At 62.8% G+C, this 56,827-nt stretch carries 55 protein-coding genes (2 of these 55 only partly in view); 19 read left to right on the plus strand and 36 right to left on the minus strand.

All coding sequences use genetic code 11. From position 1 onward, the window contains the following. The 8 genes from KHO33_RS20165 to bamE form a co-directional block, all read right to left on the minus strand. Positions 1 to 296, minus strand: partial view of a glutamate-5-semialdehyde dehydrogenase gene (locus KHO33_RS20165; protein WP_200565203.1) — the 5' end (the start) only. It extends 976 nt beyond the left edge of the window; the window shows 296 of its 1,272 coding nt (coding positions 1-296); the start codon lies at positions 294 to 296; its stop codon lies beyond the left edge, outside the window. A 136-nt stretch (positions 297 to 432) separates the two neighbouring features. Continuing rightward, on the minus strand, positions 433 to 1,554 hold the full coding sequence (gene holA, locus KHO33_RS20170) for a DNA polymerase III subunit delta (protein WP_200565204.1): 1,122 nt from the start codon (positions 1,552 to 1,554) through the stop codon (positions 433 to 435). Positions 1,555 to 1,638: 84 nt separating this feature from the next. Beyond that, complete coding sequence (locus KHO33_RS20175; RefSeq protein ID WP_200565205.1) at positions 1,639 to 2,190, minus strand: LPS-assembly lipoprotein LptE; 552 nt, start codon at positions 2,188 to 2,190, stop codon at positions 1,639 to 1,641. A gap of 91 nt (positions 2,191 to 2,281) precedes the next feature. Further along, a complete protein-coding gene (gene leuS, locus KHO33_RS20180; protein WP_200565206.1) occupies positions 2,282 to 4,873 on the minus strand; it encodes a leucine--tRNA ligase in 2,592 nt (863 codons plus the stop codon). 219 nt (positions 4,874 to 5,092) lie between these two features. Then, positions 5,093 to 5,530 (minus strand): ExbD/TolR family protein, encoded by a 438-nt coding sequence (locus KHO33_RS20185; RefSeq protein ID WP_054034512.1) that lies wholly within the window; start codon positions 5,528 to 5,530, stop codon positions 5,093 to 5,095. Positions 5,531 to 5,566: 36 nt separating this feature from the next. Next, positions 5,567 to 6,283: a MotA/TolQ/ExbB proton channel family protein gene (locus KHO33_RS20190; RefSeq protein WP_200565207.1), complete on the minus strand. Its 717-nt coding sequence runs from the start codon at positions 6,281 to 6,283 to the stop codon at positions 5,567 to 5,569. Between the two features lie 65 nt (positions 6,284 to 6,348). Then, on the minus strand, positions 6,349 to 7,146 hold the full coding sequence (gene dapB / locus KHO33_RS20195; RefSeq protein ID WP_200565208.1) for a 4-hydroxy-tetrahydrodipicolinate reductase: 798 nt from the start codon (positions 7,144 to 7,146) through the stop codon (positions 6,349 to 6,351). Between the two features lie 181 nt (positions 7,147 to 7,327). Continuing rightward, positions 7,328 to 8,164: an outer membrane protein assembly factor BamE domain-containing protein gene (bamE, locus tag KHO33_RS20200; protein WP_200565269.1), complete on the minus strand. Its 837-nt coding sequence runs from the start codon at positions 8,162 to 8,164 to the stop codon at positions 7,328 to 7,330. Between the two features lie 158 nt (positions 8,165 to 8,322). Between bamE and fur the strand changes: the two genes are divergently transcribed. Next, positions 8,323 to 8,751, plus strand: coding sequence for a ferric iron uptake transcriptional regulator (gene fur / locus KHO33_RS20205; RefSeq protein WP_012434340.1), 429 nt, complete (start codon positions 8,323 to 8,325; stop codon positions 8,749 to 8,751). Positions 8,752 to 8,868: 117 nt separating this feature from the next. Here fur and KHO33_RS20210 read toward each other — a convergent pair whose 3' ends face one another. The 3 genes from KHO33_RS20210 to KHO33_RS20220 all read right to left on the minus strand — a co-directional run bounded on the left by KHO33_RS20210 (position 8,869) and on the right by KHO33_RS20220 (position 11,868). Then, positions 8,869 to 9,381, minus strand: a complete 513-nt coding sequence (locus tag KHO33_RS20210; protein ID WP_200565209.1) for an ureidoglycolate lyase — start codon at positions 9,379 to 9,381, stop codon at positions 8,869 to 8,871. 13 nt (positions 9,382 to 9,394) lie between these two features. After that, on the minus strand, positions 9,395 to 10,405 hold the full coding sequence (gene alc, locus KHO33_RS20215) for an allantoicase (protein ID WP_054034515.1): 1,011 nt from the start codon (positions 10,403 to 10,405) through the stop codon (positions 9,395 to 9,397). Positions 10,406 to 10,539: 134 nt separating this feature from the next. Continuing rightward, positions 10,540 to 11,868, minus strand: coding sequence for a C4-dicarboxylate transporter DctA (locus KHO33_RS20220; RefSeq protein ID WP_200565210.1), 1,329 nt, complete (start codon positions 11,866 to 11,868; stop codon positions 10,540 to 10,542). Between the two features lie 228 nt (positions 11,869 to 12,096). Here KHO33_RS20220 and KHO33_RS20225 point away from each other — a divergent pair, with 228 nt between their 5' ends. Then, on the plus strand, positions 12,097 to 12,789 hold the full coding sequence (locus tag KHO33_RS20225; protein WP_200565211.1) for a FadR/GntR family transcriptional regulator: 693 nt from the start codon (positions 12,097 to 12,099) through the stop codon (positions 12,787 to 12,789). 91 nt (positions 12,790 to 12,880) lie between these two features. On the opposite strand, the gene gap is transcribed toward KHO33_RS20225, so the two are convergent. Together gap and tkt are read right to left on the minus strand one after the other, a co-directional pair. Further along, entirely contained in the window at positions 12,881 to 13,891 is a 1,011-nt protein-coding gene (gene gap / locus KHO33_RS20230) for a type I glyceraldehyde-3-phosphate dehydrogenase (protein ID WP_175158106.1), read from the minus strand. A 96-nt stretch (positions 13,892 to 13,987) separates the two neighbouring features. Continuing rightward, positions 13,988 to 16,009: a transketolase gene (gene tkt / locus KHO33_RS20235; RefSeq protein WP_200565212.1), complete on the minus strand. Its 2,022-nt coding sequence runs from the start codon at positions 16,007 to 16,009 to the stop codon at positions 13,988 to 13,990. Between the two features lie 291 nt (positions 16,010 to 16,300). Here tkt and speE point away from each other — a divergent pair, with 291 nt between their 5' ends. From speE to KHO33_RS20250, 3 genes are all read left to right on the plus strand, one after another. After that, positions 16,301 to 17,188, plus strand: a complete 888-nt coding sequence (gene speE / locus KHO33_RS20240) for a polyamine aminopropyltransferase (protein ID WP_200565213.1) — start codon at positions 16,301 to 16,303, stop codon at positions 17,186 to 17,188. Positions 17,189 to 17,302: 114 nt separating this feature from the next. Then, a complete protein-coding gene (locus KHO33_RS20245; protein WP_054034519.1) occupies positions 17,303 to 17,716 on the plus strand; it encodes a VOC family protein in 414 nt (137 codons plus the stop codon). Positions 17,717 to 17,735: 19 nt separating this feature from the next. Next, entirely contained in the window at positions 17,736 to 18,476 is a 741-nt protein-coding gene (locus tag KHO33_RS20250; protein ID WP_054034682.1) for a 16S rRNA (uracil(1498)-N(3))-methyltransferase, read from the plus strand. A 108-nt stretch (positions 18,477 to 18,584) separates the two neighbouring features. Here KHO33_RS20250 and KHO33_RS20255 read toward each other — a convergent pair whose 3' ends face one another. The 3 genes from KHO33_RS20255 to KHO33_RS20265 form a co-directional block, all read right to left on the minus strand. Next, positions 18,585 to 19,145, minus strand: coding sequence for a barstar family protein (locus KHO33_RS20255; protein WP_054034683.1), 561 nt, complete (start codon positions 19,143 to 19,145; stop codon positions 18,585 to 18,587). Positions 19,146 to 19,161: 16 nt separating this feature from the next. Further along, positions 19,162 to 19,578 (minus strand): ribonuclease, encoded by a 417-nt coding sequence (locus KHO33_RS20260; protein WP_054034520.1) that lies wholly within the window; start codon positions 19,576 to 19,578, stop codon positions 19,162 to 19,164. Between the two features lie 417 nt (positions 19,579 to 19,995). Next, positions 19,996 to 22,335: an NADP-dependent malic enzyme gene (locus tag KHO33_RS20265; RefSeq protein ID WP_200565214.1), complete on the minus strand. Its 2,340-nt coding sequence runs from the start codon at positions 22,333 to 22,335 to the stop codon at positions 19,996 to 19,998. A gap of 206 nt (positions 22,336 to 22,541) precedes the next feature. On the opposite strand from KHO33_RS20265, the gene thiL reads away from it, so the two are divergent. The 4 genes from thiL (at position 22,542) to KHO33_RS20285 (ending at position 25,251) form a co-directional block, all read left to right on the plus strand. Further along, the gene (gene thiL, locus KHO33_RS20270) at positions 22,542 to 23,540 is read left to right on the plus strand and encodes a thiamine-phosphate kinase (protein ID WP_200565215.1); all 999 of its coding nucleotides are present in this window, start codon (positions 22,542 to 22,544) and stop codon (positions 23,538 to 23,540) included. After that, positions 23,530 to 24,102 carry a phosphatidylglycerophosphatase A family protein gene (locus tag KHO33_RS20275; protein ID WP_175054496.1) on the plus strand — a complete coding sequence of 191 codons (573 nt, stop codon included), beginning with the start codon at positions 23,530 to 23,532 and terminating at the stop codon, positions 24,100 to 24,102. The genes thiL and KHO33_RS20275 overlap by 11 nt, the downstream gene beginning before the upstream one ends. Before the next feature lie 92 nt (positions 24,103 to 24,194). Beyond that, complete coding sequence (locus KHO33_RS20280) at positions 24,195 to 24,695, plus strand: CinA family protein (RefSeq protein WP_200565216.1); 501 nt, start codon at positions 24,195 to 24,197, stop codon at positions 24,693 to 24,695. A gap of 43 nt (positions 24,696 to 24,738) precedes the next feature. Continuing rightward, positions 24,739 to 25,251 carry a cupin domain-containing protein gene (locus KHO33_RS20285; RefSeq protein ID WP_200565217.1) on the plus strand — a complete coding sequence of 171 codons (513 nt, stop codon included), beginning with the start codon at positions 24,739 to 24,741 and terminating at the stop codon, positions 25,249 to 25,251. 16 nt (positions 25,252 to 25,267) lie between these two features. Here KHO33_RS20285 and pyrF read toward each other — a convergent pair whose 3' ends face one another. From pyrF to mpl, 16 genes are all read right to left on the minus strand, one after another. Continuing rightward, positions 25,268 to 26,083, minus strand: coding sequence for an orotidine-5'-phosphate decarboxylase (gene pyrF, locus KHO33_RS20290; RefSeq protein WP_093635415.1), 816 nt, complete (start codon positions 26,081 to 26,083; stop codon positions 25,268 to 25,270). 139 nt (positions 26,084 to 26,222) lie between these two features. Then, positions 26,223 to 27,275 (minus strand): aldose 1-epimerase, encoded by a 1,053-nt coding sequence (locus KHO33_RS20295; RefSeq protein ID WP_054034522.1) that lies wholly within the window; start codon positions 27,273 to 27,275, stop codon positions 26,223 to 26,225. A gap of 215 nt (positions 27,276 to 27,490) precedes the next feature. After that, positions 27,491 to 28,426: an SMP-30/gluconolactonase/LRE family protein gene (locus KHO33_RS20300; RefSeq protein WP_200565218.1), complete on the minus strand. Its 936-nt coding sequence runs from the start codon at positions 28,424 to 28,426 to the stop codon at positions 27,491 to 27,493. Then, a complete protein-coding gene (locus KHO33_RS20305) occupies positions 28,423 to 29,223 on the minus strand; it encodes an SDR family NAD(P)-dependent oxidoreductase (RefSeq protein ID WP_200565219.1) in 801 nt (266 codons plus the stop codon). The genes KHO33_RS20300 and KHO33_RS20305 overlap by 4 nt, the downstream gene beginning before the upstream one ends. A gap of 52 nt (positions 29,224 to 29,275) precedes the next feature. Next, positions 29,276 to 30,292 (minus strand): L-arabinose ABC transporter permease AraH, encoded by a 1,017-nt coding sequence (gene araH / locus KHO33_RS20310; RefSeq protein ID WP_054034524.1) that lies wholly within the window; start codon positions 30,290 to 30,292, stop codon positions 29,276 to 29,278. Between the two features lie 54 nt (positions 30,293 to 30,346). After that, on the minus strand, positions 30,347 to 31,882 hold the full coding sequence (gene araG, locus KHO33_RS20315; RefSeq protein WP_054034525.1) for an L-arabinose ABC transporter ATP-binding protein AraG: 1,536 nt from the start codon (positions 31,880 to 31,882) through the stop codon (positions 30,347 to 30,349). Between the two features lie 190 nt (positions 31,883 to 32,072). Then, positions 32,073 to 33,071: an arabinose ABC transporter substrate-binding protein gene (locus KHO33_RS20320; protein WP_093635403.1), complete on the minus strand. Its 999-nt coding sequence runs from the start codon at positions 33,069 to 33,071 to the stop codon at positions 32,073 to 32,075. Positions 33,072 to 33,244: 173 nt separating this feature from the next. Then, positions 33,245 to 34,021: an SDR family oxidoreductase gene (locus KHO33_RS20325; RefSeq protein WP_200565220.1), complete on the minus strand. Its 777-nt coding sequence runs from the start codon at positions 34,019 to 34,021 to the stop codon at positions 33,245 to 33,247. After that, positions 34,018 to 34,698, minus strand: coding sequence for a 2-dehydro-3-deoxy-6-phosphogalactonate aldolase (locus KHO33_RS20330; RefSeq protein ID WP_054034526.1), 681 nt, complete (start codon positions 34,696 to 34,698; stop codon positions 34,018 to 34,020). Before KHO33_RS20330 ends, KHO33_RS20325 begins: the two co-directional genes overlap by 4 nt. 36 nt (positions 34,699 to 34,734) lie before the next feature. Further along, positions 34,735 to 35,793: a 2-dehydro-3-deoxygalactonokinase gene (locus KHO33_RS20335; protein ID WP_200565221.1), complete on the minus strand. Its 1,059-nt coding sequence runs from the start codon at positions 35,791 to 35,793 to the stop codon at positions 34,735 to 34,737. Then, positions 35,790 to 36,770, minus strand: a complete 981-nt coding sequence (locus KHO33_RS20340) for an IclR family transcriptional regulator (protein ID WP_200565222.1) — start codon at positions 36,768 to 36,770, stop codon at positions 35,790 to 35,792. The genes KHO33_RS20335 and KHO33_RS20340 overlap by 4 nt, the downstream gene beginning before the upstream one ends. A gap of 1,256 nt (positions 36,771 to 38,026) precedes the next feature. Then, positions 38,027 to 38,749: a monofunctional biosynthetic peptidoglycan transglycosylase gene (gene mtgA / locus KHO33_RS20345; protein WP_054040726.1), complete on the minus strand. Its 723-nt coding sequence runs from the start codon at positions 38,747 to 38,749 to the stop codon at positions 38,027 to 38,029. A gap of 72 nt (positions 38,750 to 38,821) precedes the next feature. Further along, entirely contained in the window at positions 38,822 to 39,685 is an 864-nt protein-coding gene (gene aroE, locus KHO33_RS20350; protein WP_200567373.1) for a shikimate dehydrogenase, read from the minus strand. Continuing rightward, on the minus strand, positions 39,682 to 41,796 hold the full coding sequence (locus KHO33_RS20355; protein ID WP_200567372.1) for a ribonuclease catalytic domain-containing protein: 2,115 nt from the start codon (positions 41,794 to 41,796) through the stop codon (positions 39,682 to 39,684). The genes aroE and KHO33_RS20355 overlap by 4 nt, the downstream gene beginning before the upstream one ends. A gap of 177 nt (positions 41,797 to 41,973) precedes the next feature. Continuing rightward, positions 41,974 to 42,576, minus strand: coding sequence for a YqiA/YcfP family alpha/beta fold hydrolase (locus tag KHO33_RS20360; protein ID WP_054040728.1), 603 nt, complete (start codon positions 42,574 to 42,576; stop codon positions 41,974 to 41,976). Beyond that, a complete protein-coding gene (mpl, locus tag KHO33_RS20365; protein ID WP_054040730.1) occupies positions 42,573 to 43,967 on the minus strand; it encodes a UDP-N-acetylmuramate:L-alanyl-gamma-D-glutamyl-meso-diaminopimelate ligase in 1,395 nt (464 codons plus the stop codon). The genes KHO33_RS20360 and mpl overlap by 4 nt, the downstream gene beginning before the upstream one ends. Positions 43,968 to 44,179: 212 nt before the next feature. Between mpl and KHO33_RS20370 the strand changes: the two genes are divergently transcribed. From KHO33_RS20370 to KHO33_RS20415, 10 genes are all read left to right on the plus strand, one after another. Continuing rightward, entirely contained in the window at positions 44,180 to 44,833 is a 654-nt protein-coding gene (locus tag KHO33_RS20370) for a hypothetical protein (RefSeq protein ID WP_054040731.1), read from the plus strand. Between the two features lie 16 nt (positions 44,834 to 44,849). Continuing rightward, positions 44,850 to 45,398 (plus strand): TlpA family protein disulfide reductase, encoded by a 549-nt coding sequence (locus KHO33_RS20375; RefSeq protein WP_200567371.1) that lies wholly within the window; start codon positions 44,850 to 44,852, stop codon positions 45,396 to 45,398. A gap of 194 nt (positions 45,399 to 45,592) precedes the next feature. Next, complete coding sequence (aroQ, locus tag KHO33_RS20380) at positions 45,593 to 46,048, plus strand: type II 3-dehydroquinate dehydratase (RefSeq protein WP_093645199.1); 456 nt, start codon at positions 45,593 to 45,595, stop codon at positions 46,046 to 46,048. A gap of 76 nt (positions 46,049 to 46,124) precedes the next feature. After that, positions 46,125 to 46,595, plus strand: coding sequence for an acetyl-CoA carboxylase biotin carboxyl carrier protein (gene accB, locus KHO33_RS20385; protein ID WP_175054476.1), 471 nt, complete (start codon positions 46,125 to 46,127; stop codon positions 46,593 to 46,595). Positions 46,596 to 46,724: 129 nt separating this feature from the next. After that, positions 46,725 to 48,092: an acetyl-CoA carboxylase biotin carboxylase subunit gene (gene accC / locus KHO33_RS20390; RefSeq protein WP_054040733.1), complete on the plus strand. Its 1,368-nt coding sequence runs from the start codon at positions 46,725 to 46,727 to the stop codon at positions 48,090 to 48,092. Positions 48,093 to 48,095: 3 nt separating this feature from the next. Next, on the plus strand, positions 48,096 to 48,998 hold the full coding sequence (gene prmA / locus KHO33_RS20395; protein WP_054040735.1) for a 50S ribosomal protein L11 methyltransferase: 903 nt from the start codon (positions 48,096 to 48,098) through the stop codon (positions 48,996 to 48,998). Between the two features lie 48 nt (positions 48,999 to 49,046). Then, positions 49,047 to 50,378: a zinc-ribbon and DUF3426 domain-containing protein gene (locus tag KHO33_RS20400; RefSeq protein WP_200567370.1), complete on the plus strand. Its 1,332-nt coding sequence runs from the start codon at positions 49,047 to 49,049 to the stop codon at positions 50,376 to 50,378. Between the two features lie 71 nt (positions 50,379 to 50,449). Continuing rightward, complete coding sequence (gene tpx / locus KHO33_RS20405) at positions 50,450 to 50,950, plus strand: thiol peroxidase (protein WP_054040805.1); 501 nt, start codon at positions 50,450 to 50,452, stop codon at positions 50,948 to 50,950. A gap of 96 nt (positions 50,951 to 51,046) precedes the next feature. Further along, on the plus strand, positions 51,047 to 51,985 hold the full coding sequence (locus KHO33_RS20410) for a carbohydrate kinase family protein (RefSeq protein WP_200567369.1): 939 nt from the start codon (positions 51,047 to 51,049) through the stop codon (positions 51,983 to 51,985). A gap of 25 nt (positions 51,986 to 52,010) precedes the next feature. Continuing rightward, on the plus strand, positions 52,011 to 52,487 hold the full coding sequence (locus tag KHO33_RS20415) for an outer membrane lipoprotein (protein ID WP_054040737.1): 477 nt from the start codon (positions 52,011 to 52,013) through the stop codon (positions 52,485 to 52,487). Positions 52,488 to 52,798: 311 nt separating this feature from the next. Here the strand turns inward: KHO33_RS20415 and KHO33_RS20420 are convergent, their stop codons facing one another. The 4 genes from KHO33_RS20420 to KHO33_RS20435 form a co-directional block, all read right to left on the minus strand. Then, positions 52,799 to 53,413 carry a histone H1-like DNA-binding protein gene (locus tag KHO33_RS20420; protein ID WP_093645210.1) on the minus strand — a complete coding sequence of 205 codons (615 nt, stop codon included), beginning with the start codon at positions 53,411 to 53,413 and terminating at the stop codon, positions 52,799 to 52,801. A 30-nt stretch (positions 53,414 to 53,443) separates the two neighbouring features. Then, entirely contained in the window at positions 53,444 to 53,770 is a 327-nt protein-coding gene (locus tag KHO33_RS20425) for a hypothetical protein (RefSeq protein ID WP_200567368.1), read from the minus strand. Positions 53,771 to 53,855: 85 nt separating this feature from the next. Continuing rightward, positions 53,856 to 55,091, minus strand: coding sequence for a ribonucleotide-diphosphate reductase subunit beta (locus KHO33_RS20430; protein ID WP_054040807.1), 1,236 nt, complete (start codon positions 55,089 to 55,091; stop codon positions 53,856 to 53,858). A 715-nt stretch (positions 55,092 to 55,806) separates the two neighbouring features. Further along, a protein-coding gene (locus KHO33_RS20435; protein WP_200567367.1) for a ribonucleoside-diphosphate reductase subunit alpha crosses the window boundary here: on the minus strand, positions 55,807 to 56,827 show its 3' portion. It continues 1,982 nt past the right edge of the window; 1,021 of the gene's 3,003 nt are visible here — the last part of the coding sequence; the start codon falls outside the window, past its right edge; its stop codon occupies positions 55,807 to 55,809.

The raw sequence follows: 56,827 nt of genomic DNA on the forward strand, positions 1-56,827 counted from the left end.
CTGATCTCACCAATCGGATCGGCCAGCGCGGCGACCTGCCGCAAGCCTTCGACCATCGTCTTCAGCGCCTTGTCCGACAGCGTCAAACGATCGATGAATGCCGCATCGAACCCTTTTTCGCGGGCACGGGCAACGTCGCGCGCGTTGGCGTCCTTCAGCAACGCGGCATCGCGTTCGATCGCGTGAGCAACGGCCGCGAGCGCGGCGTTCTTTGCCGCCGTCGACGCACGCGCCATCGCACGCGATGCGTGGCGGGCGCGGCGGCCGAGGTCGGTCATGTACTGGTCGATATCCATGGTGAGTCTCATTGCGCCGCGCACGTCGAGGTGCGGCGGACAGGCAGAATTAGCGAAAGATCAAACGATTGTAAGTCGGGCGGCGGAGCTTTGCTTGACGCCACAAGCCACCAGAAGGCGTACCGGCGGGGCCTGATCAGGCGGGCCTGCGAGCAGGTGGGGCACCTGCAGAGCGAGGTCGTGGCGGCGGCACGGGCGCCGCTTTTGCCGGCGAAGCGACTGTCATCGCCAGTTCGAACAAGCCGTCCCACGGATCAGGCGGCGGATCGTTGCGATGATTGCCCGGCGTGCCACCGGACAATCCCTTCACCTGCCGATCCAGCCGCGCCGCCAAAGCGAGCGCCTTTTCGAGCGCGCTTTCAGTGACGCGCGACAGCGCCGGCCCGATCAGCCGTTCTCGCGGGCCCCAGACGCGGTTCTCGCGCACCAGCATCGCGAGCGGCTTACCCGCCGCCACGCCGCGTTTGATCCGCAACAACGTCCGCACTTCTTCGACCACCGCCCACAGCACCAGCACGGCAGCCTCGCCCTCCCCGCGCAGGCCGTCGAGCATGCGCGACAAGCGGCCGACATCGCCCGCCAGCATCGCCTCATTCAGCTTGAAAACGTCATAACGGGCGACGTTCAGCACAGCGTCCTGAATCTGTTCGAAGCTCAACGAACCGGCTGGATACAGCAGCCCGAGCTTCTGGATTTCCTGATGCGCCGCGAGCAGGTTGCCTTCCACACGTTCGGCGATGAACGCCAACGCGCGCCGCCCTTCTTCACCAGCGGCAACTCGCTGACCCTGAGCTGCGAGCCGCTGACCGACCCAATTCGGCAACTGCGCGCGCTCGACCGGATCGATTTTCAACGCCACGCCAGCCTCGGACAGCGCAGTGAACCATGCGGACTTTTGCGTGGCCGCATCAAGCCGCGGCAGCGTGACCATCGTCAACACGTCGTCATTCACAGCGGCGGCGAGCGCCTTCAGCGCATCTGCGCCTTCCTTGCCGGGCTTGCCCGACGGAATGCGCAACTCAACCAGTTGACGGTCGCCAAACAGCGACATCGATTGACTCGCGCCAAGCAGCGAACTCCAGTCGAACCCACGCTCGACGGTGAACACCGAGCGGTCAGTAAAACCGGCCGCACGCGCCGTCGAGCGAATCCGGTCGCACGCTTCCTGCGCGAGCAGGTGCTCATCCCCGTACACGACGTACAGTCCGGCGAGTCCCTTCGCGAGATGCGTTTCGAGCGCGTCAAGTCGCAGTTGCATGGCTACCGATCGGCGAGGTTAAGCAAGTACATGGGTGAATGCATGAGCACGTGCAGCAAACTAAATAACGACACAGCACTCCGCTCACAGCGGCGGCGGCGGCAACGGCGCACGCGGCGCAACCCCCGGCACCTGTTCACCCGGCGCCGGATGCAGCGAACGCACCAGCGACAGACGGCGCGTCAGCTGGTCGATCGCGTCGTTTTCCATGTCCGCGAACAGAAGGTCGGCTTCCGCAGACTTGGCCTGCGAGAACTGGTCGCTGTAAGTCATCGCGCGGTTCAGCGCGATCGTGCTCGTCGGAATCAGCACCGTGCCATCCTTGCCGACCAGCGTGTAGTTCATCGAGAGATTCATTGCATATTCTTCGACGACACCAAGCGTGTTCAGCGTCAGCGTACTGATGCCGCGGCCTTCGGTGATCTGCAGCGTTGCGTCGGCATTCGCGACCGAAGTGACCACCACCGTGTCGCTGCCGCCCTGCACGATACGCGTAAGCCGCGCGCCGGCTGCAGCCGAACCGCCGGAGATATAGAGTCGTTTGAATGCGTAGTCCTGCTGGCCGCGCAACTGGAAGCCGCAAGCGGACAACATCAGCACGCTGCATACCAGCGTCAATAACGATCTGCGAGTCACATTGGCTCCTGGTTCGCAGTAGATTCCGCGGCGCGGACAAGCGCCGCCATGAGCGGCTGCGTCCTGCCTGCTGTCATGTTTCGGTGGGCTATCAAACGACCACGTTCACGAGACGGCCCGGCACCACGACGATCTTCTTCGGTGCCTTGCCTTCGCTGAACTTCTCGACCGCCTCATGCGCAGCGGCGAGCTGTTCGATCGCTTCACGTGTCGCATCTTTCGACACCGTGAGCGCACCGCGCACCTTGCCGTTCACCTGCAGCACGAGTTCGATTTCGGCCTGTTCGAGCGCCTGTTCATCGACCTTCGGCCATGCTGCGTCGAGCAGCGAGCCGAATTCATCGGCGTAACCGAGTTCCTGCCACAACTGGAACGTCTGATGCGGTACGACCGGGTACAGCACGCGCAGCATCACGCTGTACGTCTCGCGCAGCACCGCCGGCGTTGCGCCCTTCGCGCTGTCGAGCGCGTTGAGCATCTTCATCGCCGCCGACACCACCGTGTTGTACTGCAAACGCTGGTAGTCGAAGTCGGCCTGCTTCAGCACGCTGTAGATCTCGCGGCGCAGCACCTTATCGACGTCACCGAGTTGCGCAGCGTCGAACTTGCCGCCGGCGCGCAGCGCTGTTTCGTTCGCGTGACCGAAGCTCCACACGCGGCGCAGGAAACGGCTCGCGCCTTCCACGCCCGAACCGGACCATTCGAGCTGCTGCTCGGGCGGTGCGGCGAACATCACGAACAGGCGCGCGGTGTCCGCGCCGTGCTGATCGATCAGCAATTGCGGATCGACGCCGTTGTTCTTCGACTTCGACATCTTCTCGACGCCGCCGAGCACCACCGGTTGGCCGTCCGCATTCAGCACGGCCCCGACCGGGCGACCTTTATCGTCGAACGAGACGGTGACGTCAGCCGGGTTGTACCAGGTCTTCTTACCCGCTTCGTTTTCGCGGTAGTAAGTTTCGTTGAGCACCATGCCCTGCGTCAGCAGGTTCTTGGCCGGCTCGCCGAACTCGATCAAGCCCATGTCGCGCATCACCTTCGCCCAGAAGCGCGAGTACAAAAGGTGCAGAATCGCGTGCTCGATGCCGCCGATGTACTGGTCCATCGGCGCCCAGTAATCGGTGCGCTCGTCGACCATGGTCTTCGCGTCCGGCGCCGCATAGCGGTAGAAGTACCAGGACGAATCGACGAAGGTATCCATCGTGTCGGTTTCACGCTTGGCCGCGCCGCCGCAGGTCGGGCAGGTGCAGTTCACAAACGCTTCGGACTTCGCGAGCGGATTGCCCGTGCCGTCCGGCACGAGGTCTTCCGGCAGCACCACCGGCAGATCTTTTTCCGGCACCGGCACGTCGCCGCAGGTCGGGCAGTGGATGATCGGGATCGGCGTGCCCCAGTAACGCTGGCGCGACACGCCCCAGTCACGCAGACGCCACGTGATCTGCTTGTCGCCGAGGCCGAGTTCTTTCAGATCGGCGGCGATCGCGTCGACTGCCTGCGTGTAGTCCAGACCGTCGTACTTGCCGCTGTTGACGAGCGTGCCGTCCTTGTCGCCGTACCATTCCTGCCAGGCGTCAGTCGAGTATTCCTTGCCTTCAAGGGCGACCACCTGCTTGATCGGCAGGCTGTATTTCTTCGCGAACGCGAAGTCACGTTCGTCGTGTGAAGGCACGCCCATCACCGCGCCTTCGCCGTAGCTCATCAGCACGTAGTTACCGATCCACACTTCGACCTGTTCCTGCGTCAGCGGATGCGTGACGTAGAAGCCGGTGGCCATACCCTTCTTTTCCATCGTCGCCATGTCGGCTTCAGCGACGCCGCCGCGCTTGCATTCTTCGATGAAAGCCTGCAGTTCCGGCTTGTCTTGCGCAAGACGCGTGGCGAGCGGATGCTCGGCGGCGACTGCGCAGAAGGTCACGCCCATGATCGTGTCGGCACGCGTGGTGAACACGCGCAACAGCTTCTGCTCGCCGTCGATTTCATACGGGAAACCGAAGTTCACGCCGAAGCTCTTGCCGATCCAGTTCTGCTGCATGATCTTGACGCGCTCGGGCCAGCCGAGGCCTTCGAGGTCGTTCAGCAACTCATCCGCGTACTGCGTGATGCGCATGTAGTACATCGGGATTTCGCGCTTTTCGATCAGCGCGCCCGAACGCCAGCCGCGGCCGTCGATCACCTGCTCGTTGGCGAGCACGGTCTGATCGACCGGGTCCCAGTTGACGGTGCCGGTTTTCTTGTACGCGATGCCCTTTTCGAGCATCTTCAGGAACAGCCACTGATTCCACTTGTAGTAATCGGGGCTGCAGGTGGCAACTTCGCGCGACCAGTCGATCGCGAGGCCCATCGACTGCATCTGCTTCTTCATGTAAGCGATGTTGTCGTAGGTCCACTTCGCCGGCGGTACGTTGTTCGCCATCGCGGCGTTTTCCGCCGGCATGCCGAACGCGTCCCAACCCATCGGCATCAGCACGTTGTAGCCGTTCATCCGCAGATAGCGGTACATCACGTCGTTGATCGTGTAGTTCCGCACGTGGCCCATGTGCAGCTTGCCCGACGGGTACGGCAGCATCGAGACGCAATAGAACTTGGGTTTGTCGGTGGTTTCCGACGTCTTATACGCGTCGATGGCGCGCCATTGCCCTTGCGCGGCGGCTTCGACGTCGGAGGGAACGTATTTTTCGTGCATGGTGTGATGGAATCGCTGGGTTCGGTGCTTTCGCACCGGGCCTGGTGCTCTGCTGGATGAAATGGCGTCGTTTCCCCTTCTGCGGGGGAAAGGGCTGATTATACCGTTCGCGGACGGGTGCGCCGCGTGGCGTGGCGTGCGGGGCGGCCTCGCAGGCGCAAGAGCCGCGGCATGTTTAGCGGCATGGCCCGCCGGGCGCGGCGGCGCCCGGTAACGGCGCTAGGGTTTAGCGCCCGGCGGCGGCGGGTCCGTCACGAAACCGATCCGCTCGAGCCCGGCCTGCTGCGCCGCCCCCATCACCTGCGCGATCACCTCGTAGCGTGTCGAGCGCTCGGCGCTCAGATGGATTTCCGGCTGATCGGCCTGCGCGGCTTTGCCCGCTGCCATGAATTGCGCGCGCATCTGCTGCAGCGTAATGACGGTGCCGTTCCAGTACAGCTTGCCGACGGCGTCGATTGAAAGAGAAATGGTTTGCGGCGTTTGCCGCGCGGGCGCGGCCGCGACTTTGGGCAAATCGAGCCGGATCGCGTGCGTGAATAAAGGCGCGGTAATGATAAAAATCACCAGCAGCACGAGCATCACGTCGATCAACGGCGTCATGTTGATCTCGGCCATCGGCGCGGCCGCCTGCTTTTTCTCGAGTCCGCCGAATGCCATGTCGCCTCCTTGAGTCTTCCAGTCGCGGCGGTGCGCCTAGTGCGTCCCGGCGTGTGCTTGCTGAGGCTGCGGGTGGGGCCGGGGCTGATCCGCCGGCGCGCACACATAGGCGTGCAGATCGTGCGCGAAGCCGTCGAGCTCCTCCGACAGCTGCCGCACCATCCGCCCGAGCACGTTATAGGCAAGCACCGCCGGAATCGCCACCACGAGGCCGAAAGCCGTCATGATCAGCGCCTCGCCGACCGGACCCGCGACGTTCTCGATCTGCGCCTGACCGCTCGCCGCGATGCTGCCGAGCGCGTGATAGATGCCCCAAACCGTGCCAAGCAGCCCGACGAACGGCGCCGTGCTGCCCACCGAGGCCAGCAGCACCTGGCCGAACTCGAGCCGCCGCTGCGACGCGTTGAGCGCCTGACGCAGCGCTCTCAACACCCGCTCGCCACGTTCGACGCGGGCAAGCAGTACGCCAGGAATGTCCACTTCAGCGGCATGCAGCGCGGCTTCGGCGAGCGGCGTGAAGACGCGCTCGCGGTCCACACGCTTCATTGCGGCGACGCCGTCCGACAACGTCGACGCCTGCCAGAACTGCGCAATCGCCGGCGTGGCCTGACGTTTGGCGCGAGTGAGGATCCAGCTTTTGACGATCAGAAAGCACCAGCTCGCAATCGACATAGCCAGCAACACGTACGCGACGCCATGCGTGATCGCGTCGCTGGTTTCCAGGTAATGGATGATGCCGCTGCTGCCTGCCATCTGACCTCGCTATCGGAAAGTGATTACAGGGGGCGTACGGGGCCCTGCACAGGCCCCGTGGATGCTCAACGCAGGCCGAGCACGTCCTGCATGTCGAAGAAGCCGTTCTTGTGCCCTTCGAGGAAACGTACAGCACGAAGCGCGCCTTGCGCATACGACAAACGGCTCGCCGATTTGTGCGTGATTTCGATGCGCTCGCCGATGCCCGCAAACAGCACCGTATGGTCGCCGACGATATCACCGCCGCGAATTGCCGAGAAACCGATCGTGGACGGATCGCGTTCGCCGGTCACGCCTTCGCGGCTGTAGACCGCGCAGTCGTCGAGATTGCGGCCGAGCGCGTGGGCGATCACTTCGCCCATGGTCAGCGCGGTGCCGGACGGCGCGTCGACCTTGTGGCGGTGATGCGCCTCGATGATTTCGATGTCGTAACCGGTCGCGAAATGCTTCGCGGCGTATTCGAGCAGCTTCAGCGTGACATTGACGCCCACGCTCATGTTCGACGAGAACATGATGGCGATCTGGTCCGCCGCGGCGCGCAGTTGCGCTTTCTGTTCATTGTCGAAGCCGGTCGTGCCGACCACCATTTTGACGTTGTGGCGCTGCGCGGCTTCCAGATGCATCAGCGTCCCTTCGGGGCGCGTGAAGTCGATCAGGTAGTCGGATTCCGCGAACACGCGCTCGACGTCGTCCGTCAGCAGCACGCCCGTCTGTTTGCCGAGAAACGCACCGGCGTCCTGGCCGAGTTGCGGGGAGCCCGCACGGTCGAGCGCGCCGGACAGCGTGGCGTCGGAATCATTGAGGACGGTTTCGATGAGCATCCGGCCCATACGGCCCGATGCGCCAGCAATGGCAATTTTCATGGCTACGAGGGTTCGAAAGGGGTAAAACGCGGCAAAACCCGTCAAACGCGGGCGAAAGCGGCGGCGGGCAGCACACCCGGGCGCCGCACATACAGGAACAGCAGAACGGCTGACGGGCGCTGCGCACGGTACATTCCGGCGCAGCGCCCGTCTTAGCCGTCCCAAGAGAAGGACAGCTCGCTTAGCCGCCCGTTCCCACCGTGGACGAAGAAGACGTCAACGGCGCGTTATGCGTCGGGCCGCCATTGCTGCTTTGCGGGCCCGTCGGTCCCACCGGATTGTCCTGCGTGCCCGGAACCTGCGGCGGCGGCGGACGGTGGAACTGGAACTGCGGCTGGCCGGCGGCCGTTGGGCCTTGCGACGGAATACCGCCACCATTGGCGGTCGGCGCGGTAGAGCGCACCGACGACTGCGTTTTGCCCGACGGCGACTGCACCGCATTGGTCAGGCGATTGGCGGCTTGCGCGGCTTCGGCGTTGGCGTCCGTGGACGGCACGACCACTGCGGCGGCGCCATCGACAGACGGCGAGCGCGTGGTGTCCACGGCAGCCGGCGCTGCGGCTACCGGCGCGCTGGCGCCAGTTGCGGCGCTTGCCACGTTCGGCACGGCGGCCTTCTTCTTGCCGGACTTGTCGCCGTCGATTTCAGCCAGCAACTCGAGGTTGGACGGCAAATCTTCGCCACCCGACCAGCTGGCGACGCGGTCGCCCGCGAACAGGATCACGAAGTCGCGCTGCTGCACGACGTTAGTCGAGCCGCGCTTGAAATAGAACACGTAGTCCCAGCGGTCCGCGTGGAACATGTCGGTCAACAGCGGCGTGCCGAGCAACTGCTTCACCTGGGCGCGCGACATGCCGACCTGCATCTGTGCAGCCGCTTCTTGCGAGACAAAATTGCCTTGCACCACCGTAATACGGTATGGGGTAATGCTTTGGGCAACGCGCTGCGTCAAGCTGTCGTAGGTGGAACATCCGGCAAGAACCGCGACAGTCGCAACAGCGATCAAGGTACCCCGCATGCGGCTCCCCCGGTAGATCAATTGAGATTTTGAAATCATTTCACTCACCGTGCGGGCCCGCTGACGAGCCGCGCGAGTTTCATTCCATCGAAGATGACCAGAACGGCAAAAACACATTACTATGAGAGCCCAGCATTGTACTCTAGGGATCCCTTGTCATGACCAATCCAACCGATCTCAAGAATATCGGGCTCAAGGCGACCCTTCCGCGCCTCAAAATCCTTGAGATTTTCCAGCATAGCCCAGTGCGTCATCTGACTGCAGAAGACGTCTACCGCAACCTGCTGCACGAAGAGCTCGATATCGGTCTCGCAACCGTGTATCGGGTGCTGACGCAGTTCGAGCAGGCTGGCCTGCTGTCGCGCAGCAACTTCGAATCCGGCAAAGCGGTGTTCGAACTGAACGAAGGGTCGCATCACGACCACCTCGTTTGCCTCGACTGCGGGCTCGTCGAAGAGTTTTTCGACTCCGAGATCGAAAGCCGCCAGCAATCCATCGCGAAGGAACGCGGCTTCAAGCTGCAGGAACACGCGCTGGCGCTGTACGGCGCGTGTACCAAGGAGAATTGCCCGCATCGCAAGCATTGAGGTTGAATGAGTGCGATGCCGGCCGCGTCGGGGGTGCGCGGTTCGGCGGGCAACGAAAAAACCCGGTCGATGACAATCGGCCGGGTTTTTTTATGTGTGTGGCGCTGCGATTCCAGCCTATTGCGCCAGCTCCACGCTCGCTTCGAACTGCAACCGCCATGCCTCAGTCAACGAGAATTCGTCGCAGTTGGGCTGCTCGCCGCCACGATCCACCACCACAAAATCGCTCACCTGCTCGAGCGCGAGCAGCGGATGGTGCCAGACGCCTTTCGCATAGTTCACGCCCTGCCAGCCGTCGCTCCAGAACGCCCGCATCCGCGCCGGATCGAACTCCCCCGCCGGCGCGACGACCACCAGATAGCGGCGCGCCGTTAAGGGAATGAAAGCCTGGCTGCCCAGCGGATGCCGCTCCATCATCGTGATTTCGATCGGCAGCGCTCGTGGTTGCGCCCGAAACAGGTTAACCAACGGACGGCCGCCGTGCTCCGTCACGTCGACGTTCGCGAGGTCGTGATAGCGCTCGGTCGTGCCACCGTTGATTGGGAAATGGCGCGCGCCGTCCAGTTCGATGACGTCGCCGAACGGCACGAAGGCCTCACGCGTCAGACGTTCCACATGCAAGGTTTTCATCGACGCAACTCCGTTAGGCGATCTCGCCCCACAAGCGCAGACGCGATACGCCGCCGTCCGGAAAGATATTGAAACGAACATGCGTCACCGGGCCGAGCGAGGCGATGTCATCCGCGAACGTGTGCACGTGGTCCATCTGCAGTTTCTGTTCGCCGAGCAGCACCGGCCAGAACATCGCCTGCGTGACGAGCGAATCGTCCGTGCCGCCCGTGACCGAAGCCGCCTGCAGCGAACAGCGGTCGGGGTAATTGCCCTTGAAGTGCGCCGTATCGACTTCAATCTTACGAATCACACCGGGGCGTGCGAGCGCGACGATCGCCCAGTCGTTGCCCGGTTCGCGACGGCGTCGCGTTTCCCAGCCGTCGCCCATGTTGACGCCGCGGCCCGGCATCAACATCTGCGAGGCCGGCCCGAAATGCTGGTTGTTGGCGGCGACCAGGTACGCGCCGTTTTCGATCGCGGCGAGATCCAGCAGCGTGCCGCGCTCGACACGCTCCCAGTCGCGCTTCGGCTGCCCATATACGCGCAAACGCGCGAGACCGCCGTCCGGATAGAGATTTACGCGCAGATGGGTGAACGCGCGAGCGTCGTTCACTTCGACGTAGTGGTGATGGTTGCCCTGCAGCGTTGTAGCCGGCACGAGCGTTTGCCAGTCGGCGTTGTCGGGCGGAACGTCGCCGTCCACGTAGCACGCGTCGATCGACGCGGCCGGCGGGAAGTTGCCGGTGAAGTGGCTCGTGTCCAGATCAACGCCGTACACGACGCCTGGCCGCGCGAGCCGGATCACGCAGTAGTCGTGGCCGGTGGTGCGCTTGCGGCGGGTTTCCCAGCCGTCCATCCATTTGCCGTGGTCGTCGTATTTGCCGGGAATGAACACCGCCGGCTGCGGCTCGAGCATGCGTTCTTTCGGGGCGAAGAATTCGTCGCTCGCGTAGAGCGCCTGTGCGCCCAGACGCGGGTCGGCGAGGTTCATGTAGCGACGGGTGAAAGCGGGAGCGTTGGGGTCGAGGATCGGATTAGCCATAGTCTCAGTCAGGCGACGAAAAGTAAGGAAGAGGCGGCGGAGTCAGCGCATCCGCCGGGGCAAAACGCGCGCTGCGTTGGCGCGCGGTTGAATAGCGATGAATCTGGCCGCAGTGCAACTGTGGCCGTGTTTTTTCAAACGGCCGGTGCGTGTTCGCCGGCGTTCGGCTCGACGCCAGCATCTTCGCCCGCAGGCACGTAGCGCAGCGCTGCGTCACGGTTCAACACGCGATGGGCGCGCGCCCGGTCGATGTCGTTTTCCCACACGGCGACCACCACTGTCGCCACGCAATTGCCGATCAGATTGGTCAACGCACGGGCAATACCGACGAACCAGTCGACCGGCAGGATCAGCACGAGGCCGAGCACGGGGATTGCCGGAATCGCGGATAGCGTCGCAGCCAGAATCACGATGGCCGAGCCGGGAATGCCGTGCGCGCCCTTCGACGTCACCAGCGACACCAGCACCACGACGATCAGGTCATGGATCGACAACGGCGTATTGGTGGCCTGCGCGATGAAAATCACCGCAAGCGTCAGATAGATGGAGAAGCCGTCGAGATTAAAGGAGTAGCCAGTCGGAATGACCAGCCCGACAGTCGAATCCTTGACGCCCATCCATTCGAGCTTGCGCATGATCTGCGGCAGCACCGCATCCGAAGAGGCCGTGCCGAGCACGATCGAAAGCTCCTCGCGCAGATAGCGGATCAGCTTGAAGATGCTGAAACCGGCCAGACGCATCACCACGCCCAGCACGACCGCGACGAACACGATACAGCTCGCGTAGAACACCAGCACCAGCATGCCGAGTTGCTTGAGCGACTCGACACCATAGGTGCCGGTCGTGAACGCAATCGCGCCAAGCACGCCGAGCGGTGCGAGCTTGATGATGAAACCCATCACGCGGAAGAACACCTGCGAAAGCTCGTCAATCAGGCTGCTGACGCGCTGTGCCTTATTGCCCAGCAACGACAGCGCCGAGCCGAACAGCACCGAAAACACGAGGATTTGCAGGATGTCGCCGGTCGCGAAAGCGTTGATCGCCGTGTCGGGGATGATCTTCAGCAGGAAGCCGGCCGTGTCCTTGAGGCTTTTCGCGTGCTCGGTGTAGGTCGACAGCGAAGCGGGGTCGAGCGAATGCAAGTTGATGTTCATGCCGACGCCAGGCCGCGTTGCGTAGGCCAGCACCGCGCCGATGACGAGCGCAATCGTCGTCATGACCTCGAAGTAGATCACCGCTTTGAGACCGACGCGACCGACTTTGCGCAGATCGCCGGCATGCGCCATGCCGCTCACCACCACGCAGAAGACGATCGGGCCGATCACCATCTTGATCAGCTTGAGAAAGCCGTCGCCAAGCGGGCGCAGCGTTTGGGCGAAATGCGGGAACACGGCGCCGATCACAATGCCCGCTACCAGCGCTATGACGACCCGGCCAAACAGTGAATTGAAGAACTTCAACACGGCTTCCTCCTGATTAGGATTCACATCTGTTCAGACTGGTCCGACCAGTACTGTTATGGCGAATAGTAGGAAGCCGATATACTGCCGTCAAGGATTCATTAAATAGCGTTTACCCGCTGTCTTCTGCGCATTTCCTAGCCTGATTGCACGTCTCAAACAGCTATCCATACGAGCGTTCAGAGCGCGTATTACAATGCTGGTCAGACCGCGCATCCAAAGTGAGCCACGATGAAAAACGTTCCGCATACCGTCACCGATGCCGCCATCGCGACCATCCGCGAACGGATCGAAGCGGGCGTCTATCCGGTCGGCAGTTTGCTGCCGGCGCAACGTCAGCTCTCCGAGGAACTGGCGATCAGCCGCGCCTCGTTGCGCGAGGCGCTCTCGACGCTTGAAGCGCTCGGTCTGCTGATGATTCGCCCTGGTAAGGGCGTGTATGTGGAAAGCTCGCAGGCCGCGGCTGCGCAACCGTGGCGCTTCGCAGAGCAGTCGTCGCTGCCGGATACCTATCAGATGCGTTTCGCGCTGGAAGGCTTTATTGCGCGCATGGCGGCGCTGGCCGTCAGCGATTCGGACCTCGCCTGGTTCGAAGACAACATCGCGGCCATGCAGACGACACTCGCCTGCGACGAACTCGACGAAGCCGCCCGCCTCGACTACGACTTCCACATGCGCATCGTGAGCATTGCCGGCAACGCGGCGATCGAATCGATCCTGAGCAGCGCCGCGGACATCATGAAAGAAAGCCAGCGGATGCCGTTTTACCGGCGTGAACTGGTGCTGTCCACGTACACCGAGCATCGGGCGATTCTCGATGCGCTTACGGCGCGGGATTCCGCTGCGGCCGGTAAGGCGATCGAAACGCATATCTCGAACGCCGCGCAGCGCGCCGGCGTTTATTTTCCGACTCCGCAGGCGTAAAAAAAAACCGCTCCGAGGAGCGGTTTTTTTTTGCAGTTGCCCTGCAACTGGCCCTAGGCCAGCAGCAGAAGCACACGAAGCTAGAACAAGCTTACTTCGCGTTGGCCAGCGCCACAGCCGTGTCCAGCATGCGGTTCGAGAAGCCCCACTCGTTGTCGTACCAGCTCGACACCTTCACCAGACGGCCCGACACCTTGGTCAGCGTTGCGTCGAACGTCGACGAAGCCGGGTTGTGGTTGAAGTCGATCGAGACCAGCGGTGCGTCGTTGTAGCCGAGGATGCCCTTCAGCGCGCCTTCCGATGCTTCCTTCATGATCGCGTTCACTTCTTCGACCGTCGTGTCGCGTGCGGCGATGAACGACAGGTCGACGACCGACACGTTGATCGTCGGGACGCGAATCGCGTAGCCGTCCAGCTTGCCGTTCAGTTCCGGCAGCACGAGACCCACTGCCGATGCAGCACCGGTCTTGGTCGGGATCTGGCTGTGCGTAGCCGAGCGCGCGCGGCGCAGGTCTTCGTGGTACACGTCCGTCAGAACCTGGTCGTTCGTGTATGCGTGGATCGTGGTCATCAGACCGTTCACCAGGCCGATCTTGTCGTTCAGCGGCTTGACGAGCGGTGCCAGGCAGTTGGTCGTGCACGATGCGTTCGAGATCACCGTGTCCGATGCCTTCAGCACGTTGTGGTTCACGCCATAGACGATCGTTGCGTCGACGTCCTTACCGCCCGGCGCCGAGATGATGACCTTCTTTGCGCCGCCCTTGATGTGCGCGCTGGCCTTTTCCTTGGTCGTGAAAAAGCCCGTGCATTCCATCACGACGTCGACGTTCAGCTCGCCCCACGGCAGTTCTGCCGGGTTGCGGTTAGCCAGCACGCGGATCTTGTCGCCGTTGACGACCAGGTAGTCGCCGTCCACCGACACTTCGCCCGGGAACTTGCCGTGCGCCGTGTCGTATTGCGTCAGGTGAGCGTTCGTCTTGGCATCGCCAAGATCGTTGATGGCGACGATTTCGATATCGTGCTTCTTGCCGTTTTCATAGAAGGCGCGCAGCGTGTTGCGGCCGATCCGGCCGTAGCCGTTGATTGCGACGCGAATCGTCATGGTCTATCTCCTGATGGCTGAAAAAAAATCTTCCATGTTCGTCTGCCCTTCCGGCACGACCGCGCGTGGGGTACACGCGGCCGTGCCTACCGAAGGTCAGCCGAGTGCGGCTTTGGCCGTCTCTACCACGTTCTCGACGGTGAAGCCGAAATGCTTGAACAGCACGCCAGCGGGGGCCGATTCGCCGAACGTGTCGATGCCGACCACGCCGCCTTCCAGACCCACGTACTTGCGCCAGAAATCTGTCACGCCCGCTTCGATCGCGACGCGGCGCACGCCCTTCGGCAGCACGCGTTCACGGTACTCGGCGTCCTGCTTGTCGAACACGGTGGTCGACGGCATCGACACGACGCGCGCCGCGATGCCTTCGCGAGCCAGCGGCTCAACTGCGTTCAACGCCAGTTCGACTTCCGAACCGGTGGCGATCAGGATGACCTTGCGCGCGACGATCTCGTCGTTCCAGTCGCGCAGCACGTAACCACCCTTTTCGATATTGGCGATCTGCGCGTCAGTACGCTCCGAGAACGGCAGGTTCTGACGGCTGAAGATCAGGCACGAGGGGCCATGATGCTCGACCGCATGGGTCCAGGCCACCGCCGTTTCGACCGTATCGGCCGGGCGCCACACTTGCAGATTCGGGATCAGACGCAGGCTTGCGACGTGTTCGATCGACTGGTGGGTCGGGCCATCTTCGCCCAGACCGATCGAGTCGTGCGTGAACACGAAGATCGACGGCGACTTCATCAGCGCGGCGACGCGCAGCGCGTTGCGGCTGTAGTCCGAGAACGTCAGGAACGTGCCGCCGAAGGCCTTGAAGCCGCCATGCAGCGCGATGCCGTTGATCGCGGCGCTCATGCCGAATTCGCGCACGCCGTAGTTCACGTAGTTGCCGGCAGCGTGGCCTTCAGCGTTCACACGCACCGGCTTGGCGGCCTTCCAGTTGGTCAGGTTCGAACCGGTCAGGTCGGCGGAACCGCCGAGCAGTTCCGGCAACACGGCCGACAAACCTTCGATAGCCTGTTGCGATGCCTTACGCGTCGCGACCGTTTCCTTACGCTCGTTCGCGCCGGCGATGATCGCCTTGGCCTTTTCCTTCCAGTCGGCGGGCAATTGCTTCGCGTCGCGGCGCTTGAATTCAGCGGCTTCCTGCGGGTATTTGGCTGCGTACGCTGCAAACGCCTTGTCCCAGTCGGATTCGTTGCGTGCGCCGGCTTCTGTTGCATCCCATGCCGCATAGACTTCCTGCGGAATCACGAACGGCTCCCACTTCCAGCCGATCGCTTCGCGCGTGGCCGCGATTTCCTTGTCGCCGAGCGGCGAGCCGTGCGAATCGTGACTGCCCGACTTGGTCGGCGCGCCTTCGCCGATTACCGTCTTGCAGCAGATCAGCGTCGGCTTGTCCGACAGTTTGGCCTGCTTGATTGCCGCATCCACCGCGTCGACGTCATGGCCGACCACGTTCGGGATCACGTTCCAGCCGTACGCTTCGAAGCGCTTCGGCGTGTCGTCGTGGAACCAGTGAACCACTTCGCCGTCGATCGAGATGCCGTTGTCGTCGTAGAACGCGATCAGCTTGTTCAGCTTCAGCACACCAGCGAGCGAGCAGGCTTCGTGCGAGATGCCTTCCATCAGGCAGCCGTCGCCCACGAACACATACGTGTGGTGATCGACGATCTTCGCGTCAGACTTGTTGAATTCGGTGGCAAGCAGCGATTCGGCGAGCGCCATGCCGACTGCGTTGGCCAGACCCTGGCCGAGCGGGCCGGTGGTGGTCTCGACGCCCGGCGTGATGCCGTATTCCGGGTGACCCGGCGTCTTCGAATGCATTTGACGGAAGTTTTTCAGCTCTTCCATCGGCAGGTCGTAGCCGGTCAGATGCAGCAGCGAGTACAGCAGCATCGAGCCGTGGCCGTTCGACAGCACGAAGCGGTCGCGATCGGCCCATTGCGGGTTCTTCGGGTTGTGACGCAGATGGCGCGACCACAAAGCCACGCCGATTTCGGCCATGCCCATCGGCATGCCGGGGTGGCCGGAGTTCGCTTTTTGAACGGCGTCCATGGACAACGCGCGGATCGCGTTGGCCATCAGGGAGGTGGGTGCGGGAGACGGGGTCGTCATGTCGAGTCCGGAGACAGAGTCAGAAGGCGGTGCGCGCTTGAGGCCCGGATGCTCGAATGCCAGTCCACTTCGGCGCACGGTGCGGCGCCAGGAGACGCGAAACGGGCAGAGCAAACGGACAAGGCTGAAAGCGTGACATTCTAACAGAACGTTGACCGGCACCCCTCGCGCAAAGCCGCCTGGCGGCCTGGTTTCAGGCTGGTTCCGCACGCGGACCGGGCCCGCGCCACGCCTGCGCCTTTACAATTGAGCGACACCAACCCACCGCGCTCCCAACGGAGCCCGTCATCCGTGAGCGCTCCCCTGCTGTTCCACCCTACCGCCGACGCCGTCTACGGATTTCCGAACGCGCGGCGGCTTGCGCGCGTCGATTCGCCCTATCAGCGGATCGAGGTGTGGGACACGCCGCAGCTCGGCCGGCTGTTTACGCTCGACGGCCGCCCGATGACCTCCACCGGCGACGAATTCATCTACCACGAATGCATGGTGCATCCGGCCGCGCTCGCGCATCCATCGCCGAAAGCAGCGCTGGTGCTGGGCGGCGGCGATGGCGGCGCCGCCCAGCAATTGCTGAAGCACCCGGGCATCGAGCGGATCGTGGTGGCAGAGCTCGATGCCGAAGTCGTGCGCCTGACCCGCGAGTATCTGCCCGAGGTGCACGGCGGCGCTTTCGACGATCCGCGCGTTGAGCTGGTAATCGGCGACGCCGCGGATTTCGTCGCTGGGGCCCTCCAAACGGTCCCCGCCACAGAACAATTCGATCTGGTCGTCTTCGACCTGACACCGCCGGACTCACCCGCCTCAGGCCTTTACACGCCAGACTTCTATATGCAACTCAAGCGCGTCATGAGCCCGACCGCCGCGCTCTCGCTGCACCTCGGTTCTCCCTATTTCCACGCGGAACGCATCGCCGGCCTGCTCAACGATCTGCGCGACACCTTCGCCATCGTGCGCACAATGAGCACCTTCATCCCGCTCTACGGCTCGCTCTGGATGATGGCGACCGCCAGCGACACGCTCGACCCCGCCAGCCTCACCGTCGAAGCCCTCACCGAGCGCCTTGCCGCACGTCGAATCGACTCACTGAAACACTACGACCCAACCCTGCATGCCGGACTGTTCTCGGCATCCCGGTCCGTGCGCGATAAACTAAGTCAATTCTTAAAGCCATCAAGCTAACGCGTGGGCAGAATGCACGGTTCGGTCGGCGCGCGCCATCGGTGTATCGATGCGCGACCGCCCGCCTGGCCTCGCAGCATGCATCCCGCAACCCCAAAAGATCCGGAGAACCCCATGACCGCCTCCCGCCCAGCCGGTGTGCCCTGGTTGACCCCCTATCTGACGGTGCGCGACGCACGTGCCGCCACGGCGTTCTTCGAAGCAGCATTCGGCTTCGAGGTACGTGACAGCGTCCAGGACGATGGTGTCGTCATGCATGTGGAGATGACCTATCAAGGCCAGCTGATCGTGATGTTCGCGCCGGAAGGCGCGTTCGGCTCAGCGGCGAAAACACCCAAAAGCGCGGGCGCAATTGCGCCGCAATCGTTCTATGTCTATGTCGACGATGTCGACGCGGTTTACACGCGGGCGCTGGCCGCCGGCGCAAAATCGCTGAGCGAGCCACAGGATCAATTCTGGGGCGACCGGTTTGCCCAGGTCGAAGATCTGGACGGCTACCGTTGGGCGCTCGCTCGCCACCTTTCGTGAACCAATGAGTATTTTTCTGATGCCTCGCTTCTTCGTCGGTACGCCCCTCACGCCCGACGACATCATGCAGTTGCCCGATGACGTCACGCGCCACATCCTCGTGCTGCGTTTGCAGCCAGGCGATTCGATCGTGCTTTTCAACGGAGAAGGCGGCGAATACAGCGCCGAACTCGTCGAGGTCGAACGCCGCTCAGCCAAGGTCAGAATTCACGAATTCCGCAATATCGAAGTGGAAGCGCCGTATCACCTCACCCTCGCGCAGGGCATCGCCGGCGGCGACAAGATGGACTGGCTCATCGAGAAGGCGGTCGAGCTCGGGGCATCGTGTTTTGTGCCGCTGACCACCACGCGCAGCGTCGTGCGTCTTTCCGGCGAGCGCGCGCAGCGGCGGCATGTGCATTGGCAAGGCATCGTGCGCGCGTCGTGCGAACAGTGCGGGCGCAATCGCCTGCCGGAAGTGATGCCTGTGCGTGAGATCGCCACATGGCTCGGCGCGCTGCCTCGCACGCCCGAAGAAGGCGAAATGCGCATTCTGCTGTCGCCGCGCGCCAGCATCAGCTTTTCGGCACTGCCCGTTAATCCGCCATTCGGGCGCGTGACCGTGCTGGTTGGCCCGGAAGGCGGTTTTTCGGCGGCGGAAGAAGCCGCTGCGACTGATCATGGATTTACCGCCGTCGGTCTCGGTCCGCGTGTGTTGCGCACGGAAACCGCCGGCATCGCAGTGCTCTCGGCATTAGCAGCCCGCTGGGGTGCCTGGTAAGCCAAAAGCAAAAACAAAAGCAAAGGCCCGCCAATTGGCGGGCCTTTCTCTTTTACAACGGTAGGCGGTCCTCAGGCACTCCATTCAAGCAAGATGCTCGGGCCTATCTTACGCAAACGAATAAAACACCCGAAACGCGACCTTGCGCTCGGCCCAGAACTCGGACGCTTCGCGGAACACGTCCAGTAGCGTCTCGCGCCCTTCCTTGTCGAACTTTTGCGCGACCGGCAACTGCTCGAGCACGATCACGAACCCGGGCTGCGCGCCAGCCTTGTGGACCAGATCGGTCAGGCAATCGTAGAGCGCGTCGTAATTCTTGCCGAAATGCTTCGGAAACAGGAACGACGTAGCAATGGTCTCCAGCACTTCCTGTTTGGACTGAGCGTTCGCGCAGTACGCGTACAGAAAGTGCTGGCCGAGCTGGTTGGCCTCGTCAGCGAGATCCTGCACGCGAAACGCGCGGATCGACTGTACGATGTTCGGTCGTACGGTCTTGAAAAGACTCATGGGCTCCTCGTTCGATGCAAGCACAGTGCTGCCTTCGCTCTGGGTATCCCGGCCCTGGTCGCCGGCGCGCATCCGCATGACGCGCTGGAACAAATTGCCGTCGCCGGCCGCGAAAAGATCCGTCGCGACTCCGGAGTCGTGCGCGTAGACGTTGTCGCTCATGCCGTTCATCCCGATGTCATTCAACAATACGATTAAAACTGGTGTAATGGTCGTCCGAGTAATAACAGTTGTCGATCCGCTGTAGCGGACCTCCGCAGACGATGCGACGCGCCCCGCGGTTTCGTGAACGAGGCGTGGGAACGGTGTATTCGTGGTAAAAGCCGCGCCGATGCGGCGGTAGCAACCGTTCGCGATTGCCGAATACGATGCCGTCCTTCTCATACGGGTAAGGCCCGCCCGCGGCAATCAAGTTCAATGTATTGACCGCTTCGCGCGGCAACTGCGCCGCCGCGATAGTGCCCTGCACCTGAGCTTGTGTATCGGCCGATGCCGTGGAGTCGCGCGCAAACGCGCCAGGCACGGAGCCGGATAAAGCGCAGAGCGTCAAAGCACCGATCAGCACGCCTTTAATGCGCAGCCACTTGCGTGCCATGAATCAAGGTTCCCCGCTGTTAGATCACGAGTTTGACGACCATGAAAGTCGTAAGGGTATCGCTAAAACCCCACAGAATCAACGTTCGCCGGACAGGCAAAAGCTTCCAATCGCGCGGGAAAGAGCCACGGAACGGGCTTTGACGACTTTTGACAGAATATTTAGCTTGTGCAGGCTAAAATTAACCCGACGAAGCAAATGGAGGCAGGCCCAAGCCCACTGGGCGCCCATTGCGCAGCCCATTCCCTCTAATGAAAGCCTTGGGGATCCGCAGTCTCTCGAAGGCGGAATGGTCTCATTCGGCCTTTTTTAGGGTGGCAATCCCCTGTTCACCCGCAGGCGTGCCCATTGCGGGCACGCCTTTTTTTTGCGCGGCGCCCAATCAGGCGGCGCCACGCTTCATTCCCGGATCAGGTATCAGCGGGAGGCGATCACGTCGGCAACCAGCAGCGCCGTCATGTTGACGATGCGGCGAACCGTGGCCGAAGCCGTCAGCACGTGCACCGGCTTGGCTGCGCCGAGCAGCATCGGACCAATCGCGATGTTGTTGCCCGCGGCGGTCTTCAGCAGGTTGTACGAAATGTTGGCCGCGTCGATGTTCGGCAGCACCAGCAGGTTCGCATCGCCTTCGAGCGTCGAGTCGGGCAGCACTTCGCGGCGCAGATTCGCGTCGAGCGCGAGGTCGCCGTGCATTTCGCCGTCCACTTGCAGGTCGGGTGCGCGCTCGCGCAGGATCGCCAGCGTGTCGCGCATTTTCTGCGCGGTCGGCGCATTGCTCGAACCAAAGTTCGAGTGCGACACCAGCGCGATCTTCGGTTCGATACCGAAGCGGCGCACTTCCTCGGCGGCCATGATCGTGATCTCAGCCAGCTGCTCCGGCGTCGGATCGACGTTCACGTGCGTGTCGACGAGGAAAATCTGGCGGTTCGGCAACACCAGCGCATTCATTGCCGCATAGACCTTCGCGCCTTGCTTCTTGCCGATCACCTGATCGATGAAGTGCAGGTGGCGATGCGTGGTGGACACCGTGCCGCAGATCATGCCGTCCGCCTCGCCCTTCTCCACCATCATCGCGCCGATCAGCGTGGTGCGGCGGCGCATTTCGAGCTTCGCCATCTGCTCGGTGATGCCCTTGCGGGACATCATCTTGTGATATTCCTGCCAGAAATCGCGATAACGTTCGTCGTGGTCGGTGTTCACGACCGAGTAGTCCTGACCCGCGATCAGACGCAGGCCGTAACGCGCGATGCGCTGTTCGATCACCGCCGGACGGCCGATCAGGATCGGCTTCGCGAGCTTTTCGTCGACGATGATCTGCATCGCGCGCAGCACGCGCTCTTCTTCGCCTTCCGCGAACACGATGCGCTTCTTCTCCGGCTCGACGCCACGCGCCAGCTGGAAAATCGGCTTCATGGTCGTGCCGCTGTGATACACGAACTGCTGCAGATGCTGTTCGTAGGCTTCCATGTCTTCGATCGGACGCTCGGCGACGCCCGAATCCATCGCGGCCTTCGCCACCGCCGGCGCGACCTTGACGATCAGGCGCGGGTCGAACGGCTTCGGAATCAGATATTCCGGACCAAACGAAAGATCCTGGATGCCGTACGCAGTCGCGACGATATCGCTCTGCTCCTGGCGTGCCAGTTCGGCGATCGCGTTGACCGCGGCGATCTCCATTTCACGCGTCACCGTCGTCGCGCCCGCATCCAGCGCGCCGCGGAACAGGAACGGGAACACCAGCACGTTGTTCACCTGGTTCGGGTAGTCCGTGCGGCCCGTACAGAGCACGGCGTCCGGACGCACTTCGAGCGCCAGTTCCGGCAGGATTTCCGGGGTCGGGTTGGCCAGCGCCAGGATCAGCGGCTTGTCGGCCATCTGCTTGACCATGTCCTGCTTCAGCACGCCGCCGGCCGAGAGACCGAGGAAAATATCCGCGCCGCCGATCGCCTCAGCGAGCGTACGAGCGTCGGTTTCGCGGGCAAAGCGCTCCTTGTCCGGGTCCATCAGTTCGACGCGGCCCTTGTAGACCACGCCGGCCAGGTCGGTAACCGTGATGTTTTCGAGCGGCAGGCCGATGTCGACCAGCAAATCCAGACAGGCCAGCGCCGCCGCGCCCGCGCCGGACGACACCAGCTTGACCTTCTTGATGTCCTTGCCGACGACCTTCAAGCCGTTGGTGATGGCTGCCGCGACAACGATGGCCGTACCGTGCTGGTCATCGTGGAAGACCGGAATCTTCATGCGCTTGCGGCATTCGCGCTCGACGATGAAACAGTCCGGCGCCTTGATGTCTTCAAGGTTGATACCGCCGAAGGTCGGCTCCAGCGCGGCGATCACCTCGACCAGCTTGTGCGGATCGGACTCGTTCAGTTCGATATCGAACACGTCGATGCCGGCGAACTTCTTGAACAGGACGGCCTTGCCTTCCATGACCGGCTTCGACGCGAGCGGCCCGATGTTGCCGAGACCCAGCACCGCGGTGCCGTTCGTGACGACGCCGACCAGGTTGCTGCGCGCGGTGAAACGGGCGGCGTTCAGCGGGTTTTCGACGATTTCCTCACACGCGAACGCAACGCCCGGCGAGTATGCCAACGCGAGGTCGCGCTGGTTGATCATCTGCTTGGTGGGGGCGATCGCGATCTTCCCGGGGGTCGGGAACTCGTGATAATCGAGAGCGGCTTCGCGGAGTTTGCTATTGACGGGAGTCGACATAAGGCGGGCTTCGAAGGGCGGATTAGAATAGATGTTCGACGGCATTGTAGCCCCAATTGCCGGCTCAATTCCTTCAATACGGGTACAACTGCCGCGACTGAAATATAGCGAAAGGCAGACATGGCGCACTTTGGGCCAACCACTCGTCGGATCGGAGTTGAGTGCGAATAGAGTGTTTACCCGCAGGCATCTCCGTACAATGCGCGCCGTTAGCGACTTTTCGTTGCACTTATCCGTTTACCCACTGCCCCATGCTCTCTGAGTTTTCGCTGATCGATCGCTTCTTCGCCCGCCGCGCAGCCGCTGCGTCGTCCCGTGCTGCTGGAGGCGAACTCGGCATCGGTGACGACTGCGCCCTGCTCGCGCCGCGCCCTGGCGAAATGCTGGCGATATCGACGGATATGCTGGTGGAAGGCCGCCACTTCTTTCCTGACGTCGATCCCAAGGCGCTCGGTCACAAGGCGCTCGCGGTGAACCTGTCGGATCTCGCCGCGATGGGTGCGCGGCCGCAGGCGTTCACCCTGGCGTTCTCCTTGCCCAAAGCCGACGAAGCGTGGCTCGCAGCGTTCAGCGACGGTCTCTTTGCGCTGGCTGAACGCTACGGCTGCGATCTGATCGGCGGCGACACCACCGGTGGGCCGTTGAACCTGTGCATCACCGTGTTCGGCAGCGTGCCGCCGCAAGTTGCGCTGCGCCGCGACGCCGCGCAACCGGGCGACGACATCTGGATCTCCGGCACGCTCGGCGACGCCCGTGCTGGCCTCGGCTTACAGCGCAGCGAATGGTCTGCCGATGCCAACGACACTGCGACGTTTCGTCGCGCCCTCGAGCGCCCGGAGCCGCGCATCTTCCTCGGTCTCGCGTTGCGAGGCATCGCGCATGCAGCGCTCGATCTATCGGACGGACTCGCCGGCGACCTGCAGCACGTTCTTGAGCGCTCGAACGTGCAGGCCACGGTCGACGTCGACGCTGTACCGCGTTCGGCCGCACTACGCCGCCTCTCGCCCGAGATCCAGCAACGGTGCACGCTAGCCGGCGGCGACGATTACGAACTGTGCTTCACCGCACCGGCGGCCGCGCGCGCCAAGGTCGAAGCAGCCGGCCGCGAGGTCGCCGTACCGGTCACCCGCATCGGTACAATAAGCGCTCTTCAAACGGCGGCCGACCGCCCGGCGATCGGCTGGCGCGATGCCGCCGGCGCGCCGCTCACTCTGACGTTGCAAGGCTTCGACCATTTCCATGCAGACTGATCCCCCGCTGGTCCCCGCCGACGATCTGATCGGCCATCCGCAGCCCAACGCGTCCGGCCCTCGCGCGCCCCGTCCTCAGCCGCGCCGCGCCACCGCGCGTTTCATGCTGTCGCATCCGCTGCACATTCTGTCGCTGGGTTTTGGCAGCGGCCTGTCGCCGGTTGCGCCGGGCACCGTCGGCACCCTGTTCGCATGGGCCTCGTTCGCCGTCCTGAGCCGTTATCTGACCGTGGTCGAATGGGGCGTCCTGATCGTCGCCGGCTTTTTCGGCGGTATTGCGATTTGCGGCTTTACCGCGAAGAAGCTGGGCACCGACGATCCGTCGCCGGTGGTCTGGGACGAAATCATCGCGTTCTGGCTGGTGCTGCTAATGGTCACGCCGGTCACGCTAACCGGGCAACTCTGGGCGTTCATCGTGTTCCGCTTCTTCGACATGGTGAAACCGCCGCCCATCGGCTATTTCGATCGCCGACTGAAAGGTGGTTTTGGCATCATGTTCGACGACCTGGTCGCCGCGTTCTTCACGTTGCTCGTGATTGCGCTCTGGCGCATGTCGGTTTAACCGTTGCCCGTCGGCTGGCGCCGGCCGTTGTCCGCCGGCCAGCGGCTGCCGACAGCCTCCCGCAGCAGTTCCCCGTTTTCCGGATTGACGCCATGCCTACCGATTCCGTGGTTCACCAGCTTGCGATTCGCGTGAGCAACCGCCTGCGCGACGAGCGCCTGATGCTCGTCACCGCCGAATCCTGCACAGGCGGCATGCTGGCGACTGCGATCACCGATATTTCCGGCAGCAGCGGCTGGTTCGAGCGCGGCTTCGTCACGTATTCGAATCAGGCGAAGTCCGAGATGATCGGCGTGCCGGCCGATCTGATTGAAAAGCACGGCGCGGTCAGCGAACACGTGGCCCGTGCGATGGCCGAGGGCGCTCTGCGCAACAGTCGCGCGCAGGTGTCGGTGTCGATTACCGGCGTTGCCGGCCCGGGCGGTGGAACGGAAACCAAGCCGGTCGGCATGGTGTCGTTCGGCTGGAGCAACCGGCTGCACACGTCCGTGGAAACCAAGGTCTTCAAGGGCGACCGCGAGAAGATCCGCGTGCAGGCTGCGGCGCACGCGTTGCGTGGTGTGCTGGCCCTGCTCGACGAGCGCGAACATTAACGCCTGGTTCAAATTCTGAGGCCTCGCCACGATGCCCACCGATATGTCGACTTCGCACGCAGCAAAACACGAATTAATCCGCCGCTTCGATCTGAAGCCGCATCCGGAAGGCGGGTTTTTCAGCGAGACGTATCGGTCCGCGGAGTCCGTGCGCCGCGATGACGGTTCAACGCAGACGCGCTCGGCGTCCACCGCGATTTACTACCTGCTCTGTGACGGCGCGCATTCGGCGTGGCATCGGATCAAGTCCGATGAGGTCTGGCATTTTTATGCCGGCGAGCCCTTGAATGTCCACGTGCTCGACGAAGCGGGCAGGTTGATTACGCACACGTTGGGCAACGCGCTGACGCATCCGGATGCCGTGTTTCAGGCAGTGGTGCCCGCGGGTTTGTGGTTTGCCGCGGAATGCGCGGACCCGGCGACGTTCGCGCTGGTGGGTTGCACGGTCGCGCCGGGGTTTGAGTTCAGCGAGTTCGAACTGGCGGATGTCGAAGCGCTAAAAGCGCGGCATCCGCAGCATGCGGTGTTTATCGAGCGGCTGGGGCCGGTTACCTGACCGGCCTCACCCTCAATTACCGGAACGCATTGATCCGGTCACGCGTTTCCATCGCGGCCTTAGCCGCGGCTTCGGCGAAATCGTCATCCTTACCGGCGTAGATAATCGCCCGCGACGAGTTGATCAGCATGCCCGTGCCGTTCGCCGTCCGGCCGGCGTTGACCGTCGCCTGAACATCGCCGCCTTGCGCGCCGATGCCCGGAATCAGCAGCGGCATATCGCCGACGATCCCACGCACCACTTCGATTTCCTTCGGGAAAGTCGCACCGACCACCAGCGCCAGCTGGCCGCTTGCATTCCACTTGTCTGCCGCCAGTTGCGCGACGACCTGATACAGCGGACGCCCGCCCGTCTCCAGAAACTGCAGGTCCGAGCCGCCCGCGTTCGAGGTCCGGCACAACACGATCACGCCCTTGCCCTCGTGCTCCAGATACGGCTGGATCGAATCGAAACCCATATACGGATTCACCGTCACAGCATCCGCCTGATAGCGCTCGAAGGCCTCGCGCGCGTACTGCTCGGCGGTGCTGCCGATATCGCCGCGCTTCGCGTCCAGAATCACCGGCAGGCCCGGGTGGTTCGCGTGAATATGCGCGATCAACTGCTCGAGTTGGTCTTCCGCGCGATGAGCGGCGAAGTAGGCGATCTGCGGTTTGAATGACGACGCATAAGGCGCGGTCGCATCGACGATGGTGCGGCAGAAGTCGAAAATCGCTTCGGGACGGCCCGCGAGCGCGCCCGGGAATTTGCTGGGCTCGGGATCGAGGCCGACGCACAGCAGCGAGTTCGTGCGCTGCCAGGCGTCGTTGAGTGTCTGGATGAAATTGGACATGGTGAGTCTCGCGGCGAGCCGATAACGGAAGTGGCGCGTATTTTACCTGTCCTGAGCGACAAGCCGCGGCCATGCGTCATGCCGGTTCCGGCTGGGGCGTGACGACGGGTACGCCGTACCGCTGCGTCCTGCTCGCGCCCTACTGCCGCTGACGCGACCCACGTGCGCCCGGCATCGAGCGCAAACCCGTGCGTTCGACGGTAAAGCGGAACGTGCGCGTGAGCCGCTCGCCGCGCGCGAGCATCGTCATCCCGTTTTCGCATGCACCACCAGCGAGATTCATCGCGTTGATCGGATGATCGACCGGTTCGAAGCAGAAGAAGTCTTCGCGCGGCGGCGTGTACAGCACGTAGTAGTCGGTGTCGGCGGCGATATTCAGCGACAGCCGCCGCTTCGGCCACACCACGGCCGCCTGCCCGCTCCAGCCCGTGAACGCGTGATTGACGATGGTTTCCGGCAACGGATATGCCACGCCGAATTGCCATGCCGGCGGCGCCGGCACGTGACGCACCGGCAGCCAGTCGTCGCCGGAAAGCCACAGGCCGCCCGCCGCCGCCGATAGTTCGGTATCGGCGTCGCGCACAAAAAATGGATGCACGCCCAGCCCGAAAGGCAGCGCCTCGCGGCCGGCATTCTCGATGTCCAGCGTGATGACGAGCGTGGGACCGTCCAGCGTATAAGTTTGCGTCGCGCGGAATGCGTACGGTTTGCCGTCGTGGCGATCGAGCGTCAGACGCACGTTTTCGCGATCCGACTCCGCGACCTGCCAGGCGGAGAGCCAACCGTCGCCATGAATCGGCAAGGCTTCGTCGGCGCGATTTTGCGGCACCTCGACACGCCGCCCAGCCACATTGAAATGACCGCCGCCGATGCGATTCGAATACGGCAGCAACGGATAACAGGCAAGCTGGTTCGGCTGGGTATCCGAAGCGACGTGACGACAGCGCCGGAAAATCGGCGTAAGCGCGCCGTCGTTACGCCAGTCGAAACGGGTGACGCCGCCGCCGAGTGTCGGCGCGACGTCGAGGCGCAAATGCGCATTGGCGAGCGTGATGCACGCGAGCTCGCCGCCGCTCGTCTCACCGACCGCAACCGCAGAAGTACTGGGACCCGGAAGCACCGGATTGGCCGCCGCGTTGAGTCGCGCGCGCCGGCTCTGAGAAGAGGCGGAAACAGGATTCGCAACAGTCATATCTGGCTCCATCGAGAGGCGTAGGACGTTGCCGTCATTGCTGACGGATGCTGTTGGGCGATTTTTTTGCACAGGTCGCCTCAGGGTCCGAACTGCATGCTGCCGGTCTATTGCCGATTTGCTGGCACTTGGTTTGCGACATCAACGACTGATTCAGTTCCAAAATCACTGCTCGACTGCACTCTGCCTTGCGACTAAGGCTGCGTCATTCTGCGCTAAGTAGGCGCGCCCTGGAACACCGGCTCAGGCAAACCTTGTCGTCCGGGTGTTGCGATGAACACGCCGCCCGCATGAGAATCGCCCGCTAGCGCGGCGGCATCGAGATCGATACGCGCACTCGTGATGTACAGGGTGTCCAGTTGCGCAGGCCCTGAAGGAAGTCCCTTTGAGGGGCCACCAAACGCGACGCAACTCGGCTGCGCGGTCGGCACGTCGACACGCTCGGTTTCCACGCCATCGGGGCCATACCGCACCACTCGCCTGCCGCCCCACTGTGCGTTCCACACGCCACCATCGCTGTCGACGGTCGAACCGTCGGGCTCGCCGGTCGCATCCGTTAATGTCGTAAAGACGCGGTCGTTGGCAATGCTGCCGTCAGCGCGATAGTCGCAGACGCGAATTTCACGCGTCGGCGAATCGCCGTAGTACATCGTCGCGCCGTCGGGACTGAAAGCGATGCTGTTCGAGATCGCCGGTGCGGGCAACGGCAAACGCTCCAGCGACAAATCGTGATTCAGACGATAAAACCCGCCGATCGCCTGCAGCGGCGAGCCTTCGTCTTTAGTACCGAATACGAAACGACCCTGACGATCGCAGCGGCCGTCGTTCACGCGCGTGTTCAAGCCAGGTTCGACGTCGACGATACGCTGCGTCTCGCCGGTTGTCAGATCGAAGAACGCGAGATGCGTCGCCAATCCGAGCAGCAGGTAGCGCGGATCGGCGCACAACGCAAAACTCCCGAGCCGCTCGGGCATGCGCCAGAACGTGCTGCCGCCGTCGCGCGGATCATAGCGCCACAGTCGCGCGCCTTCGATGTCGTTCCAGTAGAAACGGCCGGTTCGCGTGCACCAAGTCGCGCCTTCGCCGAGCGTGCATTGGGTGTCGAGCAGCAGCGCCGCGCTATGTGCAGGCAAATCCGCACCCGCACTCACGCCCAGCCTCCGTCGACGACGATGTCCTGCGCGGTGATCATCCTGCTGTCATCGGCAGCGAGGAACAAGGCCATGCGGGCGAGATCGGCCGGCTCCAGTTCAGCATCGATACACTGGCCTTCCTTGATCGAGCGACGGCCCGCATCGTCGAGCCACAAACGCTTCTGCTTTTCCGTCATCACCCAGCCCGGCACCAGCGTATTGACGCGGATATTGAAGTGACCGAGGTCGCGCGCGAGACCACGCGTCAAACCCTGCACCGCCGATTTCGACATCACGTATACCGGATAGCCGCCGTTCTTCAGCATCCAGCTAATCGAGCCCAGGTTGATGATCGAACCCGCGTTGGCGGCTTTCATGTCCTCCATCACCGCTTGCGCTGCGAAGAACTGGTGACGGATATTCACCGCGATGCCCGCGTCGAAAAACTCGCGCGTCACGTCGCCAATTGCGTGGCGTTTGTCGTTTGCCGCGTTGTTCACCAGCACCTGAATCGGACCAAGTGCAGCCTTCACATCGGCGATCGCTTTTTGCAGCGCGTCGATGTCGGTCAGATCGCAGGGCAGGAACAGCGGCTTGTGTTTCGAATCGCCGAGTTCGTCGGCGAGCGCTTCACCCGCGGTCGCGTCGATATCGAAGAACGCGACGCGCGCACCCTGCGCCGCAAAATGCTCGACGAACGATGCGCCGATACCGGTCGCGCCGCCCGTGATCAACACTGTTCGGTCGACGAGACTCGGATAGCGGGCAAACGCGTTGCCCGCGAGGCGGTCGTTTGCATTGGCCGGAGACGACATCGTTCGATTCCTTTTTAGAGCAAGGTGGGTGGGTCCGGGGTTTAGTCCTGGGTTAGTCCCGTGAGCCGCGATTCTTCAACTGGTCGAGCAGCACAGCGGCGAGCAGGATCGCGCCACGCACGAGGTACTGATAGAACGCGTCGATGTTCATCAGGTTCATCACGTTCTCGACCGTACCCATGATCAACACGCCGATCACGACACCGGAGATCGTCGCGCGACCGCCGAGCAGCGACACGCCGCCCAGCACGCACGCCGAAATCACGTTCAGCTCGAAACCTTCCGCTGCATTCGGCTGGCCCGACGTAATCCGCGAAGCCAGAATCACACCGGCCAGCGCGGTGACGGCGCCCTGAATCAGGAAGATATAAACGCGCGTGCGTTCGACATTGATACCGGCAAGACGCGATGCTTCCGGATTCCCGCCGATTGCCAGCGTGTTACGGCCATACACGGTCTGATTGAGCATCACGCCGAACACGATGAAGCACAGCAGCGTGACCCAGATCGGCAGCGACACGCCGAAGAAGCTCAAACCGCCCAGCGCGATAAACGTATCCGACGACACACCCACAGCCTGACCGTGCGACACGATAAAGCCGAGACCGCGGACGATTTCCATCGTAGCGAGCGTCGTGATCAGCGCGTTGATGCGCAGATAGGCGATCACGGCGCCGTTGACGAAGCCGATCACCGCACCCGCCGCCACCGCCGCAATGATGGCGATGAAGGTGTTACCGGTCGCATTCAGCACCATCGCGCACAGCACACCGGCGAACGCGACTGTCGACCCCACCGACAGGTCGAAATCGCGCGAGGCCAGACAGAACATCATCGTGCACGCGACCATGCCGATCTGCGAAATCGACAGGGCGAGACCGAGCATGTTCTCGATCGAGAAGAAATGGTCGACCGTCAGCGACATCGTGATGAACATCACGATGAAGATCAGGATCAGGCTGTACTCGGTGATCTGCTGCCACCATTTGGCCTTGTCGTTGCCTTGCGGAATCAGCGCTTCGGCCGCACTTTTTGCGGCTTGTTGCGCGAGGTTTTCTCTGGCTTGCATGTTGAAGACTCCTCCCGTTCCCCACGGGTTGCCGGACTTTCGTCCAAATAATGTTCAGGCCGCTTGCTCGGTGGCTGCGGTTCCGGGCAGCGCTGTCGAGCTTTGCGGCAAGGCGAGGCCCAACACGGATTGTTCCGTTGCGTCCTTACGCGCCAGCTCGCCGGAAATCCGGCCCTGGCGCATCACGACGATCCGGTCGGACACGCCGAGCACTTCCGGCAATTCCGACGAAATCATCACGATCGCGCAGCCGCGTTCGGCGAGCTGATAAATCACGTTATAGATCTCATGCTTCGCGCCGACGTCGATCCCGCGCGTCGGCTCGTCAAGAATCACGACCTTCAGATCGGGCTCGGCCAGCCAGCGCGACAGAATCGCCTTCTGCTGGTTGCCGCCCGACAGAAAACGAATCTTTTGACGACGGCTCGGCGTTTTGATCTTCAGCAGCTTGATAAAACGGTCGGCGGTTTCCGCTTCTTTCTTGCGATCGAGGAACATCCCGGCGCGCAGATAGTGACGGCGGCAACTGATATTGATGTTCTCCGACACGGTCGCCATCGCGACGATGCCCTCTTCCTTGCGGTCTTCCGGACACAGCACGATGCCGTGCCTGATCGCCTCACCGGCGCTGCGCACCTTGATCGGCTTGCCGTCGAGCACGATTTCGCCGGCCTTCTTGTGGTCCGCGCCGTACACCAGATGCATCAGTTCGCTGCGCCCGGCGCCCACCAGACCGAAGAAGCCGACGATCTCGCCGCGCCGCACTTCGAAGCTGGCCGGCTGCGCGAGCGCATGACCTTCGATCGCTTTCGCCGCGAAGCGCACTTCGCCGAGCGGCCGTGACGAGTAGTTGTAAATGTCGGCGATTTCACGCCCGACCATTTCGCTGACAATGGTGTCGCGCTTCACGCCTTCGAGCGTCGGATGCGAAGCAATTTTGCGGCCGTCGCGGAAGATCGTGCAGGCATCGCACAGCTCGTAGATCTCGTCCATGCGGTGCGAGATGTAGATCATCGCGCGATTGTCGGCACGCAGATCGCGCACCAGTTTGAACAGCACTTCGGTCTCGCGATGCGACAGCGAGCTGGTCGGCTCATCCAGTGCGATCACGCGTGCATTGCGCAGCAGCGCCTTGCAGATTTCGACCATCTGCCGTTGCGCGATCGAGAGCTTGCGCAGCTTCGCGTTCGGATCCAGCGCCACGCCCATCGCTTCGAGGCGTTCGCGCACGAAGCGTTTGGCTTCGCGCTTGTTGACCCAGCCGAGCGAGTTCGGCAACTGGCCCAGCAGCAGGTTTTCCGCGACCGTCAGATCGGGCACGTATTGCAGTTCCTGGTGAATCACCGCGATCCCCGCCGCGATCGACGACGCCGCGCTCGTGAAGCGCACCTCATTGCCGTCGATCATCACGCGGCCCGAATCGGGCTGGTATTCACCACCGAGAATCTTCAGCAGGGTCGATTTCCCTGCGCCGTTTTCGCCCATCAGGCCGTGCACCTGGCCGACGTTGACGTCGAAGGACACACCGTCGAGCGCGCGCACGCCTGGAAAGACTTTGCCGATATTGTCAAAACGTAGCGTCGCTGACACTTCGCCTCCTGTCCCATGCAACTTAATTGCTGCTTCGTGTGAACCGTGCGTGTTTTGCGAGGCAGTCACGCCAGCGGCAAACACGGTCTGTCTCAACTGCTGATCTTGTATTGCTGTTGCCGGCGCGCCCAATCCTTGGAGAAACGACGCGCCGGCAGTTCACTTCATTTAACTACGCCTACACAGCCGCTTAATTTGCCGCGAGGCCCATCTTCTGGCGCACATCGGCGACGTTGTCACGCGTAGCCAGCATGCCGGTCGTCAGCGTGAGCATCGGCGGTTCCTTGCCTTGCGTGATCCAGTCGTACATCAGCGTCGAGGTTTCTTCGCCGTGACGCTTCGGGCTGATGATGACCGTGCCGTAGAAGCCCGTCGGGGTCGGCTTCTTGAACTCGTTCAATGCCGAGTCCGAACCGCCGATGCCGATACCGATCATGTTGTCCGCCTTGAAGCCGCGGCCTTCCGCTGCGCGCACCGCGCCGAGCACGCCTTCGTCGTTCAGCGCGTAAGCCACCCAGTGCTTGAAGTTCGGGTTCTTCGTCAGCGCAATGTTGGCGGCGTTGAACGCGTTTTCCGTGTCCGTCTTCGCTTGCGGCGCGGCGATGATGTTCGCCTTCGGGAAGCCGGCGGCGACCAGCGCGTCGGTCGCGCCGCTCGTGCGGTCATGCGCGGTCGGCAGCTGTTCGTAGGTGACGTCGATCGCGCCGACGTCCTTCATGTCCCAGCCGCGCTTCTTGATTTCAGCGGCCAGGCCGTCGCCCACCTGCTTGCCGATGTTGTACGCCGAGATGCCCATATGCGGCACCGAGGCGATCGGCTTGCCCGCGCCGTCGACGAGGCGGTCGTCCACCGTCATCATCTTCAGGCCGTCGGCCTTCGCCTTCGCGACGATGCCCGGTCCGAGCTTGACGTCAGGCGTGCAGATCACAAAGCCTTGTGCCTTCTGTGCCGACAGGTTGTCGATAGCGCTCATCACCTTCTCGCCCGACGGCGCGCCGATCTTCACCAGCGTGAACCCCTTCTCCTTGGCGGCAATTTCCGCGAACTTCCATTCGTCCTGGAACCACGGTTCTTCCGGCTGCTTCACGAGGAAGCCGATCTTGACCGGATCCGCGGCTTGCGCCACCGGTGCGTTGAAGAGCACACCCGTCGCCGCTGCTGCCAGCGTGAGGAAAATTCTTCGTTTCATAATGCGTGTCTCCTGACTAATTGATAACGAGAAGGTATCGGCCGCGTCTTCTTGTACCGGGTGTGACACACGCGGCCAGCGCGTCGTCCGGTGAAACCTTGCTGCTTTGTTCTTGCTGCCCGTTTGCTTCTTATTGCGTTTCCCGCTTCCTGTTGCGTGCTACCCCACTACGTTCAGTCGTGATACACCGCCGAGCGGCCGCCATCCACGGTGATGCAGGTGGCGTTGATGAACGGCGCCTCATCCGAGGCGAGAAACACCGCCGTCATCGCCACTTCTTCCGGGCGGCCGATGCGCTTCATCGGTTGCAGAGCGAGCGTCGCCTGTTTCGCGGCAGCCGGGTCGGCTTGTTCGTTCCACCAGTCGTGCGTCAATTGCGTTTCGATGTAGCCCGGCGCGATTGCGTTGACGCGCACGTTGCGCGGTGCGTATTCGATGCCGAGCGCGCGCGTCAATCCGATCACGCCATGCTTCGCCACCGGGTACGGAAAGCATCCCGGAATGATCTTGAATGCATGTGTCGACGCGATATTCACGATGCTGCCCGAGCCTCGTTCGACCATGCCCGGCAACACCGCGCGACACCCGTTCCAGACGCCGTCGAGATCGACCGCGAAGCAACGGCGCCAGTCGTCGTCCGTCATGGTTAGTGGGTCGCAGAACACGTTGATGCCTGCGTTATTGACCAGCACGTCGACCGCGCCGAACGCCTGCTCGCCCTCGCTCACCGCGTGCTGAACCGAGGCCGATTGCGTCACATCCGTCTGCACCGCCAGCACGCATGCGCCGGTTTGCGCCTTGATCTGTTCCGCTGTCTGCTGCGCGGTTTCGATATCGAGTTCAGCCAGCACGACCGCCGCGCCCTCGCGCGCAAACGCAAACGCGATCGCCGCTCCGATGCCGCGGCCGGCGCCGGTGATCAACGTGACTTTGTCGGCGAGCCGCTTCATTTCTTCGCGCCTGCACGGGCGATGCGCAACCCGTTGATGAACGCCTTTGCGTGCGAGGCGGTCACCGCCGCGCTCTGTCCCGGCTTGTACAGCGCCGAGCCGAGGCCGAAGCCATTCGCGCCGACGCTAAGGAACGGACCCATGTTGTCCGGCGTGATCCCACCAACCGGCACCAGCGGCACTTCCGCCGCGATCACCGCGCGCCACGCCTTCACGACCTGACAGCCGAGTTGTTCGGCGGGGAACATCTTCAACACATCCGCGCCGTTTTTCAGCGCGATGAAGGCTTCGTTCGGTGTCGCCACACCCGGCGCGCAGGCCATGCCTTGCGCTTTCGCGGCGCCGACGACCTCCGGGTCGCTATGCGGCATCACGATCAGCTCGCCGCCCGCCGACTTCACGTCGTTGACGAAACTCGGATGCAGCACCGTGCCCGCACCGACGATCGCGTCAGCCGGCAACACCTTGCGGATCGCCGCGATGCTGTCGAACGGCTGCGGCGAATTCAACGGCACTTCGACGATGCGAAAGCCGGCTTCGTACAGCGCCTGACCGTGCTCGGCAGCATCCGCGGGCGTCACGCCCCGCATGATCGCGATCAGCGGACAGATCTCGAACGCCGCGATCAACCCCGCGTGCGGCATGTACGGGGCGGGCAGATTGATGTGAGGTTGCATGTCGGTTCCTTGTTTCGTGAGCGGCGGCGCTGCCGGTTAGCCGGCGTGCGCCGCTTGCGGCGTAGGCTTGACGAGCCCCGCCTGGGTGGCGACGCGCCACAAGCCGCGCTCGGTGGCGTGCTTCACCAGCTCCGCGTGAGTGCAACCGAATTGCACCAGTGCTACGCGATAGCGCTCGCACAGCGCTTCATTGCCAATCAGAGGTAGATGCTGCCCGGCGAGCGAACTTTGCTGTTGCGACAGCGCGGCTTCGAGACCGGCCAGTTCGTGCCCGATCAGCAAACCTGACAGATAGTCCGGCTGCTGTTCGCGTGAAAGCTGTCCGGTGAGCCCGAGCGTGCGGGAGCTGAATACCGTGGCCAGCATGCCCGCCTGACCTTTGTCGCGCGCGATGTTCACGCCATGCAGAAACGAAGCGGTATCCGGACGATCCGGCGTGACCATCGTGCGGCCGAGGATGGTGTGCTCGCGCAAAGCCGCGAACACTTCACCGGTCATGAAGGTATGAAAACGTTCGATGCGGCCCGCCTGCACGACGGCCCATTTCGCGTGCGTGCCAGGCAAGCCGATCAGTGCGCGCTTACCGCTGTCTGCTGCACCCGTGTCCTGCCCCAGCGCGCCGAAAATCTGGGTTTCTTCGCCGCGCATGACGTTGGGCAGCTCGCCGCGCTGCAGGACGCCCGGCACGATATGCAGCGTCACGCCACACGCGGCCTTCACACGGACGATGCCGGCCACCAGCGCATCCGCATTCGCCGGCGCGTCGACATACGGTGCTTCGAGCCAGCCTTGTGCGCTGCCGACCATACCGGCTGCGATCACCGACACGGCGGGCGCCTGTTCGAGCCAGGCGCCGCACGCGTCCTCGAAGGCGGCGTCGAAGCCGCCTTGCTCGGCGCTACGCGGCAAATTCATGATGCCGGCCGTCGATGCCCGCGTCGCCAGTACCTCGCCTGCCGCGTCGTACAGATACGCGCGCAGCGACGTCGTGCCCCAGTCGAGCGCGATGAGCGCTGCGTCCTGGAGGGTAGCGTCGGCGACAGCGGCGGCGTGCACCGGATTGGCCGCTTGCGTGTGGGAACCCGCTCGCTTCATCGTTTGATCCTGCGGGTTGCCGGTTGCGGGGCACGCCAGCCGAGTTCTTCCGAGATCGCACGCGCTTCGCGCTGCACGACTGGAATCAGTTCATCCATGCGTTCAAGCGACATATACGGAATCGTGCTCGCTACCGACAGCGCCGCCACGACTGCGCCCGATGCATCGCGCACCGGCGCTGCGACGCAACGGATCGACGCTTCGTTTTCTTCGAGGTCGAAGGTGTAGCCGCCGGCGGCGTAGTTGGTCATGCGTTGCATGAAGGTCTGCGCATCGGGGCGGTTATCCGGCTTGAAACTGACGCCGGCGAGCGCACGCCGCGATGCTTCGAAAAGCGACTGCCAAACGTCCGGCGTGAGGTCGAGCATCATGGCTTTGCCAATCCCCGTCGATGCCAGCGGCATCCGGTGACCGACGCGCGAGCGCATTTCGAGGCCACGGGTGCCAGGGATCTTGTCGATGTACAGCACGTCGTCGCCATCGCGCACGCCGAGGTGGATCGTATCGAGCGTTTGTTCGGCGAGCGATTCGAGATGCTGCCGGGCCACGGTCGTGAGCGGCATCTGTTCCAGCGCGATGGTGCCGAGTTCGATCAGCTTCGGGCCGAGCAGATAGCCGCCCTGCACCTGCCGCAGATAGCGCGCCTGCACGAGGCTGCTCACCAGACGATGCGTGGTGCTGCGGGTCGTGCCGAGCGCGGCGCCGAAGGTGCGCAGATCGCGCACGCCGGCGGCGGCGGCTTCCAGAATCGCGAGGCCGCGCAGCAGTGTTTGCGTGCCAGCCTGTTGCGGCGTGATGTCGAGCAACGTGCTCGGCAAGGCGATTTCGTCGACCACGGGCGGATGCTGGACGCTGGCGCGTGAAACCTTCGCAGCGTTGGCAGCCTGCCGCGGCGCGGCGCTGGAAGCGTGATCGGCCTGCGGCGCCAGATCGGCGTCAGATTCGCTTACGGCGTGATTGGGCATCGCTTTGTTCATGGCGATTCGCTTTCAGGTAGTTTTTTGCGCTTACAGCGCGGGGCCGGAGAGGGGGCCTGGTTTGCTCGCGGCACAGCGCGTGTTGCCACTGGCGCGGGCGTGCGGTTGCTGCCTTTGGGGCTTTGGCATGGTGTTTGGCTTGTCTCCGGTTTTTTTCTTGCTGTCGCTGGTCGTGGCTGTTTTTCGCTCACGGTGCGTGTTGGTGTGGATTGTAGGGCGGTTTTTTGGAAATCTCCAATATGTGAGTGTTTGATTCATATAATGGGATTTGGTCCTGCCGGGGGCTTGTGCTGGGGGTTTGCCTGCGGCAGGGGGATTTTCTTGAGCTTGTTGTCTGCTTGGCGCTTTTTGTCAGTGCTCTTAGGGCGTTGGCCTTTCCTTGTTCTGGCTTTGGTGCCTTTCCTTGTTCTGGCTTTGGTGCCTTTCCTTGATTTGCTAGTGGTCTATTAGCGTTGCCCCTGTGCGGGGCGGCACTTACTTTCTTTGCCGCCGCAAAGAAAGATAAGCAAAGAAAGCGGCTAGAAGCCCCTGCTAAGTGGGCACCGTGGTCTGCCCGGGCTAGTGGTGCGACTGGAATCCGTGCTCTCGCACATTCCACGTTAGTGACAAAGGCGTCATCAGCTCCCACTCCGCACTGCGTGCGTCGCGGACGGGTCTGCAGGGGAAACCACGGGCTTCGGTTGGGGTTTGTGGGGGCCTCGGCGAGGCGCCTCTGCACTCACCCCGGAAACCCCGCCTCAACCGATAGGTCGGTGTGCTGAATCACCGCCCCGCCTCGCTCCAACCCGCCCCAATCCCAGCCACGGTCGCGTTCGCATCTGCCATTGCCATTGCCATTGCCATTGGCGTTGGCGTTGGCGTTGGCGTTGGCGTTGCAATCGGAATCGGAATCGAGAAGGTGATGGCGGTGCAATGACGAGCCACGACCCGTCGGCGAGGCGTAGGAATTGAAACGTAGAGGGAGGTTTTATGAACTGCTCTTCGGCGCGCGCAGCGCCGCCGGAAGTATGACGCCCTTGTCACAAGCATGCGCAGCGGCACGAACCCAGATTCCAGTCGCACCACTACCCGCAGCGGACCACGGGCCCCACTTAGCAGGGGCTTCTAGCCGCTTTCTTTGCTTATCTTTCTTTGCGGCGGCAAAGAAAGTAAGTGCCGCCCCGCACAGGGGCAACGCTAATAGACCACTAACAAAACAAGGAAAGGCACCAAAGCCAGAGACACGAACAAAAAGCGCCGCGTAGGCAAAAAAACCGTCAATCTGGCAACTCAGCCGCCCCCATCCGCCGCGCAATCACGCGCGACCGTTGAGCCAGATACGCTGAGCCCCTGTGCTCATCAAAATACTTAGGCTGCGGCAGCATCACAGCCAGCCGCGCCGACTGCCCGGCAGTCAACTTGGCAGCAGAAGTCTTGTAGTAATAATGCGCGGCCGCCTCCGCGCCATAAACCCCATTGCCCCATTCAACGGAGTTGAGATAAATCTCAAAGATCCGCTGCTTGTCCATCAGGGTCTCAAGCATCCACGTGATGATCAGTTCCTGGCCCTTGCGGATATAACTCTTCTCACGAGATAGAAAAAGATTCCGCGCCAACTGCTGGGTAATCGTCGAGCCACCACGAACGATCTTGCCCTTGGCCTTGTTCTTCTCCCACGCCTGCAGAATGGCGTCGGTCTCGTAGCCATTGTTATTGACGAAGTTCGCGTCTTCGGACGCGATAATCGCTCGCTTCAGATTGTGCGAAATCTGTTCGTACGGCACCCACGTGCGTTGCACCGACAGATCAGGCCGATCCTGCGACAATCGCCACGCGTCCGATCGCATAAAAGCAGTCGACCGGGGATTCGTGTAATTCCATACCGCGATCTGCGCGAAGTAAAACGCCTGCGTCGCAAGCCACGCAATCGCCACCACGGCGCCGAGATAAACGATCCATCGCACCGGACCTGGCCGGCTCGCGCGCCGCGTTGTTTTCATCGTGCCTGGAGTCCTCGAGTCGGTGAACGTGTGGGTTGGCGAGTTGCGTATTCCGGAAGTTAAAGCGGGGGGCTAGCCGTGCGGCGGCGCCGTCAATAACGCTCGCAATTCAGCCAGCACCGGCGCGCCGTCGGGCCGCACGCCTCGCCACACGTAAAACGATTCGGCCGCCTGCTCGACCAGCATGCCGAGGCCGTCGGCGCCGCGCGCGCCCAGCTTCTGCGCGTGTTCCATGAAGACCGTCGGGTGCGCGCCGTACATCATGTCGTAGGCAAGTGTGCCGGCGCCGAACGCGCGGTCGTCGCATTCGGGCAACGCGGCATCCAGACTGCCCGCCGTCGCGTTGACGATCACGTCGTATGTGCCCGCTTCGATCGCTCGCGCGCTGCCGCCGGTCAGACAGCAAGCGGCATCGCGTGCGGCCTGCGCGAACTGGTCCACGAGCACTTCGGCCTTCGCTGCCGTACGGTTGACGATCGTCAGCGTATGCGGCGAGCGGTCCAGCATCGGCAGCACGACGCCGCGCGCGGCGCCGCCCGCACCAAGCAGCAAAATCCGCGCACCCTTCAACGAAACGCCGAGGTTCACCTCGATGTCTCGCACGAGGCCGAAGCCGTCCGTGTTGTCGCCGTAGACACCGTTTGCGTCGAACCGCAATGTGTTCACCGCGCCCGCTGCCGCGGCCCGCGGCGACAGGGTATTAGCGAACGCATGCGCGTCGAGCTTGAACGGCACCGTCACGTTCATGCCGCGGCCGCCAGCTTCGATAAAAGCGCGCACGTGCGGCACGAACGCATCGACCGGCGCGAGCAGGTGGCCGTACTCGATCGGCTCGCCGGTTTGCGCGGCAAAGCGGCCATGAATGAACGGCGATTTGCTATGGCCGACCGGGTTGCCGATGACCGCGTAGCGGTCGCGCGAATCGCTGACGCTCATCGTCCCGGCTCCACGACGTGCTGTTGGTCGGCTGCCGCATCGCTGGTGCCGGCGGCGTTTTCGGCGTCGCCCGGTTCAGCCGCACCGCCGTCGAGGTCGGCTTCCGCCTGAGCCTCGGCTTCGCCTTCTGCGCTTTCTTCTGCCACGTCGATGATTTCTTCTTCACCCTCGTCGGCTTCTTCAGATTCGCTGCCGCTCGTCACCGTCGGCGCGTCGAGAACGTGCAGCAGGCGCACGGACGCTTCGACGGTCAGTTCGTCGATCGACATCACTTCCATCTGTAAGCGCGTACCGCGTGCATGCACGCCGAGACCCGGCACGTGCAGCAGCAGCGGAATCTCTTCCAGACGCACGAGATCGCCCTTCACCACCGATGCCACCACCTGCTTCCGGTTCTCCTGCTTCAGCCAACGCAGGCACCAGAAGTACTCCATGCGGCGCTGGTGATCGGCGTACGCCGTATAGGTGTCGTCGAAACCTTGCACGACGGCGAACAGGTCAGCGTCCTTCGGCTTGAACGGCGCGGCCAGTTTCGCGGTCACGCCATGCTGCACGCAGGCGAGCAACTGCCACTGGTTCACGAGGTCGACGTAGCGGCGCAGCGGCGACGTGCTCCACGCGTATTGCGTGACGCCTAGGCCTTCGTGCGGCGCCGCATTGGTTTGCATGCGGGTGCGCTTCGGGCCGGTCGGCGCACCGAACGCGCGTTGCGTACGGTAGATGCCCGGCACGCCGTGGTCATGCAGGAACGCGCCCCACGACGAGTTGGCGAGAATCGCGAGCTCCGCGACGATCGTGTCGAGCGGCGAACCACGCCGGCGCGGCGTGATCGTGATGTGCTCGCCTTCCACGTAGAAGTTGAAGTCGGTATTGCGCTGCACTTCACGACGCAGGCCGTAACCGGCGCGTGCGGTCTGACGCTTTTCGAACAGCGCCTGCGCGAACGGCCACAGCACGGCGATGTCCTCTTTGTGCGGATAGTCGCCGGTGCCGGCGGCGAGCGCCTCTTCAGTGACCAGCTCGTCCAACGTGTTGTGGCGCAGATTGTTCTTCACGAACACACGCTCGGCGCGCGTTTCGCTCGCCACGATTTCCTGCGTCTCGCGATTGATGATCACGTAGAGCGACAGAGCCGGCCGCAAGCCACCTTCAGCCAGCGTGAAAGCTTCCACGACGCTATCGGGCAGCATCGTGATCTTGTCGCCCGGCATATAAACGGTCGACAAACGCGTGCGCGCGATCGCATCAACCTCGTCGCCACGCTCAATGCCGAGCGCCGGCGCGGCAATGTGCACGCCGATCCGCACACGGCCGTCGGCCAGATGCTCGACGGAGAATGCATCGTCGATTTCGGTCGTGGTGATGTCGTCGATCGAGAACGCCTGTACATCGGCTTCCGGCAGATCTTCCGGCAATGTGCCGACCGTGACCGGCGGAAAGCCGGTGCCGTGCGGGAAAAACTCAGAGAGGAATTTCGCCTCATGCAACGCGCGAGCCGACGGAATTCCGCCGCATTCGAGCATCAGCCGCGCCTGCGAGATGCCGCGCGCCGCTGCCGCGCCTTCGAGCGCCTTGTATTCGATCGTGTTCTTGTCGGGCCTCGTGAGCAAAGCCAGCGCCTTGCTGCCGCTGAAGCCTTCCGGCAGACGGCCCGCCTTCAGTTCGTCTTCGTAACCGGCCTGCACCAGCGCCTGCTGGCGCTTGCGCTCGAGCCCAGCGAGCGCCATCTTGAGTTGCTCCTGCGGCGCGCGCTGGTACATGCCGCGGCCCTTGCGGCGGAAGTACACCGGCGCGCCGTGCATGCGCAACACCAGCGCCGCGCGCTCGATGGCGCCGAACGCGTCGCCGAAGTATTCGGCGCCCAGCGTGGCAAACGGAAATTCGTCGTCCGGCGCGCATTCCCACAGGAAGTCCAGATCGATGTCCTGCGCGGCGGCGTCAGCTTGCTGCATCAGTTCGCCCGCGCTCGGCTTTTCGAATTCGATCAGTACGTCTTTCGCGCGCACCTTGGCGCGCCGGCCGCCCGGCAGCTCGACCTGAAAAGCATCGCCCTGGCGCGACAGCACGCTGCCCGCCTTGAAACTGCCCGATTCCTCAAAGAAAACGTTCACTCAATACTCTCGTTCTGTCTTGCATCTGCCGGCGCGCCCGATTGGGTTCAGCTATCGGTCACTGCGTGCGCGGCACGGCAACGTGTTCGTGGTAGTGGATCCGCGGCGCGATACGCGCGCGCCGGCGGCATGATTCTGGTGATCCGCAGCGGCCTCGCTGCGGGATCGTCGGCACGCTCAGGCGGCTTCGCGCGGCGCCGGCGGCTCGACGTCTTCGGCATCGCAAAAGGCCAGCACCTCGTCGACGTATTGCGCGAATTCGCTGATCGCGTGGTCACTCCCTTGGATCAGCGTAGTGCGTGCGCCCGGATAGTGCGCGAGCATTTCACGGTAATCGAGCACTTCGTCGCCGGTGGCGGCCATCAAATAATAGCGTTCGGGCCGCGTGATCGACGCGACGCCGAGCGCGCGCAGCTCGTCCAGATGATGCGGCTCGACCGTGATGCTGCCGCCGCCGTGCCACAGCGGCTGCTCGCCGAGATAGGCGCTCAGGTCGCGCTGCGGCACGACCGCCGGGTTCAACAGCACCGCCGGCCAGCCGTGCTTCTCGGCGAGATGGGTGGCGAAGTAGCCGCCGAGCGAACTGCCGATCACCGTGACGTCTTTCGGCTTCGCAGCCGCCACCAGCGATTCGGCAAGCGCCACGGTCTCGAGCGGCGAGACCGGCAGCATCGGACAGCACCATTCGTCGCTGCGGCCTAGTTCAACGAGGCGCGCCGCCAGCACGCGCGCCTTGAACGAATTGGGTGACGAACGGAAACCGTGCAGATAAAGGATCACGAAACGCCTCGTGCGGAAAGTGCGTCGAGCAGCTTCTGATGCACGCCGCCGAAGCCGCCGTTGCTCATCACCAGAATCTGGTCGCCGGGGCGCGCTGCGTGAACCACCGCCTTGACCAGCGCGTCGAGATTGTCGAAAGCCTGCGCTTTGCCGCCGAGCGGCGCGAGCGCCTCGCCGAGATTCCAGCCGAGCGCGTCGCGGCCGGCCGGCGCGCCGTAGCCGAACACGAGGTCGGCGTCCGCCAGACTCGCCGGCAGTTGCGCCTTCATCACGCCGAGCTTCATGGTGTTCGAACGCGGCTCCAGCACGGCCAGGATACGCGTGTTTTCATGGCCGACGCGGGCGCGCAGGCCGGCTACCGTGGTTTCGATCGCCGTGGGGTGGTGGGCGAAATCGTCGTAGACGGTCACGCCGTCGACGCTGCCGCGCACTTCCATACGGCGCTTCACATTCCTGAAGCTCGCCAGCGACTTCGCGGCTTGCGCCGGCGGCACGCCGACATGGCGCGCAGCGGCGATCGCGGCAAGCGCGTTCATGCGGTTGTGTTCGCCCTGCACCTGCCACTCGACCACGCCGACGCGCTCGCTGTTGTGATACACGGCAAAACGCTCGTCGACCGGCACGCCGTCTTCCGCCGGCAAGGTTTCCCAGCCGCCTTGCACGCCGAACCGCTCGACTTCGCTCCAGCAACCGCGCGTCAGCACGCGCTCCAGCGCGTCTTCGCGACCGTTCGTAACGATACGGCCAATGCCCGGCACCGTGCGGATCAGGTGATGGAACTGCGTTTCGATCGCCGCCAGATCCGGGAAAATGTCGGCGTGATCGAACTCGAGATTGTTCAGGACCGCGGTTTTCGGACGGTAGTGAACGAACTTGGAGCGCTTGTCGAAGAAGGCTGTGTCGTATTCGTCGGCTTCGATGACGAAGAAGCTCGAATCGGTCAGCCGCGCTGACACCCCAAAGTTCAGCGGCACGCCGCCGATCAGGAAGCCCGGATTGAGACCCGCGTCTTCGAGCAGCCAGGTCAGCATCGAACTGGTGGTGGTCTTGCCGTGCGTGCCGGCCACCGCCAGCACCCACTTGCCGTTCAGCACGTGCTCGCCGAGCCACTGCGGACCGGACACATAAGGCAGGCCGCGATCGAGGATCGCTTCCATTAGCGGGTTGCCGCGCGAAACCACATTGCCGATCACGAACAGGTCGGCATTGAGGCCGTTCAACTGCTCGGCGTCATAACCTTCAATCAGACGAATGCCTTGCGCCTCGAGCTGCGTGCTCATGGGCGGATAGACGCCGGCGTCGCAGCCCGTCACGGTGTGGCCCGCGCCGCGCGCGAGGACCGCGAGTCCGCCCATGAACGTGCCGCAGATACCGAGGATGTGGATGTGCATAAGCCTGTCGTGCCGCGCGGGCGTATTTTGCGAGGGATGGGAGTGCAGAAGAGCGGTCGAAACGACCGTCCGCAAAGGACGCTATTGTAACCGACGCGTCCGAATCGCCCTACGAGCGGGGCCGCCAGAATGGCTGCCCGTCCCGCCCCCGCAAAATGCCCGGCGTGAACCGCCCAGAAAGGGCTGTCATCAATCTCTAGTATGATTGAGAGATGGTTCGCAAATCACATTTCGATCCGCAGCGCGTGCGCGAGGAAATCGCCATCGCGGCTGCCCGGATGATCGCTGAAGACGGTCTGGACTACGCAACGGCCAAGCGTAAAGCGGCACGGCAGGTAGTCGGCGAGAGCCGTGTTGCCGGCGAATGGCTGCCGGATAACGACCAGATTGAAGAAGAAATCCGCGAATATCAGTCACTCTTCCAGGGTGACAGCCAGCCGGCGCTGTTGCGGCGGCTGCGCCGCATCGCGATCGACTGGATGGAGCGGCTTGCGCCGTTCAATCCCTATCTAACCGGCGCGGTGCTCGGCGGCACAGCCGGCGAACACTCGGATATTCACCTTCAGGTGTTCTGCGACAACCCGAAAGAAGTCGCGATCTACTTTCTGAACGCCAACATCCAGTACGACGTTTCGGAGACGCGGCATTTTGCCGGTCGCGGCTACGTCGAGACGCTGAGCTTCCTCTGGCGCCCCACGAACGAAGGACGCGATGCGGAGCCGGCCGGCATCCACGTCGCCCTGTACGAAACAGACGACTTGCGCGGCGCGGTTCGGGCCGACGCGCGCGGCCGCACGGCCCGGGCGAATCAGCAGGCCGTTCAGGCGCTGCTCGACAGCAGCAACGTCACCTCCTCAACCAATTAGACAGACTAGACCTGGAATGAATACGAGACGGATTCTGGCAGGCGCGCTTGTCGCGATCGCCGCCGCGGGTGGCGGAGTGCTGGCCAATCATTTGCTGAACGGCGACCCGGCAGTCGCCCACGCGGCGCAGCCCGGTTCCACGCAAAGCGCCGTCGAGCAACTTTGGACCGCGCCTGTCACGAATGTCGAAGGCAAGCCGCAATCGCTAAGTTTGCTTAAAGGCCACCCAATCGTCGTCAACTTCTGGGCGTCGTGGTGCGGACCGTGCGTCGAGGAAATGCCCGCTCTTTCGCAACTTCAACGCGAATATGCGAAGAAAGGAATCCAGTTCGTCGGACTTGGCGTCGATTCGGATAAAAACGTCCAGGCGTTCCTGCAGAAGGTGAAAGTGGCCTACCCGGTCTACGTCACCGGGTTCGGCGGCGCCGACCTTGCGCGCGCGTTCGGCAATACTGCGGGCGGCCTGCCCTTTACCGTCGTAATCGACGCAAAAGGCAACATCCGCTCGACAAAATTAGGGCAAATCGACCCACAAGCGCTGAAACAGACGCTCGACGCGCTCTAAATTTCACATTCTTTTGACGATCAGATCGAGGCAAAAGGCGCGAAATTACGCGCAAATCGCTCGAATTTGAGAGAAGATGGGCGCCCGGAGAGGTGGCGGAAGATCGCCAGGATCGTTTCCAACGCGCAGGAAACTAGACAAGTTTCTCTAATCAGCGCTAAAGTGCGCCCAATTCCACGGAAAAAGAAGCGACCATGACGCGACTGCTGGTACTGCACGGCCCCAACCTCAACCTTCTCGGCACCCGGGAACCGGAGGTTTATGGCCGCGTAACGCTGCCGCAGATCGATCAGGCACTTGCGGACCGCGCAGCGGACGCAGGCGTCGAACTCGCGTCGTTCCAGAGCAATCATGAAGGTGCTCTCGTCGATCGCATCCAATCCGCCCGGACTGAACAAACCGATTTCATACTGATCAATCCCGCCGCGTACACGCACACCAGCGTGGCCATTCGGGACGCACTGGCGGGGGTCGGCATCCCGTTCGTCGAGATTCATCTCTCGAACGTACATCGCCGCGAACCGTTCCGGCATCACTCGTATTTCTCCGACCAGGCTGAAGGCGTGATTTGCGGCCTTGGCTGGAAGGGATATATGTACGCGCTCGAATTCGCGCTCGACCGGCTGTCGGCCGGCTCGTCGCGCGGCTGATTCCAAACACGTCCAATTTAAGCCGGGTACTGCGATTGCACGCGCCGGCACTTTACGCATTGAAAGGGGCTTCCTGATGGATCTACGTAAACTGAAAACTCTGATCGACCTCGTCTCGGAGTCCGGTATTTCCGAACTCGAAGTGACCGAGGGCGAAGGCAAGGTCCGCATCGTCAAGAATGCGCCGCCGGTTTACGTGCAACCGTCCGCTTCGTATGCTCCGCAATATGCCCAGCCGGCACCGCTGCCGGGCGGCGAAGCACCGGCTGCCGCAGCGGGCGCCCCGGCTACGCCGGCCGCCGTCGCGCCGCAAGGCCACGTGGTGACCTCGCCGATGGTCGGCACCTTCTACCGCGCACCGTCGCCGGGCGCCGATCCGTTCGTCCAGGTGGGCGACACGGTCAAGGAAGGCCAGACGATCTGCATCATCGAAGCGATGAAGCTGCTCAACGAAATCGAGTCGGACAAGTCCGGCGTGGTGAAGGAAATCCTCGTCGAAAACGGCCAGGCGGTCGAGTACGGCCAACCGCTGTTCGTGGTCGGCTAACGCGGCACGCTTTGCGCTTTTTTTGCGCCTGCCGCCCGCGCGTCTGCCCTCCCGAGGCGCGCGACCGATCCTCTGAGGCAGCCTGTGTTGTGATCGACCGGGCGCCTATTGATGAGTCGAAAATCCGCTATGTTTGAAAAAATTCTTATTGCCAATCGTGGCGAGATCGCGCTTCGTATCCAGCGCGCCTGCCGCGAACTGGGCGTCAAGACGGTCGTCGTCTATTCGGAAGCCGACAAGGAAGCCAAGTACGTGAAGCTCGCCGACGAGGCGGTCTGTATCGGCCCGGCGCCTTCGAATCTGAGCTACCTGAACATGCCGGCGCTGATCAGCGCGGCAGAAGTGACGGACGCCGAAGCGATCCACCCCGGCTACGGCTTCCTGTCGGAAAACGCCGACTTCGCCGAGCGCGTCGAGCAGTCCGGCTTCACCTTTATCGGCCCGCGCCCGGAAACGATCCGGATGATGGGCGACAAGGTGACCGCCAAGCAAACCATGATCAAGACCGGCGTGCCCTGCGTGCCGGGTTCTGAAGGCGCGTTGCCGGAAGATCCGAAAGAGATCGTGAAAATTGCCCGCCAGGTCGGCTACCCGGTGATCATCAAGGCCGCCGGCGGCGGCGGTGGCCGCGGCATGCGCGTGGTCCACACTGAAGCAGCGCTGGTCAACGCCGTCAACATGACGCGCGAAGAAGCCGGCCGTGCGTTCGGCAACCCGCAGGTCTACATGGAGAAATTCCTGGAGAACCCGCGGCACATCGAAATTCAGATTCTGTCCGACTCGTTCAAGAACGCAGTCTGGCTCGGCGAGCGCGATTGCTCGATGCAGCGCCGTCACCAGAAGGTGATCGAAGAAGCGCCGGCACCCGGTATTGCGCGCCGCCTGATCGACCGCATCGGCGATCGCTGCGCGGACGCCTGCAAGAAGATGGGCTATCTTGGCGCGGGTACGTTCGAATTCCTGTACGAAAACGGCGAGTTCTACTTCATCGAAATGAACACGCGCGTGCAGGTCGAACATCCGGTGACCGAGCTGATCACGGGCGTCGACATCGTGCAGGAACAGATTCGCATCGCAGCGGGCGAGAAACTCGCGTTCCGTCAGCGCGACATCGTGTTCAAGGGTCACGCGATCGAATGCCGGATCAACGCGGAAGATCCGTTCAAGTTCACGCCGTCGCCGGGACGTTTGACGTCGTGGCATATGCCGGGCGGCCCCGGCATCCGCGTCGATTCGCACGCCTACAATGGTTATTTCGTGCCGCCGAACTATGATTCGATGATCGGCAAGCTGATCGCTTACGGCGCGACGCGCGAGCAGGCGATCAAGCGGATGCGCATCGCGTTGTCGGAAATGGTGGTGGAAGGCATTCAGACCAACATCCCGCTGCATCGCGAGCTGATGCTGGACGCGAAATTCGTGGAAGGCGGCACCAGCATTCACTACCTCGAAAACCGGTTGGCCGCGAAACAGCAGGCCGCGCCGGAAGAAGCGTAAGTCATGAGCTACCGGGAACTGATCGCCGAGCTGGCACGCGAGCACGCGGAGGAGTTCTCCGACGCGCTGCTCGAGTTGGGTGCGTTGTCCGTATCGGTTGAAGATGCGGACGCCGACACGCCCGACGAGCAGCCGCTGTTCGGCGAGCCCGGTCTCACGCCGGATCGCACGGCGTGGCAGCGTTCGCGCGTGATCGCACTGCTCGCGCCGGAACAGGAGCCGGGTGTGCTGCTCGCAGCGGCGGCCAACGAGGTGGGGCTGGAAAGCGCGCCATCATTTACCGTGCGTGAAGTCGAAGAGCAGGATTGGGTGCGTCTCACACAGTCGCAATTCGATCCGATTTCAATCGGCGAGCGTATCTGGGTGGTGCCCTCGTGGCACGACGCACCGGACCCTGACGCACTCGTGCTGGAACTCGATCCGGGCCTCGCATTCGGCACCGGCAGCCATCCCACTACGCGTCTGTGCATGGAATGGCTGGAGCAGTCGGTCAAGGCCGAGCAATCCGTGCTCGACTATGGCTGCGGCTCGGGCATCCTCGCGATCCTCGCGAAGAAGTGCGGCGCCGATCCGGTGTACGGCATCGATATCGACCCGCAGGCGGTCGAATCGGCGCGTCACAACAGCGAGCGCAACCGGGCGGAAGTCACGTACGGTTTGCCAGACGAATGCCCCACCGGCGAGTTCGATATCGTGGTCGCCAATATCCTGTCCAACCCGCTCAAGCTGATGGCGTCGATGCTTTCGTCGAAGGTCAAGCCGGGTGGCCGGATCGCGCTGTCAGGCATTCTGGCGCGCCAGGCGGACGAAGTGGCACAGGTCTATTCGCGATGGATCGACATCGGCGTATGGCGCGAACACGAAGGTTGGGTATGCCTGACGGGAACGCGCCGCGAAAGCCATTAGAATAAGGCGTATTGTCCAACCAACGGCCTTTCGGCTTATCGGCTCAATATGCTCCTGGCGACGCGTTGCCCCTTCTGCGAAACCGTCTTCCGCCTGCAACCGGCGCAGCTCGCGCTGCGCCGCGGCCTCGTGCGTTGCGGGCATTGCCATGAAGTATTCGACGCATCGAGCAGCCTGTTCGAACTGAACGAGGCCGGCGACTTCTCCTCCGCCAAGCCAATTGCCGCGGCCGCGGCGATCGAGGCCTTGTCCGGCGTACGCCCCAAGGGCCCCGATTTCAGCGCTGAAGCATGGGATCCGTGGGCGCCGGCGCCAGACGCCACGATCGACAACCGCCTGCTTCACAACGCCAGCAATCTGCCGCTTACGCCGATCTCCACCGGAGCGGGCGTTGCGGTCACGCCGCGTCACGCTACCGAGCCGGAACTGCCGGCGAGCGCCTTCACCGCGCCGATTCCTGCCGACCACGAACCCAGTCTCGCGAACGCGCCGCTCGAACCCGTTGCCAACGAGGCCGAGGCGCCCCCGGACCTGCCGCGTGAGCCTTTCGCTTACGAGGCCAATCCGTCTGCGGAAGCAGCGCCGCGGGTCTGGCACAAGACCGAACGTCCTTCTGAACATCTTGCTGATGCTGACGAGCCGGTTTTGCACGAGCCGGCCAGCTTGCATGGCATTCCTGACAATGAACCGCATTTCGGTGGGGCCGGCTTAGGTGGGGCCGGTTTAGGCGCTGCAGGCGTAGCTGCGGCAGCCGGCCTGGGTGCGGCCGCCGCGGGTGGTGGCTCGGGTCCAGGCCCAGCCACCTTTGGATCGAGCGGCGAACCCTTCGCGGTCCAGCCGGTGCATGACGGCGTCGATCCCTTCCCGGTGGTACGCGAAACACGACCCGCCGAACCGCGCCGCCTCGGCTGGATCATCTTCGGCTCGGTGGTCGCCGCGCTGCTGGTTATCGCCCTGCTCGCGCAACTCGCCTGGTGGCAGCGTGAAACCGTGCAGGTCTACTTCCCACGCTCGCAGACGCTCTACGTAAAGGCCTGCGCGCAGCTCGGCTGCCAGATCACGCCGCCGCACGACATCGACGGTTTGCAGGTCGAACCGTCCGACCTGCGGCAGATCGACGGCCCGCACAAGCTCGAACTGAAAATGCCGCTGCGCAACCGCGCCAATGTTGCGCTGGCCTACCCGGCAATCGAACTCACGCTGCTCGACGACCAGAACAATGTCGCCGTGCGCCGCGTGCTGTGGCCGCAAGACTACGTCGCACCCGGCACGCCGATTGCGGCCGGGCTGCCGGCGCACACGACCCAGACCATGATCGTGCATCTCGACACGGGCAATGCGGTCGCGTCAAATTTCCGCGTACAGATTTTTTATCCGTAACGCATCCTCGCGCCCGGCACTGACCGGGCGTGTTTACCGTCATTACTGACGAATTTTCGGAGCACGACAACATGAGTCAAGTTACGCTGGGTGGCAACCCGATCGAAGTAGCCGGCACGTTCCCGAGCGTGGGCCAGACTGCCCCCGCCTTCTCGCTGGTCGGCAAGGATCTGAAGCCGCTGTCGCTGGCCGACTTCGCCGGCAAGCGCAAGGTGCTGAACATCGTCCCGAGCCTCGACACGCCGACCTGCGCCACGTCGACCCGCAAGTTCAACGAGGCTGCAGCCAAGCTGAGCAACACGGCTGTGATCGTCGTGTCGGGCGACCTGCCGTTCGCCGCATCGCGTTTCTGCACGACCGAAGGCATCGAGAACGTCGTGACGGCGTCCACGTTCCGCGGCCATGAGTTCGCGCAAGCCTATGGCGTGGACGTCACGAGCGGCCCGCTGACGGGTCTGACGGCACGCGCCGTGGTGGTCGTCGACGAGAACGACAAGGTCGTGCACGCTGAGTTGGTCGGCGAAATCAAGAACGAGCCGAACTACGACGCAGCGCTTGCCGCGCTGAAGTAAAACCTTCGCGCACGAACCCCGGCGCCGCGCTTCATGCGCGGCGCTGTCACATCGTCGTGCCCATTCTCTCTATCGATTTTTACAGGAACGCTCGCCTTGGCTACGCTGATTTGCGGTTCGCTCGCCTACGACAACATCATGACCTTCGAAGGCCGCTTTCGGGAGCACATCCTGCCGGAGCAGGTCCACATCCTGAACGTGAGCTTCCTCGTGCCGACGATGCGCCGTGAGTTCGGCGGCTGCGCGGGCAATATCGCCTACTCGCTGCATCTGCTCGGTGGCAACGCGCGCATCATGGGCGCGCTCGGCGCGATCGACGCGCAGCTCTACATGGACCGCTTCAAGCAGCTCGGCCTCTCGACGGAAAACGTCCTGGTGGTGCCGGACACGTACTCGGCCCAGGCGATGATCACCACCGACCTCGAAAACAACCAGATCACCGCGTTCCACCCTGGTGCGATGATGCGGGCGCACCTGAACCGCGCCGACGAAGCGAAGGGCATCACGCTCGGCATCGTCGGACCGGATGGTTACGACGCGATGATCCAGCATTCCGAGCACTTGGCAGCGGCCAGCGTGCCGTTTATCTTCGATCCGGGCCAAGGTTTGCCGCTCTTCAACGGTGAGTCGCTGCGCCGCATGATTGAACTTGCTACTTACGTAGCTGTCAACGATTACGAAGCCAAACTGGTGAGCAACAAAACGGGTTGGTCGATCGAAGAGATCGCCGGCAAGGTCGAAGCGCTGATTGTCACGCTCGGCGAACAAGGCGCGCAGATCCATCACGCCAGCGGCATCGAAGCCATTCCGGCGGTCAAGGCACAGCAAGTGCTCGACCCTACAGGTTGTGGCGACGCGTTCCGCGGCGGCCTGCTGTACGGCATCGAGAACAAGCTGGGCTGGGCGACCACGGGGCGTCTGGCAAGCCTGATGGGCGCGCTGAAGATCGAACACCAGGGCCCGCAAAACTACGCGCCCAACCGGGCGGAGATCAACGAACGGTTCAAGCAGGCGTTCGGATACGACCTGCAGTAATGCCGCAAGCTATTGGAGTTAGGGAATGAGAACAACGAGTCGCCTGGTAGTGGCCGCCTTGATCGCCGGTTCGCTGGCCATGTCGGGGTGTGCGTACAACAGCAGTTCTGCCGACGTCTACACGGCGTCGCAGGCACAGCGCGAAGAAACGGTCCGCATGGGCACGGTCGACAGCGTTCGGGCCGTGAAGATCAGTTCGAACAACGGCCAGCCGAGCGGCCTGGGTGCGATCGGCGGCGGTGCGTTGGGCGCGGTGGCCGGCAGCGCGATCGGCGGCGGTCGCGGCTCGATCGTGACGGGCATTATCGGCGGCCTGGCTGGCGCAGTGGCAGGCAATGCGGTCGAGAACGGCGTCGCGGTGCACGACGGCCTCGAGATCACCGTGCGACTCGATAACGGCGACATGCGCGCGATCACCCAAAGCGCCACCGGCGAAATCTTCCGCGCCGGCGAGCGCGTCCGTCTGCTTTCCAGCGGCGGCGTCACGCGCGTCACGCACTAAGTTTCCCCTCTCGTGCGGTCGCGCTTCATGCGCCACCGCGACGACCTCAAACGCATGCCCTCCCCTGTCGACCGGAGTTAGCGCTTTAGCGGTTACTCCGGTCCCATGCAACACAGTGGCGGTGCATGCGTTTTTTTTCGCCTGCTGGTTTTGAACTCGCTTCTCAAAGCCGGCGCCTTCTCCCGAGCAAAAAAAATCCCGTCGCCAGAAACCCGGCAACGGGACCCTGACCGAGTAGCGCTCGGTGATGCTGCTTCAAGCGCTACTCGATCATCGACACACAGTACGACGTGTCGAAGTACTTCTACTGCTTACGGACGGCTGCCCGTCGGGAACGGCCATGCAGCTGCCGGGTTCAGCGCGGTCTTCACCGTCGCCGCCGGTGCGCTCGAGACAGAAGTCGCAGCGGGAGCAGGAGCAGCCTTCTTGGCAACAGCCTTCTTCGCAGGGGCAGCCTTCTTGGCAGGAGCAGCGGCCTTCTTCGCGGCAGCCTTCTTGGCAGGCGCAGCCTTTTTAGCGGCAGCCTTTTTCGCAGGCGCAGCCTTCTTGGCGGCAGCCTTCTTGGCAGGCGCAGCTTTCTTGGCAGCAGCCTTCTTAGCAGGCGCAGCCTTCTTGGCAGCGGCCTTCTTAGCCGGCGCCTTCTTTGCTGCGGCCTTCTTCGCCGGTGCTGCCTTCTTTGCTGCAACCTTCTTCACTGCTGCTTTCTTAGCCGGCGCTGCCTTCTTTGCCGGTGCCTTCTTCGCTGCAACCTTCTTCACTGCGACTTTCTTAGCAGCGACTTTCTTCGCCGGCGCAGCCTTCTTCGCTGCAACCTTCTTCACTGCGACTTTCTTGGCAGCGACTTTTTTCGCCGGAGCGGCCTTCTTTGCCGGAGCAGCTTTCTTGGCTGCGGGTTTCTTAGCTGCTGCTTTCTTGATAGTTGCCATCATTTTCTCCTTCAGGTTTTCAGATGAGAGTCAGTTCAAACTACACCCTTCGTCAAAACCCGCTTCCCGCGGACGCTTCTCAGGGCGCGCGCTACGAAGCGGGCTATTCATCGGCGTACGCAGGTGCTGCGGGCTTACGCTAATGAATGCGGTAAGGCGCGCCGTGCCCTTGGGCACCGCGCGCCAGATCTGGTCGGCGCTGGATCTCAGCGCCGGCAATTGCTTGATCGGGCCACTGGCGGCGACGCCAGCGGCTTTTTCCGGGGGGAAGTTTGCCCATCCCACTGAAGGGTTCGCAAAGTGCCAGTCATGTTTGTGGGCCGCGAAGGCACGCGGCGCACTGGGCACAATTTGCATCAGGCGGTTCTGCTCCTAACTAAATTGCCGCGGCCGAAGCCTGCCGGCATCCCCAAAATGAATGCATCTGCGACACGAACCCGGATCACTCCCAGGTCAGCGCGCCGCCAGTCTGATATTCGATCACTCGCGTCTCGAAGAAGTTGCGTTCCTTCTTCAGGTCGATCATCTCGCTCATCCACGGGAACGGGTTTTCCTCGTTCGGGTACAGCGGATCGAGACCGATCTGCTGGCAACGGCGGTTGCAGATGAAGCGCAGATAGCTCTTGAACATCGACGCATTGAGGCCGAGCACCCCGCGCGGCATCGTATCTTCTGCGTAACGATATTCAAGTTCGACCGCTTGCTGGAAGATCTCGCGGATTTCCGCGCGGAACTCAGCCGTCCAGAGTTGCGGGTTTTCGAGTTTGATCTGGTTGATCAGGTCGATGCCGAAGTTGCAGTGCATCGACTCGTCGCGCAGGATGTATTGGTACTGTTCCGCCGCGCCGGTCATCTTGTTCTGGCGACCCAGCGCCAGGATTTGCGTAAAGCCGACGTAGAAGAACAGGCCTTCCATCACACAGGCGAACACGATCAGCGAGCGCAGCAGGGTCTGGTCTGCCTCGAGCGTGCCGGTCTTGAAGGCCGGGTCGGTCAGCGTATGGATGAACGGAATCAGGAATTCGTCTTTCGCGCGGATCGAGGAAACCTCGTGATACGCGTTGAAGATTTCGCCTTCGTCGAGGCCCAGGGACTCGACGATGTACTGGTAAGCGTGCGTGTGGATCGCCTCTTCGAACGCCTGGCGCAGCAGGAACTGGCGGCATTCGGGCGCCGTGATGTGGCGGTAGGTGCCCAGCACGATGTTGTTGGCGGCCAGCGAGTCAGCCGTCACGAAGAAGCCCAGGTTGCGCTTGACGATGCGGCGCTCGTCTTCGGTCAGACCGTTCGGGTCTTTCCAGAGGGCGATGTCGCGCGACATGTTCACTTCTTGCGGCATCCAGTGGTTGGCGCAACCAGCCAGATACTTTTCCCAGGCCCACTTGTATTTGAACGGCACCAACTGATTGACGTCGGTCTGGCCGTTGATGATGCGTTTGTCGGCGACATTGACTCGCGCTTCGGAGGCGGCAGCCGTTCCGGTAGCAGCGTGGGTCACATGAGCGACGGGAGCGACAGCGATGTCGTTCGCGAAGATGTCTTGAGCCGAGGGAGCGTGAGGAGCGGAACGCGTTCCGACTTGCGAACCGACAGCCGATCCCGCAGCGTTGCGCAACACATTCTGTTGCGTAGCGCTCGAGGGAGTTACGGCAGTGATCTCGTCATCCCAGTTGAGCATAAATGTCACCATCAATTTAGAACGGTTTGTACCATCTTTTCACGAGCGATAAAAGAGTTCGCTGATGAAAAATCCTGTTTTCGATTCGCGTTGCTACGTTCATACAACACTTTGTTCAACAGACTGTGTGTGTCGCCTCATGTGAAGCGTGTTGAACGCATGTCGTCGAGGTGCTTCGCGAGCTCGAAGAGCAACGTGTCAAAGCGACGTTTCGCTGCTCTATCTATCTGTATTGCGGAGCGTGCTTGCAGCGTTTTGCGATTGCTTCCTGCTGCCTCGTGCTGACGTTCCGGCTGTCCCGTGCTTGCCTGTTCGTCGGTGCTGGCGAGGTGAAGTTCAATGCAATGTCGAGCGATGCATCTGACCGGCTGTGTCGATCGACCTTCGACCGGAGCGTTTGCTGAGCGCTTCATGTCGAGCGCTTCGTCTGTGCTGCCGACTGCTGACTGCGTCATCTACTACTTGCTTAGCGCTTGCCTGCTGCTTGCCTGCTGCTTGTCTGCCGCTTCACGACTTCAGTTGCTTGCCGTGCTTCGCTGCTTTTCGATGAGCGGCGCAACGTCGATTTCGTTTCGCTGCGCCGCTCGCCTGCTTCGCTTATGCATCACTTCTATCAAGCTTGCTGATCGCTGCATTCGGGTCTTTACCTACAACCCGTTTAGCAAGCGGCGATCCTGCCGCCTGCTTCGTGCTTACCCGGTAGTTGCGAGGCTTCTTACTGGCAAGCTTCGCACTCGTCGAAACCAGGATCGCCCGGACGCATCATGCACACCGGACCATCTGCTTCCGGCGCTGCTTCGACTGCAACTGCCGGCGCTGCCGCCGCGACCTGGATGCCGCCCGAAGCTGCACCGCCGCTCGCGCCGAAGCCACCGGCCGCGCCGCCGACACCACCCGCACCGCCCGATCCTTCGCCGCCACCCGAGCTCACTGCGTTCAGTGCGCCGTGCGCCACCGTCGACTTCTCGACGTGCGTCGCCGCCATCGTGCGGAGGTAGTAGGTCGTCTTCAGACCGCGCACCCAAGCGAGCTTGTAGATCTCGTCGAGCTTCTTACCCGACGCGCCGCCCATGTAAATGTTCAGCGACTGCGCCTGGTCGATCCACTTCTGACGACGCGAAGCCGCCTCGACCAGCCATACCGGATCGAGTTCGAACGCGGTCGCGTAGATCGCGCGCAGGTCGGCCGGGATGCGGTCGATGCGCGACAGCGTGCCGTCGAAGTACTTCAGGTCGGCGACCATCACTTCGTCCCACAGACCGCGTTCCTTCAGGTCGCGCACCAGGTAGTCGTTGACCACCGTGAATTCGCCCGACAGATTCGACTTCACATACAGGTTCTGGAACGTCGGTTCGATACAGGCCGACACGCCAATGATGTTCGAGATGGTCGCCGTCGGTGCGATGGCGACGCAGTTCGAGTTGCGCATGCCGTAGGTGGCGATACGCGAACGCAGCTCAGTCCAGTCCATCGATTCGCTCGAATCGACTTCGACATAACCGCCTCGTGCTTCGGCCAGCAGCTTCACCGAGTCTTGCGGGAGGATGCCGCGATCCCACAGCGAGCCGCGGTAGCTGGAGTAACGGCCGCGTTCCTGCGCCAGTTCGGTCGACGCGTAGTAAGCGTAGTAGCAGACCGCTTCCATCGACGTATCGGCGAACGCAACTGCCTCTTGCGACGCGTACGGCGTGCGCAGCAGGTGCAGGCAGTCCTGGAAGCCCATGATGCCCAGGCCG

This window comes from Paraburkholderia nemoris (genome assembly GCF_905221015.1).
GTDB lineage: Bacteria > Pseudomonadota > Gammaproteobacteria > Burkholderiales > Burkholderiaceae > Paraburkholderia > Paraburkholderia nemoris.

Coding starts and splice junctions, on each gene's coding strand:
- KHO33_RS20335 (WP_200565221.1), bottom strand. CDS start 35,793: ATGAAGCGAGCGGGTTCCCACACGCAAGCGGCCAATCCGGTGCACGCC.
- KHO33_RS20245 (WP_054034519.1), top strand. CDS start 17,303: ATGACCGCCTCCCGCCCAGCCGGTGTGCCCTGGTTGACCCCCTATCTG.
- KHO33_RS20340 (WP_200565222.1), bottom strand. CDS start 36,770: ATGAACAAAGCGATGCCCAATCACGCCGTAAGCGAATCTGACGCCGAT.
- KHO33_RS20190 (WP_200565207.1), bottom strand. CDS start 6,283: ATGGCAGGCAGCAGCGGCATCATCCATTACCTGGAAACCAGCGACGCG.
- KHO33_RS20295 (WP_054034522.1), bottom strand. CDS start 27,275: ATGACTGTTGCGAATCCTGTTTCCGCCTCTTCTCAGAGCCGGCGCGCG.
- KHO33_RS20210 (WP_200565209.1), bottom strand. CDS start 9,381: ATGAAAACCTTGCATGTGGAACGTCTGACGCGTGAGGCCTTCGTGCCG.
- KHO33_RS20260 (WP_054034520.1), bottom strand. CDS start 19,578: ATGGCACGCAAGTGGCTGCGCATTAAAGGCGTGCTGATCGGTGCTTTG.
- KHO33_RS20430 (WP_054040807.1), bottom strand. CDS start 55,091: ATGCTCAACTGGGATGACGAGATCACTGCCGTAACTCCCTCGAGCGCT.
- KHO33_RS20280 (WP_200565216.1), top strand. CDS start 24,195: ATGCCTACCGATTCCGTGGTTCACCAGCTTGCGATTCGCGTGAGCAAC.
- gap (WP_175158106.1), bottom strand. CDS start 13,891: ATGACGATTCGCGTCGCAATCAACGGCTACGGCCGGATCGGCCGCAAC.
- prmA (WP_054040735.1), top strand. CDS start 48,096: ATGAGCTACCGGGAACTGATCGCCGAGCTGGCACGCGAGCACGCGGAG.
- KHO33_RS20420 (WP_093645210.1), bottom strand. CDS start 53,413: ATGGCAACTATCAAGAAAGCAGCAGCTAAGAAACCCGCAGCCAAGAAA.
- KHO33_RS20265 (WP_200565214.1), bottom strand. CDS start 22,335: ATGCCGTCGAACATCTATTCTAATCCGCCCTTCGAAGCCCGCCTTATG.
- tkt (WP_200565212.1), bottom strand. CDS start 16,009: ATGACGACCCCGTCTCCCGCACCCACCTCCCTGATGGCCAACGCGATC.
- tpx (WP_054040805.1), top strand. CDS start 50,450: ATGAGTCAAGTTACGCTGGGTGGCAACCCGATCGAAGTAGCCGGCACG.
- KHO33_RS20225 (WP_200565211.1), top strand. CDS start 12,097: ATGAAAAACGTTCCGCATACCGTCACCGATGCCGCCATCGCGACCATC.
- KHO33_RS20320 (WP_093635403.1), bottom strand. CDS start 33,071: ATGAAACGAAGAATTTTCCTCACGCTGGCAGCAGCGGCGACGGGTGTG.
- bamE (WP_200565269.1), bottom strand. CDS start 8,164: ATGCGGGGTACCTTGATCGCTGTTGCGACTGTCGCGGTTCTTGCCGGA.
- KHO33_RS20425 (WP_200567368.1), bottom strand. CDS start 53,770: ATGCAAATTGTGCCCAGTGCGCCGCGTGCCTTCGCGGCCCACAAACAT.
- KHO33_RS20325 (WP_200565220.1), bottom strand. CDS start 34,021: ATGAAGCGGCTCGCCGACAAAGTCACGTTGATCACCGGCGCCGGCCGC.
- KHO33_RS20375 (WP_200567371.1), top strand. CDS start 44,850: ATGAATACGAGACGGATTCTGGCAGGCGCGCTTGTCGCGATCGCCGCC.
- accC (WP_054040733.1), top strand. CDS start 46,725: ATGTTTGAAAAAATTCTTATTGCCAATCGTGGCGAGATCGCGCTTCGT.
- aroE (WP_200567373.1), bottom strand. CDS start 39,685: ATGAGCGTCAGCGATTCGCGCGACCGCTACGCGGTCATCGGCAACCCG.
- araH (WP_054034524.1), bottom strand. CDS start 30,292: ATGCAAGCCAGAGAAAACCTCGCGCAACAAGCCGCAAAAAGTGCGGCC.
- KHO33_RS20250 (WP_054034682.1), top strand. CDS start 17,736: ATGCCTCGCTTCTTCGTCGGTACGCCCCTCACGCCCGACGACATCATG.
- pyrF (WP_093635415.1), bottom strand. CDS start 26,083: ATGTCCAATTTCATCCAGACACTCAACGACGCCTGGCAGCGCACGAAC.
- holA (WP_200565204.1), bottom strand. CDS start 1,554: ATGCAACTGCGACTTGACGCGCTCGAAACGCATCTCGCGAAGGGACTC.
- accB (WP_175054476.1), top strand. CDS start 46,125: ATGGATCTACGTAAACTGAAAACTCTGATCGACCTCGTCTCGGAGTCC.
- KHO33_RS20185 (WP_054034512.1), bottom strand. CDS start 5,530: ATGGCATTCGGCGGACTCGAGAAAAAGCAGGCGGCCGCGCCGATGGCC.
- KHO33_RS20400 (WP_200567370.1), top strand. CDS start 49,047: ATGCTCCTGGCGACGCGTTGCCCCTTCTGCGAAACCGTCTTCCGCCTG.
- KHO33_RS20255 (WP_054034683.1), bottom strand. CDS start 19,145: ATGAGCGACAACGTCTACGCGCACGACTCCGGAGTCGCGACGGATCTT.
- KHO33_RS20305 (WP_200565219.1), bottom strand. CDS start 29,223: ATGTCGTCTCCGGCCAATGCAAACGACCGCCTCGCGGGCAACGCGTTT.
- aroQ (WP_093645199.1), top strand. CDS start 45,593: ATGACGCGACTGCTGGTACTGCACGGCCCCAACCTCAACCTTCTCGGC.
- KHO33_RS20370 (WP_054040731.1), top strand. CDS start 44,180: ATGGTTCGCAAATCACATTTCGATCCGCAGCGCGTGCGCGAGGAAATC.
- KHO33_RS20330 (WP_054034526.1), bottom strand. CDS start 34,698: ATGCAACCTCACATCAATCTGCCCGCCCCGTACATGCCGCACGCGGGG.
- KHO33_RS20285 (WP_200565217.1), top strand. CDS start 24,739: ATGTCGACTTCGCACGCAGCAAAACACGAATTAATCCGCCGCTTCGAT.
- KHO33_RS20415 (WP_054040737.1), top strand. CDS start 52,011: ATGAGAACAACGAGTCGCCTGGTAGTGGCCGCCTTGATCGCCGGTTCG.
- mpl (WP_054040730.1), bottom strand. CDS start 43,967: ATGCACATCCACATCCTCGGTATCTGCGGCACGTTCATGGGCGGACTC.
- fur (WP_012434340.1), top strand. CDS start 8,323: ATGACCAATCCAACCGATCTCAAGAATATCGGGCTCAAGGCGACCCTT.
- KHO33_RS20275 (WP_175054496.1), top strand. CDS start 23,530: ATGCAGACTGATCCCCCGCTGGTCCCCGCCGACGATCTGATCGGCCAT.
- mtgA (WP_054040726.1), bottom strand. CDS start 38,749: ATGAAAACAACGCGGCGCGCGAGCCGGCCAGGTCCGGTGCGATGGATC.
- dapB (WP_200565208.1), bottom strand. CDS start 7,146: ATGAAAATTGCCATTGCTGGCGCATCGGGCCGTATGGGCCGGATGCTC.
- thiL (WP_200565215.1), top strand. CDS start 22,542: ATGCTCTCTGAGTTTTCGCTGATCGATCGCTTCTTCGCCCGCCGCGCA.
- leuS (WP_200565206.1), bottom strand. CDS start 4,873: ATGCACGAAAAATACGTTCCCTCCGACGTCGAAGCCGCCGCGCAAGGG.
- alc (WP_054034515.1), bottom strand. CDS start 10,405: ATGGCTAATCCGATCCTCGACCCCAACGCTCCCGCTTTCACCCGTCGC.